Here is a 41,654-nt window from a genome sequence, read left to right on the forward strand (position 1 = left end):
AGTCAATATCAATGATCCTTCGCTTACGCGTCGGGTTACGATTAAATCAACAGGCTGTTGAACGCCGGGCTTGCATTAACAAGGCTGACGCAAGGGTCCGATATCCGGCCGATAACGAAAACAGCCACGCCGAACCGCATGGGCATCGACGTGGCTGTCGGGGTATCAGTCGTCCGTGGACTTACCCATCCTGGCTTAGCTATTGGAAACCGATTCGGTGTCTTCGATCGCTTCTTCGGAATCCAAGTCGTCGGCTTCGCCGCCTTCGCCGTGCGGCGCGATGTATCCGCCTGAGGCAAGCACTTTGTTCTTGATCTCGTCGCGGATGTCGGTGTTCTCGATCAAGAAGTTGCGAGCCTTTTCTTTGCCTTGGCCGAGATAAGTTTCGCCATACTTGAACCAAGCCCCGCTGCGACTGACGACTTTGTGCTCGGTACCGAGGTCCAACAAGTCTCCTTCGAAGCTGATGCCGTTGGTGTGCATCATATCGAACTCGGCAACGCGGAAAGGCGGTGCGACTTTGTTCTTGACGATCTTGGCTTTGACGCGCTGACCGACTTGTTCTTCACCGTCCTTGAGCGCGCCGATTCGACGGACGTCGATGCGGCATGAGCAGTAGAACTTCAGCGCCCGGCCGCCGGGCGTCGTCTCGGGACTGCCGAACATCACGCCGACCTTCTCGCGGATTTGGTTGATGAAGATCACCGCCGACTTGCTCTTGGCGATCGCACCGGTCAGTTTCCGCATCGATTGGCTCATCAAGCGAGCCTGCAGTCCGACGTGGCTATCCCCGATCTCGCCTTCAAGTTCCGCCTTGGGGACCAACGCGGCGACCGAGTCAATGATGATCACATCGACGGCGTTACTCTTGACGAGCATTTCGCAAATTTGCATCGCCTCTTCACCGCTACTGGGCTGGCTGACCAAAAGGCTGTCCAGCTCCACGCCGAGTTTCTTGGCCCAGCTCGGGTCGAACGCATGTTCGGCGTCGATGATCGCGGCGATCCCGCCGGCTTTTTGGGCTTCGGCACCGATGTGCAAAGCCAAGGTCGTCTTACCGCTCGATTCCGGGCCGAAGATCTCGATGATCCGTCCCCGCGGGATGCCTTGGCCACCCAACGCCATGTCGAGCGACAATGATCCGGTGGGGATCCCGTCGATCGTGAGTTTGTGCGACGCCCCGAGAGGCATGATCGCGCCCTCTCCGAACGACTTTTCGATCTGTTGTAAGGTGGTTTTGAGCCCGGGCTCTTTTTCCAAAATCCGCTTCATGCCGGGATCGAGTTTGACGCCCTTGGAAGCCGCCGCCGTGGCCATACGTGGTTTCTTAACCATATCCGTGTTTATCCCTGTTCCCTAAAAGAATTCTTTTCGAATCTGTCCGAATTTTCCGTACGAAGTGGTCGGCTGATCGTATCGCTTAGAAACCGCCCGGACAACGAAATATTCCGCAAATGCGGCAATTTCATTCGAAAACACGGACATTTTTTCCACAGCGATTTCTCGATGCCGAGTGAGTCACCTTGGCCTCACACGAATACTATCGCACCGGGCGTGGACACGTTTGGTCACGGCAGACCAAAAATAGAATTCCAACGCATAAAAGCTGAGCCAACGCAAAGCATCCCGGCGGCGTTCGGCGAATTTTGGCCAAGGCAGCCTGCAGCCAAACCGGCTCGGCCCGACGCTGCGCAACGATCCGTTGAGAAAGCGTCAGCTCATTTTGCGTTGCCCACCCCCAAGTCGAAACGTGCTCCCATCCCTCGGACGTTCGACGCCATCCGACCGGCAAAACGGCCCGCCCGATGCGATCCGGTTCCAGTTCACTCGACGCGAACGATTGATTGGCTGAGTGTCGGTCGGCGTCACGGTCGGCACGGCCTGGCGTCGCGATCGCCGAAAGCGTCTGCGCGGCAATCAATAATGCCCCCAAAAAAAGCGTCGACCGCAAACGCCGACGCATCCATCCCAAGGGGTCATCCCCACATGCCGCAACCACGACGACCTGATCGGAAGAAGCCGAGACGATGGATCGGTGGAAGCGGGGCCGGTGGAAGAAAGACAGAGCTTGCATGCTCTCTTCCCAAGCAACCAACACGCCGCAGAACAACACGCCCGCCCCGCTTACGCTCTAAGTGTCGTCGAGGCAAAAGGTTGCGAGTCAGGATGGACGCCAATAGCGAATGACTCCCCTCGGCTGTCATGACGTTTCAAAGCAACATGTGTGGCATCGAAGCAACTTCTGTTGATCGTAGAAACCACGGAAACCGTTACAATCAAGTTCGCGTCGCCTTGCGTAGCGAAGGCTCGAAATCCACAATCACGGTTTGGATTCTGCAACCTTTCCCCCAACGTGATCCTGATTCTCGTGGCCGATTCCCCTTCCAACGTCTCTTCCCCAGCGTCAACCGACGCCGGAAATCCCACCGATCTGACGGACCCGCATGCGGCCCGGCGTCATAAACTCGAAGAGATCATCAAACGCGGAATCGATCCCTGGGGTAGCCGTTTCGATGATCGGCTGCTGGTCGGGCAATGCCGTGACCGGATCGGCGAGATTCAATTCCAAACCGCCGACGGCCGAACTCTCGAGCTTCCCGACGTGGAATCCGAAGAGGTCGATTACCGCCAGTGGAAATCGGACAACGGCCCCGGCGAAGAAATCGGGCCCAAGGTCCGCGTCGCCGGACGTATCTTACTCTCTCGAGACAACGGTAAACTAATCTTCGCCAACATCCGGGACTGGACCGGGGACATTCAGATTTTCGTCGGCAAGAACCAAGTCGGCGAAGAGAACTTTGATCTCGCCAAACTGCTCGACCTGGGTGATCTGATCGGCGTCGAAGGACGTCTGGGCCGTACCAACACCGGCGAACTGACGGTGTTCGCCGAAGAAGTCACGTTGCTGACCAAGATGCTCGAGGTTCCTCCGGAAAAGCACGCCGGGATGACCAACACCGAACTGCGCCAGCGGATGCGCTATGCCGACTTGGCATTTAACGACGGTGTCATGCAAACGTTCCTCGACCGTACCAAGATTATCAAAAGCGTGCGCCGAACGCTCGACGATCAAGGGTTCTGCGAAGTCGAAGGCCCGACCTTGCACACCGTCCCCGGTGGAGCGGCGGCTAGGCCCTTCGAAACGCATCACAACGCGCTCGATATGAAATTAACGATGCGGATCGCATTGGAACTTCACCTGAAGCGATTGATGGTCGGTGGCATGGAACGTGTCTACGAACTCGGGCGTGTTTATCGCAACGAAGGCCTCTCGCCACGACACAACCCTGAATTCACGATGATCGAAATCTATCAGGCGTACGGCGATTACGAATCGATGATGGATCTCACCGAGAAGATCATCTGTGACGCGATCGATCAAATCGGTGGCGGATACGTTCGCGAGTTCAACGGACAACAAGTCGACTTCACACCACCGTTTCAACGCCAAACCTATGCGGCGTTGTTCGAGAAAGCCACCGGAGTCGATCCGTCCGACGAAGCCGCCGTGATCGAGTTGGCCAAGAAGCTCCATTTGGAAACCGCCGGCAAACACCCTGACGTGATCCGCAACGAGATCTTCGAAGAGAAAGTCGAAGACTCGCTGCAAGGTCCGATCTTCGTGACCGATTACCCCGCAAGCATTTGTCCGCTAACCAAACGCAAGAGAGGCAACCCGGACATCGCCGAGCGATTCGAGTTGTTCATTTGCTCGATGGAATTAGCCAATGCTTACACCGAACTGAACGACCCCGACTTGCAAGAAGAATTGTTTAAGACGCAACTGGACGGTCTCGAGGAGGAGGACTCGATGGCCAAGATGGACCACGACTTTGTGCGGGCATTGCGTTACGGAATGCCACCGGCAGGTGGTTTGGGAATCGGCATCGACCGACTGGTCATGGTGCTCACCAATTCAAAATCGATCCGAGACGTGATTTTGTTTCCCGTCTTGCGTCCGGAATAAATATGCCGATTCAAACTCAGAGTGAAGCCGCCACCGACGAGACCGCCGGCCGGGTGGACGCGTTCGTTCGCCGTTTGACGGAGACTTCGCACAGCCAATCGCGAGGCATGATCGATCGCGGATGCGTCAGCATCAACGGCAACGCCTGCGATGACCCTGCTGCACCCGTCGCTGTCGGGGACTTGGTCGCCGTTCGCTTCGACCCGACGCAACGTTACCGTCCCAAAAAAGAACGAAATTGGGACGATCGCACGTTCACCATCGTGTACGAAGACGAACATTTGATCGTCGTCGATAAAGCCGCCGGGACGTTGACCGTGCCCACCGATCGCGGTGACCCGAACACGTTGGTCGAACGTGTGTCGATTTATTTGAGCCACTCGAAAACCGAACGCGAGGCTTGCTTGGTTCACCGACTCGATCGCGAAGTCAGCGGTCTGTTGATTTTCGGCAAACACCAACCGATCGCCGACGCCCTGATCGAGCAATTCAAATTGCAAAAACCCGAACGGATTTACAACGCGATCGTCGCGGGAAGGATGCCCAACGACGAAGGCACCCTGCGGGCTCATCTGGCGACCGGAAAGAACCTCGACCGTTACGTCACTGCGCCGGGCAAGGACACCGAAGAAGTGATCACGCACTACCGAGTGATCGCGCGTTACGAAGACACCACGTTAGTCGAAGCCAAATTGCAAACCGGTAAACGCAATCAAATCCGCGTTCAACTTTCCTACGCCGGTCATCCGATCTTAGGCGACCCGCACTACGAAAAGGAACGCGCCCAACATCCACGTTGGATCCGACGCCGGATCGCATTGCACGCCTTGTCGTTGGAATTCATTCACCCGGTCAGTGGCGAACCGATGAAGGTGACCTCGCCGTTACCATCGGCCATGCAAAAGTTCATCGCCGGCAGCCGAGTCCGCAAATAAGATGGATCGCAGCAAAGTAGGCTGGGTCGCAGCGATAGCGGAGACCCGGCAACCGCATCACTGTTAGCGATTGGCGTTTAGCTCAACCGCGTTGGACGTTAACGACCTCTTGCCTCGGTTATTCACAACACGAACCGCAGCTAGGGGGCTGTCGGTTTAATTAGCCGTACCGCGTTAGCGGCGGTTTGCACGGCCGTTAACCGGGGCTAACGCCCATCGGCTAATTGTTGTCATTCGGTATACGATTAAATCAACAGCCCACTAGCGCCGAACAGCCTAACGAGCCTCTCACCCCCGTCGATCCGATCGACTTACCGGATCGTCACCGAAGACCCTTCTGACAAGATCCCAAAGACATCACGCGAATAGTTCCCCGCGATGCTGATGCAACCTTGATCGGTCGGCTTGTCCGCTTGAGGGCTTCCGTGCAAGCTGATTCCTGAACCGAGATCGATCCACATCGCACCATAAGGGTTGCGTGGATTGCCCGGCGGCACCGGATTGCCCGAGAGATCGTAATACGTCTTGGCGGAATTCTTTTCTTGGATCGTGTACGTGCCCGCTCGCGGCACCGGGTCCGTGCCAACTCCGATCGGGAATCGACCAGCATACAAATCACCGAGGAACAACGTTAGTTCTTGATTGCCTAAATCCACGTCGGCTCGGAAGGGCCCACGAAGAACCTTTAAATCGGTTCCCGGCAACACCGTCACGGGGTCGTCGATACCATTGATGTTGGCCAGCAGTTGCCAAGGCACATCGTACTTCTGAGCAATGTCCATCAACGTTTCGCTTCCGCTCACACGGTGCGGTTGTTCGAGCAAATGTTCCGGTGAGTAAATCACTTCGCGAGCCAAAGGATCCAATCGGATCAAAAGCTCTTCACGCTGATCGCTGGTCAGGTTCGGGGTCTCGTAAAACAAGCTCAACGTCGCCAATGCTTCGCGTCGTCGATCCGAGGTGTATTGGCGATCGGCCGTTGCGATCGCGTTGGCCAAACCGGCCGCCGCCAAATCGGCTTCACGGGAAGTCTTCGCCGGTACATCCGCCTGCATCGCGTCGGTCGGATCGGGCAGACTGAAGTTGGAACCGGTCGACGGGTAATCTTGATTCGGATCCGGTCGGATTGAGGACCCCGCCGTCATGCCCACATCTGGCAAGCGAGCCGCCTGTGCGTCTCTGTTCGGCGAGTTTTGAGGAGCGTCCAGATCGCTCAATTGAAACGAAGCCGCCGAACCGTCGTCCGAGCCGACATCGGCGAAGGTTTGATCGACCGCACCAAAACTCATCGCATTATTGCCCGAGACTTTCGGATTCATTCCATTTGAATTCGATGCGACCGTTTTCGGCGGTGCCAGTTCTTCCAACGTGCCCGAATCGATGCCGAAATCGTCGAAATTATCGGGGAAATCATCCAGTCCCGACTCGACCAACATCGACTCAACCCCCTGAGGCAAGGGATCAGGCGGGGTGGTCATCGAGACGTACGCCCCATAAAGGACGGTCATCAGTAGGACGACGATGGCGGCTGTCTTGAGCGTTTGCACAGCGGTCTCTCCCTGCCGAATGGTCGTTGGTGAGTCTCCGAGACATCCTGCCTCGGATCGATTTCCCACGAACGGTTGTGCGCGAATATGAATTTTGGGGGTGAACCGAGTCGATCGTCCACCTCTGTATGAAGGACATAGCGAAATGGTATTGTTGGAGACCAGATCAATTATCCTGGTCCGGTTTCACGTTTCATCATTTTGATGGAATTCACCCAGGTTTCCCTCGAATTATTTAGGTTTGTCATTGCCCGGTCCTCACCAACTTGTCGATTTCGGTGATGGTCGCAAGTTGGAATCGTTGGCCGGACGGTTGGTCGATCGCCCCAGCCCCGCAGCGGAACACGCGACACCCCGCCAACCCAAACTCTGGAAAGATGCCGAAAGTCATTTCGATCTGGCATCGCGGACTTGGACCCATCGAACACCGTGGCCGGACGACTTGAGCTTGGAGTTTGTCCCATCGGCTAATCATTTGCCACTCTTGGTGCCGGTCCAACCGACGCCGTTTGGACACATTGGCATCTTTCCTGAACAAGCCGATAATTGGCGTTGGTTGATTCAGACCGCAGCGACCCAGCCGACTGCGACGAGTTCGCGACGGGCTTCCTCGCCGCAACATCAAGCCCTGAACTTGTTCGGCTACACCGGCGTTTCAAGTCTCGCGATCGCCCGCTCGGGGATGCATGTCGCCCACGTCGATGCCGCTAAACCGAACGTCGAAGCGGCCAAACGCCTGGCCGCCGCGAACGACCTGGCCGAAGCACCGATTCGCTATCTCGTCGACGACGCGGTCGCCTTCGTGCAACGTGAAATCCGACGCGGCAACCGCTATCACACCATCGTGATGGACCCACCCGCCTACGGTCATGGACCCAAGAGCCAACGCGCCCCTCGCCGAAAGGCGACCGACGAAACCGGAAAACGTCCCGCCAAACAAGCGAAGGCTTGGCGGATCGGTCGCGACCTACCCGACTTGATGCAAAACTGCTTGGACTTGATCACCGGCCGTTCGTTTCGGCTATTGATCACCGGGCACTCAGCCGAAATGAATCAAGCCGACGTTCTGGAAGTCTTGCAACGCAAGTTATCGCACCGGCGGATCGGTCGCCTGGACCCTGTTTTCGAAACCGGCCGGATGACTCTGACCGATCCCTCAGGCCGAAAACTGGACGCAGGCTTCTTTGTACGATGTCTGGTTAGCTAAGAACCTATCCGAAAAGGGGTCTGACCCTTTGGGGGCGAGTCGTTATTCATTCGTTTGAGGGTATCGCCGGAGAGGGTCAGACCCCTTTTCGGATAGGTTCTAAGCATCACGACAACGGCTCAAGATCCCGCTTGGCGTTCTCGGCGACGCATCCGATCGATTCGATTGCGATGATGCAACAGAGTTCTAAGCACGTCGAAACTGGCTAAGACCAGTATCGTCAACAGCACCAGCATCGCGCTCATCCAACACGAGATCCACCACGTTTGATTCTCCGGTGTCGCCCAAGTCGCGGCCAAAATCATCAACCCGCACAAGAAGAACAGCGAGTTGACCCGTCGGCGCGAACGAGTCCGCCGCGAAAGGTAATCTTGATCGATGGGATCGTTCAGTTCATCGTTGGGCCATCCCACCTTCTCGGAATGAAACAGCCAAACGGAGAACCCCATCAGGGTCAACGCGAGGATCAAGCCGCCGGCAAACATCACGCCGCTCCTAAAATGAATCGAGTCTCAAACACTAGCGGATCTCGGACTGTTCCAAGATCCATTGATGCACCACCCAAGTTACCGCAGCCAAACTCGAACCGCTACAGTTTTCCGGAATGTCCTGAGTCGTGTGCCAATACTGCGGCGCACGAAACCCCGGTCGGGGATAGTCGAAATCGATCAGGTCTGTCGTCGGAATCCCAGCGATCTGATTCAACGGTAAATGGTCATCGCGAATCTCCTGCATCCGCGTTCGAGGCACAAACGCCCGCACGCCCAACCGATCCGCCGTCCGCCAAATCGATCGTGTGACGTCGCGGGCGTATCGCAAGCTATTGCGTTCGTACAGCAACTGCAATTCACGGTCGCCGACCATGTCCAACAAAACACCCGCCCGGTAAGGAACCGAGGGCGGCGAGATCCGGTACTGCTGGGCAAAGAACGTCGAGCCCAAGAAGAACTCGTCGCGGCTTTCGTCAAAGATGAACTCTTCGGCATCGAACAACACCACGTCGACCCCGATGTCCTCGGGCAGAGCCGAGAAGTGATGGCTCATTTCCATCCAAACTGCCGTGCCGCTGGCCCCATCGTTGGCACCGACAAAAACACCGCGTGGGTCATCGCGATCGCGATCGGGAAACGGGCGGGTATCGTAGTGAGCGCAACCGAGAAACCGGATCGGTCGTTCGGGGAACCAAGAGGCAATCAGGTTCGACATTTCAACCGGCTCACCGGTTTCGGGATGCCGAATCGTCTCCGTCTGCAATCGCACGTCCGCGCCGTTGTTTTGAAAAAACTCGACAAGAAACTGTTTCTGTTGTTCGAACGCGGGTGATGCGGTCGGCCGCGGACCAAACTCGCAGAGTCTTTCGAGATAGCCCATCGCCCGCTCGGCCGAATAAATCGCCGGAATCGGCCGACTGGTCAGTTCCAACGGCCGCTCCAATCCACGATTGGACGTCTTCCAATAAACCGCCAAGCCGCCCCCGATCCCCATCCCCAACACGAGCAACGGCCACCACCGCCGCAGCGGCGAAACGGGCCGAACGTTCGCGGTCGAAGCAAAAGACGAAGCGTGTGGATCAACGGACGAGAATTTGTCGGGAGACATCCCCTGTGAACGCACCCGTCCAGCCTTCGGTTCGGAAACGCTCATCAGGAAAACCCCATCATCAAGAAAACTCCATGACCCTAAAGTCCGCGACGGCCTTCCACGCCCCAACGACAAAGGGCAGAAAACAAGACGACCGAAAAACAATACCCTAGCGAACGAGCCCGGATTCCGGTAGAGTTTGACGTTCGAAAGCGGCCCGGTACCCCCGAGTCCTTCGAATCGGGATGTGGCTCAGCCTGGATAGAGCGCTGCACTGGGGGTGCAGAGGTCGCAAGTTCGAATCTTGTCATCCCGACTCGGCAAAACATTGCTTTTTTTGAATTCTCCTGGATCATGAAAACGTCAAATGCACGTTTCATGCACGAATCAGGAGTGTTCCGATGCCACGGCAGCCAAAGCCCTTCTTCCGCAAGCAAACTCAGAGCTGGTATTTTTCGACCGGCGGCCAGCAAATTAAGCTCGGCAAAGACAAGGATGCGGCCTTCACCAAGTTCCACCAAATGATGGCCGACCCGGCCACGATTGCGACGGACAACACTACCCTCTACCAGCTCAGCCAGACCTATTTGGACTGGGTGAAGACCAACCGCAAGAAGGCCACCTACGATCGCAGCCTGCACTACCTGAAGAGCTTCATCGACAAGGTCGGAAAGCAGCTGAAGGTCACCCACCTGAAGCCCTTCCACGTCAATCGTTGGATCGACAAACCGACCTGGAACTCGACCAGCCGTGCCGACGCGATCGGCGTCGTCCAGCGAAACCTCAACTGGGCCGTCGAACAGGGATACCTAATCCGCAACCCGATCGCTGGGATGAGAAAGCCGAAAAAGAAACGTCGGGATGTGTTCTACACGCATGAGCAATGGAAAAAGATCCGTGATCATGCGAACGCCCCTTTCGACGACCTGCTCGACTTCCTGTACTGCACCGGCTGCCGTCCGTTCGAAGCCCGCACGATCGAGGCCCGCTTCATCCTTGATGACATGGTCATCTTTCCGACCGACCAATCTAAAGGCGAAATCGAACCCCGCGTGATCTACCTCGTCCCCAAGGCCAAAGCCATACTCGATCGCTTAGCGACAGAGCATCCGACAGGACACGTCTTCCGCAATTCGCAGGGCCGGTCCTGGACGAAAGACTCGATCAAATGCCGACTTGATCGAATCTCCCAAAAGGTGGGCTTCCACGTGATCGCTTACGGGGCCAGACATTCCTGGGCCACCCACGCCCTGACTTCAGGCGGCATCGACTCGGTCGCTGCCGCTCACCTGATGGGCCACAAAGATCCCGCAATGGTCGCACAAGTCTACAGCCACCTGGCCAAGCAGCCCGAGTTCCTGCGTGCTCAAGCGGCAAAAGCGATCCAGGGTCATGCGTCCGAGCAAGACGATTCATCCAATCAGCTCACTTAACCCGCTTGGCTGGGCGTGCAAAAGGAAAATCAGCTCCGGTGTCGGCCGCCGGTGCGCGATAGCCAACTGGCGAAACCCACTGCAGCAAGATGAGCTTGTCGGGTTTCGTCGGCTCACGGTGCCTTGCCCTATGCGGACTCTCGCACGCTTGACTGCTTTTGAGTCCTGGAACTTTTTCTTCCTCAATGCGAAGCTTAATCTGCACGACCTCCCGAAGTGGCAACTTTCCCGGGACTACAAAGCGATCACGCCCGAAGCCACCGACGATGAACTTCGCACGTTCATCGAAACCAAAGTCATCCCGCAGTGCGGACTGTGCCCGAGCAAATGCCCCGCCTTCGTCCATCCCGATCCTTTGAAATGGAGTTCACTGCAATGACCGCACCCGGCCCCTACCGACCACCGATGCCGCCATACCCGTTTGCCCACCGTTCGATCCGCCCGACAGCGCACCGCACGATGCCCCGGAGTTGCCTGACGGTCCTATTATCCTGACGCCGCGACCGGAAGAGCCAGTTGTGATCGAATCCCCTTTGCCACATCACATTTGGCCGCGGCTCCCGCCGGACCATCCTTATCACTTGCCGCCGGGGCACTCTTACCCCGACGACCTCCCGCCCGGTCACCCCGGAAGCGCGTACCCCGGCATGCCCGACTATCCTGTCGTCCATCCCGGCGACTGCGGCGACGACTGGCCCAGCTACCCCGGCATCCTCGACGATTGGCCGCCGTCTTACGACGACTACTCAATTAGAAATACGCCAAGCGATCTTCAACGCTGGCTTTTTCGTGCTTTCGCAATGCATAGAAGAGTTCGTGCTTGGAGTCGGGTTGTCCGGATTGTTTTGGTCCAATGTGCTGGTGGTGTACTACTAATCATGCCGAACTACACGGTCGATCTTTGCACTACGGATGTTCCTTTGGTGACGTAGGCTTTCAATCAGGAGAAACCACGGATGGTTTCATACGCAACGATAAGACCGGTTTGGCAAAGCTGCGCGATTGTGCTGTTGGTGACGATCTGCGTCGTCGGTTGCAAATCGCCGCAGCCGTGTTGTGATCCCGGCCTGCCGGCGCGTGAGCTGGCTTGTCGCACTGGCGTGACGATGCAAAAGACGCCGCCGTGTCAGCAAGTGATTCCGCCGGGCGTGGTTTTGGAAGATGGCCTGAGCGAAGACGAAGCGGTGTTGATCGCACTGTCGAACAATTCGGCGTTCCAGGCGACGCTCGCTCAGTTGGGCATGGCCCATGGCGATGCGGTACAAGCCAACCTGCTGATGAACCCACAGTATCTGATTTACTTCCCGACCGGGGCGAAGGAAGGACAATACACGCTGTTTGCGCCGATCGAGTCGTACCTGTTGCGACCGTCTCGGGTGAAGGTCGCCAATCGAGAGTACCGACGAATCGGCGAGACGCTCGTGCAGAACGGACTCGATTTGGCTCGCAATGTTCGCATTGCTTATGCGGATCTGGCCGTCGCGACTCAGCAGGCTCAGCTCGCGCAGGAAGCATTGCAGATTCGCGGCGAAGTGTTTGATGTCACCGAGAAGCGTTTGGAAGATGGCGACATCAGCGAACTCGAAACTATTACCGCCAAGGTTGACCGTTTGAATGCGAAAGCGGCGGCCGGCGTGCAGGATCAAACTGTTGCAATTACCGAAGCTCGCTTGGCGACGTTGATCGGGTTAACTCGGTTGCCAACACCGCTCTTACCGTTGCCGCTGCAATCGCCGACGCTTCGGATGCTGGACGAACAACAACTGATTGACCAAGCTTTCGCTTGCCGCCCGGATTACAACGCAGCGAAGTGGGCGGTCGCGGCGGCTTCGCAGCGCTCACGTTTATCGCGATGGTTGTTCCTACGGATCGACGGAGTGGTGGACGTACGCAGTGATCCTGGCGGACGCACTGGTGGTGGGTTACGGTTTGACATCCCGATCTTCAATCGCAACGAAGGCGGAGTGATCCGAGCGGACTGGGAAGTGAATGCCGCGATGCACCAGCGTGATGCGATCGCGGATCAAATCGTGGCCGACGTTCGCACTTCGATTCGCACGTTGCGGCAAGCGTCAGATAACTTGCGAGTGTTGGAGCAAGAGGTCGCGCCGGCGTTGGTTGAATCGCTGGACATCTCACGAAAAGGTTTTGCCGACGGTGGAACAGACTATTTGTTGGTGTTGCAAACGACGACGCAGTATCTCGACGCGAAAGCCCGTATCCTCGATCAGAAAGCAGCCTACTCTCGGGCGCTCGCCGAATTGGAACGAGCGGTAGGATGCCACTTAGAAGCCGGCCTGGTGGACTACGAAACTTTGATGGAGGTCGTCGACGTGCCGCTTGCGATGCCAAAGGAAGAACCGAATGAGGGAACTGAATCGGACCAGCCGGATACAAAGCCGGTCGATGCGGCCCCAGAGGACGAAGATGCTGACAAACACACGAAAGATCTAGCGGACTTACTGGAACTTGACGGCAATCACTAGATTTGCCCACCTATCGCCCCAGCTTTCGGCAACTAAGCTGTTAGTAAACACGAAAGCGGCGAGTCCAATCAACGAAAGTTAGCCGCGGCAATCCCGGCAGACTTTTGTTCATGAAACACTCTCACCGAATTCTCATCTTCGCGACATTCGCGATCAGCGTCGGCCTCTTGCCGGGCTGCCAAAAGGCGGACAAGTCCAAATCCGAATCGGTCAAACCGGCCAAGGTCGAAAAGTTGCCCGTCGAAACTGACTTGGCAACCATCACGCTGACCGAAGACGCAAACCGGCGGCTCGGCATCACTACTGCGGCCGTCGCCGAGCGAGAAGTCATCCGGCGACGGACGCTCGGCGGACAAGCCATCGTGCCGATCGGCAAAACGATTGTCGTATCCTCGCCGCTGGCCGGCATCGTGACTCGGTCGGGCGACCAAGCGATCCCGCCGCCGGGAACTCGCGTCGCGGTAGGCACTCCGTTGCTTTCGATCAAGCCGCTTCTGTCGGCTGAACGAGATGTGATGACGCCGGCCGAACAAGTTCAACTTGTGGGCGCACGAGCGAACTTGATGGCCGCACAAACCGTGGCCGCTGGCGACGTGGACCGTGGCAACGCGGAAGTCGAAGGCGCTCAAATTGCTTTTGACCGTGCATCCAAACTTTTCGCCGACCGAGCCGGTGCGAGGCGAGCCGTCGACGACGCGGAAGCTCAGTTAAACATCGCCAAATCCAATCTTGCAGCAGCCAAAGAACGCGATAAGCAACTCAAAGAGCTGTTGAAGATGCTGGACGTGCAGTCGCCGGATGGCGAAGTCACCCCACTGCCGATGACCACACCGATCGGCGGCCTGGTTAATCGTGTCGACATTAGCGAAGGCCAAACGGTGGCCAGCGGTACGGTGCTGTTCGAGGTCGTCAATCTGGACACGATCTGGATTCGAGTCCCCGTGTTCGTCGACATGCTTGCGGAAATTCAGCAAGACGAACCGGCCAAATTGGTATCGCTCTCCGGAGACACACTTCCGCACGACGTGATGGCAAACCCCATCGCGGCTCCTCCAACCGCCGACGCGATGTCGTCATCGGCTGATCTGTATTACGAAGTCGACAACTCAAAGCTTGCACTGCGTCCTGGTCAACGAATCGGTGTGGAGCTACCGACGTCTAAAAAAGCATCGTCGTTGGTTGTTCCGAACGCCGCGATCTTGTTTGACATCTATGGCGGCGGTTGGGTTTACGCGATGACGGGCGAGCGCCAGTACACTCGCAATCGCGTCAGCGTTCAGTTCGTCGATGGCGACGAAGCGATGTTGGCGGCCGGCCCAGAGGTCGGAACGAAAGTGGTCGTCGACGGTGCCGCGGAATTGTTTGGCACCGAGTTCGGGGCTGGCAAATGAACTGGCTGATCACAACCTCGCTTCAGTTTCGACTCCTTGTCATCGTTCTCGCCATCGCACTGATCATCGTTGGCGTTCGCACGTCCGACTCGGTGCCGCTGGATGTCTTCCCCGAGTTCGCACCACCACTGGTCGAGATTCAAACGGAGGCTCCCGGCATCGCGACCGAAGACGTCGAAAGTCTGATCACGGTGCCGATTGAGAACGCGGTCAACGGTATCCCGTTCGTGCAAACAGTGCGTTCAAAATCCGTGCTCGGTTTGTCGAGCGTGCGAATGATTTTCGAGCCTGGCACGGATTTGCTGACCGCCCGGCAGTTGGTGCAGGAACGGCTGGCACTCGCCGCACCAACGCTGCCCATGGTCGCTCGGCCGCCAGTGATCTTGCCACCGCTGTCTTCGCTGAGCCGTTGCCTCAAGATCGGGTTGTGGTCGGATACGCAGTCGCAGATGGACATGACGGTGCTGACCAAGTGGACGATCCGACCGCGGCTGATGTCGATCCCTGGCGTAGCGAATGTCGCCGTTTGGGGCGAGAAGGAACCACAACTGCAAGTCGTCGTCGATCCGGATCGTCTTAGAGCGAACAACTTGACACTCGACGCGATTCTGCAAACCGTCCGGGACGCCACGGCTGTTGGTGCGGGTGGTTTTGTCGATACGGCGAACCAACGTCTGGCTTTGCGGCATGTTCCCGCAGTCTACACGCCCGAGCAACTGGGCGAGATCGTGGTTGGGTTTCGCGGGCAAAATGGCAACGTACAGATCCCCGCCACGGGACCGACCACCATGCCATCGCCCGGCACGCCGCTGCGGATCAAAGACGTTGCCGAGGTCACCTATGACTACGCTCCTCCAATCGGTGACGCAATCATCAACAGCCAACTTGGGTTGTTATTGATTGTTGAAAAGCAACCGTGGGCCAATACGCTCGATGTGACTCAAAACGTCGAAAAGGCGATGGCGGAACTAAAACCCGCGATGGGTGAAGTTGAATACGACACGACGATATTCCGCCCGGCGACGTTCATCGAACGAGCACTCACGAACCTCGGTCATTCGATGTTGGTCGGATGCGTGCTGGTCGTGATCGTGTTATTGCTGTTCCTCTTCGATTGGCGATGCGCGATCATCAGTGCGACCGCGATTCCGCTTTCGTTACTGGCGGCGGTGCTGGTGTTGTACTACCGCGGCGGCACCGTCAACACGATGGTGCTGGCCGGATTGGTAATTGCACTCGGCGAAGTCGTCGACGATGCGATCATCGACGTGGAAAACATCATGCGTCGGTTGCGGCTGAACTCGAAGCTCGAAAAGCCACGAAGCAACTTCGCCGTCGTCCTAGGAGCCTCTTTGGAAGTGCGTAGTGCCGTTGTCTACGCAACCGTCATCGTGATCCTGGCGTTCCTGCCAGTGTTCTTTTTGACGGGACTGGCCGGAGCGTTCTTCCGCCCGCTCGCCGCAGCCTACATCTTAGCCATCCTTGCCTCGCTTGTCGTCGCACTCACCGTGACGCCAGCCATGTCGTTGATGTTGCTGCCCAAGTCGGCCCAACGTCGCAGCACCGACGGACCGCTTGTGCGTTTGTTCAAACGCATTTACCGAACGGTCCTGGGATTTGCTTTGCGGATTAAATGGGGCACCATCGCGGTCACGCTCATCCTGTTTGGATGTCTCGTTTCGACCATTCCGATGCTGGGCGAACAATTGATGCCCAAGTTCCGCGAGACCGACTTCCTAATGCACTGGGTTGAAAAGCCCGGCATCGGCATCGACGCGATGAACCGTATCACGATTCGTGCCAGCGACGAAATGATGGCCGTTGATGGCGTACGCAACTTCGGTTCGCACATCGGCCGCGCTACCGTGGCCGATGAAGTCGTCGGGCCGAACTTCACCGAACTCTGGATCAGCATTGACGACGACAAAGACTACGACGCGACGGTGGCTGAAGTCCAAGAGATTGTCGATGGCTATCCCGGTTTGTATCGCGACTTGCTGACGTACCTGACCGAACGGATCAAGGAAGTTCTGACCGGCACGAGTGCGTCGATCGTGGTGCGGTTGTACGGACCCGACTTGGATCAGTTGCGTTTGACCGCGAAAGAGATCGAAGCGGTGATCAAACCGATCGAGGGCGTGACAACCTTGAAAGTCGAACCGCAAGTACTGGTGCCGCAGATCGCAATCGACATGAAAGTCGAAGCCGCATCGCAGTTCGGTTTGACGCCAGGCGTGTTGATGAACAACGTCACGACGTTGGTGAACGGAATGCGAGTCGGCGAGATGTATCGCGACCAAGCGATCTTCCCCGTCGTGGTCGTCGGCGAAAAGAAGTTACGAACCGATCTGGCAACCCTGAACGACTTGATGATTGACACGCCATCGGGTGCTCAGGTTCCGCTTTCGACGGTCGCCTACCTGACGATCGTGCCCGCACCCAACGTGATCGCCCGCGAAGGAGCGTCACGCAAACTGGACGTGACCTGTAACGTCGACGGCCGCGACTTGGCCGCCGTCGCCAGCGACATTGAAGCGGCCGTGCGAGACAAGATCCAGTTCAAAACCGGCTACCACCCCGAGTTTTTGGGCGAGTACGCCGAAGCCAAAGCATCACGCCAACGCTTGCTGCTGCTTTCACTGGGCAGCATCCTCGCGATCACGATCATCCTCTACATCGACTTTGAAAGTTGGCGATTGGTGTTGTTGATCTTGATGGCGTTGCCGCTTGCCCTCGCCAGTGGCTTGTTGGGCGTGTTCGCCGGCGGCGGCATCATCTCACTCGGTTCGCTGGTCGGATTCGTCACCGTTCTGGGCATCGCTGCCCGCAACGCGATCATGCTGATCAGTCACTACCGACATCTCGCCGAAGAAGAACCCGGCATCACCGCCCGCGAGTTGATCCTGCGCGGAGCCGAAGAACGCTTGGCCCCAATCCTGATGACGGCCCTCACCACCGGCTTAGCTCTCGTACCCTTGATCTACACCGGCGAACTCCCGGGCCAAGAAATCGAATACCCGATGGCCCTCGTTATCCTCACCGGCCTGGCCGGGGCCACGATGGTGAATCTGTTGGTGCTGCCGGTCCTGTATTCTTGGTTAGCACCGAAGAACCAAACCGCATGAATCTTTGGCAATCGCTATCGACCAGTTGGCAGTTCTGGGCATTTTTGTCGGCGCTGGCGGCCGCATTGACGGCGGTGTTTGCCAAGCAGGGTGTGAAGGGCATTCCGCCGGATGTGGCGACATTCGTTCGCACCGTCGTGATCCTGCTGTTTGTCTCGGTGATGTTGTACCTGTCGTCGCAGTTCGGCGTCTTGAAGTCGTTGTCGCGTCGTGCGATCGCTTTTCTTGTTCTATCCGGCCTTGCCACCGGGGCGAGCTGGATCTGCTATTTTCGAGCGTTGGATCTGGGCAAGGCCGCGCAGGTCGCGTCGGTCGATAAGCTGAGCGTTGTGTTGGTTGCAATCATCGCGATGATCTTCTTGAAAGAACGACTCTCTCCCATCTCGCTTACCGGCATAGGCCTGATCACGCTGGGGACCGTGCTGGTGGCATCGGGAAAGTGATCAGCGAAACACGAACATCTTGCGGATCGTGTAGTTCAGCACCGTGGAAAATGCAATGCAGGTGACGGCGGCTAGCAAACTGGGCGTGTTGAAGACGGTAATTAGAAGACGTCCAAACTGCAAACCGCCGAAGTAGCTTAGCAGTGAGACACCGAAGAAGAGAAACGCCTCGGTGGTTGGGCGGTGGCGTCCTTGCTCGAAGACCCATCGTGAATTGACCCAGTAGCTCACCGTGTTGGCGGTGACGAACGCGACCGTCTTGTCGATGGCGAAATGTCTTGATCGAACGATCTCGCTGATGCTGATGCCGTCACACGGTAGGACGAAGGTTTCCAGCAGGTGAAAGCCGAATAGATCGACCAAGGCAGTAAACGCACCGGCGATTAAGTAGCGAACCCACTGGCGGTGCAGCAGGTTCACGCCGGAACCGTCGATGCGAACCGATGCGTTAGTAGTCAAACCAGACCCCCATTCCAAGATAAGACTCGCGTCGTTGAAAGAACGAGAATTGGCTTGTTGGGCCGTCACCGTACTGAGCACCGAATCGAATGCGACGTCCCGATTTCAAGCTTTGGAACGACCATCCCGCTTGCACCGTGGTGGAAACGTCGTAGTCGACTGCTTCGCGAAAGTTCAAATTGACGGCTGCGAACGGAGCACCTCGCCGCATGTTTTTCGCGATTGGCGTGTACTCGGCTCCGGTCTGGAACTGATACCGCTTGGCTCCACCGGAAGCACGAAACGCGTTTGCAAACTCGCCGTACAGCCGCATGTCGTCACGCGGCCGATAGCTGCCGCCGACAATCCATGACTCGGTGACGTAGTTGATTCGTGTGAACGTCGGATTGCGGATCAAGTATTCGTCACCGACGTGCGAGCTGATGTGAAAGTAGCCGATCTTCATCGCCCAAGGACCGTCGGCCCACGTCATTTCCGTTCCAAATCGGTAATCCATTGACTCGACATCTTCGGCGTGCAATAGATCTAACCGAGTGATCACGGCCCCTTCCAAATCCCACTGCCAACCGGATGCACCGTGAGCTTCGCCGGTTCCGTAGCGAAGCAATCCGACGCGTCCACCGAGCGTTGCGTCCCAGAAAATGCCCTCGTTGTCGTCACCAAAGATGACCGTCGAGATGCGTGGCTCTTGTGGAGCGGCCAAGTATGATTGCCACAACAAACCGTCGGGAAGCAGATGCCATTGATCGCTTTCTGTCGTGCTGCCCAGGCAGGGATCGCAACTGTCATCGCTGAACGCGGCGATGTCGCCAGTTAAAGAATTGCGAAAACCAGTTTGCTCGATAAGGTCGGCGTCATCCCACACGAAACCGTCCTGAGCGACGGCAACGTCGCCAAGCGAAAGAACTAGAGCGAGCATGCAGCCCAAGTGAAACCAAGTCCTTTCCATCTAACGGCTCACCTTCCCAGTCGACGCGACTGTCTTCGCGACCGGCGTGATGCGTGACGCTCGATAGACATGTTCGTGGCGAGGTGAAACCGTCAAACGATGCGTGGAAGCCAAAACCTCTCGCGTCCGTTCGATTCTCGCGTCATCGGTTACCAATACAAAATCGCGTTGATTCGACGCGAAACCGACGAACTCGTCTTCCCACTCGATCGAAAACGCCACCGTCTGACGCTGCGATAAGTGAAAGGTCGCCCCGTGCGGCTTTTCGCCAAAGAAAACGATCGCCGCATCGGCGTCGTCTTCAGCGACTCGGAAAGCTTCAACGTACACCGAGCGTTCGGAAGAGATTGTGGGCAATAGAACCGTGGAAGCGAACAGCATCACGCCAACTGAGACCATGGCCGTTCCCGCCCAAGCCAATCTGTCTACCGCGATGTTGCGATTCCAATTCGCCAGCACGATGGCCAACACGACGACGCACCCAATTCCCACCAACACACTGACTGGCGAAACAGAACCCGCCAACCATGCGTCGACACCGATCATGGATCCACAAGCCATGATCAAAATCACGGTCGCTCGCCGCGGAAACGGAATCAAGTAGTTCGTGATTCGATCCACCGCATCGCGACGAAACACGGTTTGATCCAGCATCACGCCCATCGCCAAGCAGATTAGCGGGATCGCAGGCAAGATGTACGTTGGCAATTTGCAACTGGCCGCCGAGAAGAACGCCAGCATCCAGACTGATCCGCAAACCAGGAAGCCGAGATCCTTGGAACGCAGCGAACGCTTGCGACTGGCCGAACTTGCCACGAACACACCTACCGAAGGCAACAACAACGACGCCGGAAACATCGCCGCGAACACGATAGGAATGTAGAACCAAAACGGCTGCTCGTGATTCGACCCTCTCATGAACCGTTGATAGTTGTGCTCCCAGAAAAAGTAGTCCACGAATTGCGAATTGAATTTGGCCACCGCGATGTACCACGGCACGCAAACGACCACCATCGGCACGACGAAGGCGACCCAGTGCAGTATACGAGTTCGACTGTGATCGGCCCGCAACCAACCGCTGACGATCAACGGCGGCGCGCACAGCACCAATGCCACGGGGCCTTTGGTCAACACTCCCAAAGCGCAGGCGACACCCGACACCATCCACCATACCGGGCGATGGCGTTGGCCTCGGACCGCGATGTAACCGGACAACAGGCAAAGGGTCGTGAAGAACGTCAGCAACGAATCGAGAATCAGAAACCGACCCGAGAGCACGAATCCGCCACACAAAGACAATGACATCGCGCCTAACCAAGCCGATCGTCGCCCCACCACGCGGCTACCCCAACCGAATACGAACAGAATCGTCGCCAGCGCCGACAACATCGACGGCAGTCGTGCCGCCGTTTCCGTCGTACCGAATGTCCGAAACGACAATGCCGTCAACCAGTACATCAATGGCGGTTTGTCTAGATAGGCTTTGCCGCCCAGGGTCGGCGTGACCCAGTCACGTGAGTCGATCATTTCGATCGCGATTTGGGCGTACCGCGTTTCATCAGGTTCGATCAGCGGGTAAGCCAGATTCGGAACGAGGACCACGCACGCGGTGGCAATCAGCGTCACCCATGCCACGCAACGTTGACGCCGAGACCAACCGCTGGCCGGGGAAACGGCCTGTTGCGCAGGCGCTGGGAAGTGATCGTCCCACACATGTCGCATCTTCGTTTTGTAAGGTATCAACATGGGTGGTCATGCGGGTTGATAGACAAGTCGTCGCATCATCAAAGCGCTGACGAAGATAAATAGGAGGTTCGCGATCCAGACGCCTTGGGGAACCAATCGTCCGTCCTTGGCCATGTCCAACGTCAGCGCAAAGATCGGGTAGTAGACCAACACGGTCGGCAGAAACACGACGCCAAACGTTGTCATCGTGTCTGACGCTTTCATGCGGATCGCCAGCGGAATGCCAATCAACGACATCGCCAGACAGGTGAACCCGCTGGCCCAACGGCGGTGCATTTCGGTGCCGAGGCGGTGCAGTCGTTGGCGTCCGCCCGCAACGGCCGCCAGCCGAGAGTCTGATTCAGGACTACTGATTTCGTCGGTCCGCGACATCAGGATGCTGAATGCCGTGTGAACCGCGATCGCATTCTCGCGGCGACGAATATCGTCGCTTTGCCTCAGCGACGCGGTTGGTAAGTCTCGCATCGACATGTGGGAGGGATGCGCGACCAACAAGTCGACCACCGGGTCCATGCCCAGAGGAATCGTATGCACAAATGTTTCGGGGAACACAAAAGACGCCACGCCGCCCACGTCCGCCCGACTGCTGGTGATGCTCAATTGCAAACTCTCATCGGCTGCTTGATAGCTGAGCTGTGCCGTGTCGGCGGTAATCGTGATCGGCTCCGCTCCGGGCCGGCTGATCTTGATTTGCGGCTGCACCAGATCGCGCCCGTTGACATCACGCACCGACATCGAAAAGCTGTCGTGCTGAAAGCTGTGGTCACGCTGTAGTTTGTTGTAGGCGATCTTTTCGACCGATGACAAAACAACTCGCTGCACGCCATGAAATCCCCAAGTGAATGCGATGTTGATCAGCCCGACGGTCGCGATACTTAGGCTGGCAGTCAACAGGACCGCAGGAATGATCGACGGCAACAACGAGATTCCGACCGACTGCATGGCGATAAATTCATTGTCGACCGACATGCGACCGTAAACGGTACAGACGCTGAACAACGCCGTGCCGGGCACAGCAAGCGACAGTGCATTGGGCAGAGAAAACGGAATGAGTCGGATGACGCCCACCGGCCCGAGGCCCTGATTGATCGCCTCGCGAGCGACACCGATGAACATCACCAGCATCGTGATCACGAACAGCGATACGAAGAACGTGACGAAGATGTCACGAGCGATCCGTCGTTGGATCGTCGTCAACATTCCAGTTCCCTTTGCTTCGCCAGGTCAGCGTCCGCCGCCTCGCGAGCTTCCAAGGCATCGGCAAGCTGGCGAACGATGGCAAGGTCACAGGGGACGCATCCGTCGCAGGGCCGGAAGCGGGGCTGCGAAGCGAGCAACCATCTCACGAACCACTTCATCGCTTGGCTCTTTCGCTTGGAGCCACCGGTTTCGCCGCGATCTGCGTGGGGCTGGCGGTGTTGGTGGCTTGGAAAATCGTGGCGGGACCACGTTGGCCGACTTCGGTGAGTTTGGTCGTCTTGGGCATTTGTTCGGCCAGCGCGCTGGCGGTGATTCGATCGTCCACGATTAAGATCGCCATGCCGGAACTCGACACGAAGTCGGCGATACCCACGTCATCGACTTTGGCGAAGTTGGGGATGTCGCTGCGATCGAGGTAGAACGGCACCTCAGAGAATTCATGGTCGATCGTTGCGATCGGCAGTTGCTCGGTGACGGCGATTTGATCGGCAAGCGGTGAGGTGTCGCCGAACAGCGTTTGCGAGCGACTGTAGGCGGGAACCATCTGGTGCATCACCATGATGGCGAACACGAACGAGACGCCGGCGGACGATACCCATGCGATCTTGGCTTGGTGCCGATCTGCCATTAGCAACAGCGACACCATCAGCAGCATCGCCCAGAACATCGCCCAACCGAACAACGAAATGCTGGCTGCTTCCGTCCAAACGATCACGAACAGCACGAACGAAACACCAGCCAAGCAAGTCGTCGCGGTTGCCGTGCGTGCGGACCAGAACCGGGCGAAGAAGTATTCAGTCGGGTTGGCTGCGTCTTTGAGAACTTCGTTGAGGTAGTGCCCGATCATCAGCGCCAGCGCCGGCGCGGCGGGCAACAGGTAGGTTGGCAACTTGCAGGCAGATAGTGAAAAGAACACGAAGCACCAGACACTCCACAGCAATAGATAGCCCACCGCTGATGGTCGTTTGGTTCGTGCCGCCTCGTCACGCCCGAGCAGAAACTTGGCATAGGGAATCGTCAGAAATGACCACGGGTGCCCGGCAATCAACAACACCGGAACGAAGAACCAGATCGGCTTAGGGTGAAACTCACCGGCGAACCGTGCGACGTTGTGTTTGTAGAAGAACTCGATCAAAAACGTCGGGTCTTCCTGGTGAACCAACACGAACCACGGCGCGGCGATTATCGCGGCGACCGCACCGAGTAGACCGTAATGCCACCACCGGATCTTTGCGTGAGTTTCCGACAACCAAGCGAACGCAAAAACCGGCGGCAGCCAAAGCACAATCGCGATCGGACCTTTGGTGAGAAACGCAAGCCCGATGCAAACGGCCGATGCGATCCACCAGCCGAGATGCAATCGTCGGGATCGGACTGCTTCATACGCCGTGAAAAGCGAAAGCGACACGAACAGCGATAGCACACCATCGAGCAACAGATACCGGCTCGTGAACGCAAAACCGACGGACAGGAACAACACGATTCCGGCCAGTAGTCCGATTCGCCGTCCAAAGATCCGGGAACCGAAGAACATGGTCGAGGCGAGCGTGCCGAGCGCCGCCAGTGCCGGTACAAGTCTTGCCGATGCTTCGCCAATTCCGAACAGTTTGAAACTGACCGCACACAACCAATACAGCAGCGGCGGCTTGTCATAGTAGGTTTGAAAATTCAGTTGCGGCAAAATCCAATTGCCGGTCGCGATCATCTCGCGAGGGATCTCGGCGTAGCGAGTTTCGTCCCGGTCGATGAGTGGATATCCGAGATTGGTCAGCATGAAGACGGCTGCGACTAGCAACAACGCGGTTTGAAGTAGCGGAAGTCGCCAAGACTTTCGGCCGGACGTATCCGCCGCAGGAGCATCGAAACTCTTGGCGAGTTGCGATTCGGGTTGTGTCGTTGCAGCGGCCGGAAACTGCACCTCGTTCCACCAGTACCTCGCCAGCGCCGTCAGCACTTTCGGGATATGCCGAACCGACACGGTACTTTCGCCCAAAATTCGTGGACGATGCGAAACCCCAACTTCACAAACCGACCATCCGAGTTGCCGAGCCTGCACTAGCATCTCGGAGTTGACCAAGAATCCGTTGCCGGTAATTCGCAGATTCTTCGCTACGTCACGGTCGAACATCTTCAGAGCACAATCGACATCCCGAACGCCTGTTCCCAGCAACAGACGAACGAGCAGGTTATAGACCTTCGAGTACAAACATCGCAGCGACGTGTCTTTACGGTCGATGCGGTATCCGCAAACGATGTCATAGCGACTGGACAGCAACACGAAACGATCCAGTTCCGTCAAATCGAACTGGCAATCCGCATCGGTGAAAACCACCAACGACTTCTCCGCCGCCGCGAAGCCCGAGCGGATTGCGGCACCGTAACCTCGATTGGGCGAATGCTGCACCATGCGAACACGATCGTTGCTGGCGGATAACTCGCGAACGATCTTCGCGGTGTCATCGGTGCTGCCGTCATCGACGACAATCACTTCGTAGTCGGCGGTGACTTGCGAAAGAGCGGCGTCGGCTTCGGCTACCGCTGTTGCGATCACTTCAGCTTCGTTCCAAGCCGGAAGGATCAGCGAGATGGATCGGCGGTGTTGTTTCTTGTCGTGCATCCTTGCACTTCCTTGATACGATTGTCTTAGTAGTTCGTTCGGTGTAATGATTACGGATTGTCGGTGCGTCCTCGCAACGCCAACTCGTAAAGACTTAGTAATTGGTTCCAGAATGGAACCCGAAGCGTTCGCGAGGATCGGATTCACACAAAATCCTCGCGGGCGCGTCGGGTGGGTCGTCAATCTTCTTCGTACAACAGTTCGTGCATCTGCACGCGGTCCTCGAACAATTCGAAGTCGCGGACGTGCACGCCGGCTTCATGCAGGGCACTCGCCGTCCATGTTGGCCATGGGGACCAATCGCTTCGCTGAGACGCCATCGCGTTGGTGGGCAACCAGACTTGCTGAATCAGCACGGCACACAGCAGCAACACCGCCATCGCCGCGATCCCGCGCCAGCGAGATTGCGGACGCTCGCCCTCGGCCAATTCCACCAGTCGGTTGCTGCGACGTACGAGGGCGCTGGGCTGGTTGCCGAACGCAAGCGTTCCCTTGGGGACTTCGGTACACGACACACTGCCGCAACGCTTGGCCACCTTGGCCAGCGTTCGCAAATACGCGCCGAATTTGCCAGCGGTCTTCGCGGCCACTTCGTCGCACAGATACTCGCGAGTCAGTTCAGCACCGCGTGCCGCCATCCAAACCATCGGATGAAACCAAAACACGGTCGAGCAAACGCCTTGCAGGAAGTGCTGCATCGGGTGCCGGGTTCGCAAGTGTTCGACCTCGTGCAGCAGAACATGCCGCAGCGTCGCGTCATCGTCGGTCAATAGAAACGTCGGCAACACGATCACTGGACGGTGTAATTGCCAACAGAACGGACCTTGGATTCGATCGGAAGTCAGGATGGAGAGATTTTCGTCGGCGAGTGATCCCACGTCAGTTCGTTTCAGCAACGCTTCCGAGTCGATGGGCTCACACTGTGTTTTCAAAAACCGCAACAAACCGATGCACAACATCACTCGCCGCAGCACCGACCACGCCGCACCGATGGCCCAGACGCTAGCCAATGCGATCGCGATGCGAGTTTGCCAAACGACGAGGCTGAGCATGGACTCGCGAGACCAGTCGCCGGGGAAATCGAACAGTCGGCGGTGCGGCAACAACAATCCGGCGGCGAACAATCCGATCACGCAAATGAAACAGATCGTCCACAACCGGCACTGGGACCGCGCGTCGGTGATCCAGCGTTGTAGGACAAGCGTCGCTGCAATGACCACGGTGATTTGCAAACACAGTGTGCAGCCGACTTCAAAGGCGAGCCGGGAATCCACTACGAGTCTCCGAGTTTGTCGGCGGCTTTCTTGACCGCCTCGATGTCGGCGGCCGACACCGCATCGGATTGCAACAGACTTAACGCTAACGACCTCGTCGATCCGCCGAACAACTGATCGGCGAGCGATTTGATCATGCCTTTGCGGACTTCTTCGCGGGACACTTTCGGTTTGTACGTGAACGCTCGGCCGATCTTCGCGCCGCGACGGACGATCTTCTTGTCCTCCAGAATCTTCATCGTCGTTAGCACGGTCGTGTACGCCAAGTCTCGGTCGATGGACTCGACCACGTCATTGACGGTCACGCTGCCCTTGTCCCAGACCACGTCCATGACTTCGGCTTCGCACTTGGTCAGTTCGACAAGCTTTTTTGATCGTGGCATGCTATCAAGTTTGAAGAGGATGGGTGAAATTTGAAACGGGCTAGTTGGTTGCGGATTCGCGAAGCTGCGACCATTGGTGATACAAACGCAAATCCACGTCTTCGGTGACGAACGACACGTGACCATCGCCCCACAGGAAATTGGCTCCGCCGGGGTGACGGCTCGAGTAGTCGCATTCATCGGCAAGCGGATTATTGATGCCTTCGAGGCTGGAACCGACCAATCGGGCCGCAGCGTCTTCGCCGGCCAGGCTGACTCCGATCCACGTCGAAGGAACTTGGGCCATGGTGCGTTCGCCGACGATCAACGTGTTGGATAGCCCACGCTGAAAATCGCGGAAGCGTCTGGATTTGTTTTCAATGAACGCACCATCACCGATTGGAGCGGGAATCTCGTCGTCGGCTTCGATAGTTCCGAACATGGCGACATAGTTGACAGTTGGCAGACGCATCAATGCCACCGGTTCGACGGTCGCACTGAAAGCCGCCGCCATCGACGCCGGCCCTTCGTCTTTATCTTCAAACAACGTAAACATCGGCTCGGTGATGTCGGACGGACACAGCATGATCGCAAGCGACGTTTCGCGAGCCCTGTTCAGTCGCGGATCACTCAGCGGCAGCTTGACGTCGATCTGACCGGCCAGGGTGGGCTGCTCTAAGTACGGCAACAACGGCACAGCCCATCCGTACGCCGACGATTCGGTGAGATCGAATGTCCAACCGGCCGGCAGTTCTTTTTTGGCCGCGTGATGATTGTGCATTGCCAAGCCAACTTCACGCAGATGACTGGTACATTGGATTCGTCGAGCAATCTCGCGGGCGGCTCCCAGTACGGGCAGCAGCAGACCGGCTAGGATACCGATGATCGACATCGTGACGAGCAATTCGAGCACGGTGAAACCGCCTCGCCGAGTTATCGGTGAAGCTTCAAGAGGCCGACGGGAGTGTTGTTGATTCATTTTGCTGGAACCACGTCCTTGTGGGTTGATGGTCGAATGATACGAATTGATTAGTTTTTCAACAAGCCCGGTTTGGATTGCTGCAAATGGGCTTGCGGCGACGACTAAGGAATTCGTAGTTAGACGATTCTGGGACATCGTGGCCGAAAGTGTAGGAACCGAAGTCGCCCAGCTTTGAATTTCATCAAACTGTGCATTGGCTAGGTTCCTTTTCATGACTCGGGTTCATCGGATCAAACGAGTCTGGTCGGTGTTGGTTGCGATCACGATCATCGTATCTCTGTCGCCGAATTCGTTGCAGGCAGATGATCCGTTCAGCACCATGGCAGATCCGCCGACGCGGCTGGTGTCGCTTCCGAGTGCTTGGCAAGACGTTGTCGCTGCACCTTCTTTTGATACCGAGTTGATCAGCCCCAAACCAATTGGTCTCGCCAACTGCGACGGAATCTATGATCCGTACTTGATTGAAAGCCAAGTGATTGCAACGGGACGTCCAACCGTCGTTGATCGCGGCACGCTTTGGCAACGCATCAAGTCGGATCACAGCAACTACTACGACCTTCATTCGTTCAAGCTCCTCGCCGGCGGATTTCTGATTGGTGCCGCGGTTGCCAACACGCAGTTGGACCAGCAACTACAGGACCATTTTCAAGGCAGTGTTCGCAACGCGACCAGCGACGATTGGTTCGAGGGACTGCACGGCAGCAAAGAACTCGGCAACGGTCGCTACACGTTGCCAATCTTCGCGACCGCGTGGGCGGCCGGAGCGTTCTTCGACGAGACCCCCGCGCTGGTAACCACAGGACGCTGGGGCGAGCGTTCATTGCGTTCGTTCTTGGTCGGTGCGCCGCCAATGATCCTGGCTCAGCGTTTGACCGGCGGTTCACGACCGGGCGAAAAGGACCGAGATTCACGTTGGCTTCCCTTTCAAGACAACAACGGTGTTAGCGGCCACGCATTCATGTCGTCGCTGCCGTTCATCAATGCGGCCAAGATGACAGATCGACGTTGGCTCAAAGCCACCTTCTACGCCGGGTCGCTTCTGGGACCTTTGTCGCGAGTCAACGACGATGACCACTACCCGTCGCAAGTCGCACTCGGCTGGTGGATGGCCTACGTCGCCGCCACCGCGATCGACCGCACTGAAATGGCTGGTGGCAACCTACAGTTCTATCCCTACATGGCCGATAGCGGCGGTGTGGGTGGCCTGTTTGAGTTCCGCTACTAACAAGACACGCGGGAGAGACGGAAGTCAGAAATGGCATTCGTTTCCTGCAATTCTAAATTTCCAGAGATGAAACCAAGCAACGATCGCTGATGTTCGCGTTCAGCAACTCTCGAGCGCATTCCACTCCAGATAGCGATGAAGTGACGACTGGTGCAACCAAATTCCGGCTCAAGGCGATATTACTGAAACCGGCAGACGACGATCATTCAGCTTTATCCGATCTGGAATCGGCAGCCCTCGAAGTAGCCACCGTATGGCCTAAATTGCGACCAACACGACAAATTAACCCGCACCATTGATAAATTGAAGCGATTGGGAAACGGTTACCCGACCGGAGAGATCCGATCAAGCGATACACTTGAATGCGTCGAAACGACAGACGTGCGATGCTGGCGACCAATACCGCTTCGATCGTGATCCGGAGCCCAAAGGCAAATCCGCCGAACCGCTCTTAAAATTCCCGAGCGGTGCCTTGGTTCATTTCGCCGTCAGTAGCAGCGAAGTGCGAATGACGACGCACCTGAAAGGAGCCAAGACGTTCTTCCTTCCGTTCAACTTGGGCGACAACGGCGCCGCCGGTAACCCGATCAATCCCGACGGACATAAAACGGCCTACCTTTGGCAGCGCGTCTTCGCCCGCGATTTATGGCTGGAAATTCTTGGACGCTACTTGGTGACCGAGCTGGATAAGAAGAAGCAGATCAAGTCAGTGATCTTCCCGCGTTTCCATCAACTCGATTCAACGCTTCAGCTCCGTGCGGCGGTGCTGGAGGAGGGGCCAGGTCAGAAATATCTCATCCAGCATTCGGCGGGCAGTGGGAAAACGAAAACGATCGCCTGGACGGCTCACTTTCTAGCCGACTTGCATGACGCCAACGAGAAGAAGGTGTTTGACTCGGTGATCGTGATCTCGGATCGAAACGTCATTGATGGGCAACTTCAAGAGGAACTCGCCGCCTTCGAACGAAAGAAGGGCGTCGTGGCGACGATCGAGGGCAAGAAGGGCAGCAAGAGTTCGCAACTGGCCGACGCACTCTCGGGTGACAAGAAAATTGTCGTCTGCACGATCCAAACCTTTCCGTTCGCATTGAAAGCCGTTCGTGAACTGACCGCCACCGAAGGCAAAGCATTTGCCGTGATCGCGGACGAAGCCCACAGTTCCCAGACCGGAGAAGCGGCGACCAAGCTGAAAGAACTGCTGTCGGCGGAGGAACGCGAGCAACTCGATGACGGCGGTGAGATCAGCAGCGAAGATGTCCTGGCGGCACAGATGCGATCGCGCAGCGATGACAAAAACATCACCTACGTCGCCTTCACCGCCACGCCGAAACCCAAAACGCTTGAACTGTTCGGTCGACGCCCTCAACCAGACCAGCCCGTGTCGGGCGATAACCTGCCGCAGCCTTTTCACGTCTACTCGATGCGACAAGCGATCGAGGAAGGTTTTATCCTGGACGTTTTGCAGAATTACATCTCGTACAAAATGGCATTCAAGTTAGCCAGCGGCGGCAAGGAATGGTCGGACACCGAGGTCGAACGATCGGCCGCGATGAAAGGCATCATGGGTTGGGTGAAGCTTCACCCGTACAACATTGCTCAAAAGGTCCAAATCATCGTCGAGCATTACCGCGACACCATTGCTCCGCTGCTCGACGGACGAGCCAAAGCGATGGTCGTGGTCGGCAGCGTTGCAGTTGTTTCGATTGTCGGGATTCGCTGCTCATGAGTCGGTTCCTGGTAGACTGGTATTGTCTTCGCTAACAAGAACAGAAGCAAAGCGGGGAAGAAAGTAACTGAGAATCTTGCGTCGATGCAGGCGAGAATACGCATGGAACTTGGATAACAGCAAATTCCAGGAAAAGAATGTTACCTCGCCGAGTTTTTGCTTCTTCTCCTTGCGCGGAGTCATGTGTTGCGGTCGATGGCGTTCTCAGCAGTAAGGAACTGTCCATAAATACCCTCCTGATTTCGTAACCCGACGCGTCAGCGAGGGATACATACAAAGGACTTAATGGCGATGAATCCCTCGCTCACGCTTCGGGTTACGATGAGATCAACACGCGCTGACGCTTCGGGTTACGATTCCCTTGCTCGATGCAAATACCGAAGTTATTTCCGAACGGTTCCTAAAGTCCAGCGATCAGCATGCTTCCGAATCAAAACGATTTGCAAACCACTTGCAAGCGATTCGTACTTTTTGAACCGGAGGTCGTTAAGAAATGCCGGAGTATGTTGAACCGAACTCTGACATGGACGCTTTTTTTGCTCATCCGAGAATAACCCATCGCAAGACTCGCAACTGGCCAACACCAGGTGGTCAGCGACATTGGTATGCGATCGATCCGAAACTCATGCTTGAGGAAACGCGAAACTTGCTGGAGTGTCTGCCGATTGGAGCGTGCGCGCAGAGTTTTGACTGGAAATATGACAGTCCCAGCGATTCCGGCGCTTGGGTTGAAATACAGCGGTATCCAGACATCTGGACGGCGAAGTTCTCTAACCACGGCTGGGCGTCGTATCCGGTGCCGATTGATTTTGAGTCTGCGGCGAGAATGTTTTGGGACGGACTGCTCGTCGACACGCTTTACTTCATGGGCTACCAGCGAAACCGAGAACCCAAAGCAACAATTGAACACATGGCTCACTCAGGCCTTTCACACGATCTGCCTGAACAGTTCGAGGAACGAATTAAACCGCAGATCGTCAACCACATCAAACGGCGGGCAGCGGAAATTGACGGGACAAAGCAAACCCCTGCCGATCCTCACGGCGGTTGAGCATCGAGCGTGACACAATTGTTGGAGTGGATTTCGCATGAAATCTTAGCCGGGAATTCTGATGAATCCCACTACCATCTCGCACAACATTCAAAGGTTTGATAATGAAAACTGTATTGCATTTATTCATCAGTTTTTGTTTTCTCTCCACGGACATCGCTGCTCAAGTCGCACTCATTTCTCACGCCGTATACGGCTTCGACCCGATAAAACAGAAGTATACCGCGACTTGGTACACGAACTTCAATGCGATTCCATTCCAAGGCGAGGCCGACATTGAACCTGAGCAGGATTGTCTCAACTTTCGCATGAGCCATCCACTGATCGCAGAGGGCGAAGCGGCGTCCCATCCTCACACGGCTCACTTTTACCGCATTACGTTCGTCGACGCGACACGGTTGAAAATCCAGTTGATCGAGACCGTTGTCGGGCGAGATGAGAAACAGCTTCAGGGTATTGTTTCTTTAGTCACCCAAGCGACTCGATGCGCCAGACCGGTGCCGTCGCGATGGTTCCTTCCAAGTAGGCCACGGAATCAATATTCCGGAATCGCTCAACGACGGTTGCCGGTTGCATCCACGCTACCGGGTGACTCCAATGATCACTGTGTTTGAACATTGCGTTTAAAACCCGTCGTTAATCCTCTCGGAAACATCGTCGATGTCATCGATCTCAAAATTTTGGTTCGTGTTCCTGTTTTGCGTGGTGTCGGTGCCTTGTAGTGGCCAGGACGTTGATATCACCGCAGATGTCGTGTACGGACACAAGCTCGGACTGGCGATGACATGTGACGTCTTCGCACCAAACGAAAAAACAAACGGTGCCGCAGTTCTGTTCATGGTCAGTGGGGGTTGGTATTCCCAATGGTCGCCTCCCGAACAGACGCAGGTACGGTTCAAGCCGTTGACCGACCAAGGATTCACGGTCTTTGCCGTTCGTCACGGGAGCAGCCCGAAGTTTTCGATTTCCGAAGCGGTTGCCGACGTCCGGCGCAGCGTGCGTTTCATTCGTGCTAACGCCGAACGGTTTCAGATCGATCCGAATCGAATCGGTGTCTTTGGGATGAGTGCGGGTGGCCATCTATCGCTGATGCTTGGCACGGCTTCGGATGACGGAATCGCCGACTCGAAAGATCCCGTCGATCGAGTAAGCGATCGCGTTAACGCGGTGGTAGCCTACGTGGCACCGAGCGATTTGCGAATCATGGCCAAGGATTCGCCCGAGCGGCTCGCGTCCTACGATCGTTTTCCCGCACTGGAGATTACGACCGAAGCGGCCACCCCTGATTCGCCAATCGTCCACGTCAGTCCCGATGACGCGCCGACGTTGCTGCTCGCCGGAGCGAAGGATGACTTGGTGCCGATCTCGCATAGCCGGAACATCCACGCCGCATTCGAGCAAGCCAAGGTGACCAGTGAATTGATCGAGTTCGAGAATGCGGGACATGGATTCGGTGGCGAGGATGCGCGGCATGCGACCGACGCCATGGTCGATTGGTTCGTCAAGCACTTGAGCGAATCACCGGCTAACTGAGCTCGGTTCTTACTCACCTCGGCGGCTTACCCATGGAAAATGATCGGCTCGGTCGCATCTACGAATCGTTCGCCCGACCGGCGTTGTTTCGGCTCGATCCCGAAGCCGTTCATCACGGCACCGTGCGAGCCTGTCAAGTTGCGGGGGCGGTTCCAGGCCTGACGCGTCTAGCCGGAAAGCTGTTTGATTTTTCGGCAAACGAACTGCAGATCGAAGTCGCGGGGATTCCTTTTCCCAATCCCATCGGACTAGCCGCCGGTTGGGACAAGAATGGTTTGGCCCTGCGGATGCTCGATCAACTCGGGTTCGGCTTCGTTGAGATTGGCTCGGTTTCCGCAAGCCGTTCTCTTGGCAATCTCAAACCCAGGCTTTTTCGAGTTCCGTCCGCCCAAGCGATCATCGTCAACTACGGTTTACCCAATGATGGAGCCGCCAAAATCGCTTCGCGGCTGAAGCACAACATCCCCAAGGTTCCTCGCGGAGTGAACTTGGTAACGACCAATCGTGGACCGACCGCGGCCCCCAGTTCACCGGATGAAATCTTTGAGGACTATGCGACGAGTGTGTCGCTCGTTCAAGGGCACGCGAGCTACCTCACGCTCAATCTCAGTTGCCCCAACGCAAACGATGGAAAGGATTTCTTTGCTCAGCCGAATCACATTCACGAGCTACTGTCTCGGCTAGCTAGTGGTTCGATCACGGTTCCGATCTTTTTAAAACTGCCACCGGTCGATTCACCCAAGGAGCATGATCGCTGGCTTTGCGAAGTGGATGAATTTGACTTCGTGAAGGGCTTCGTGTTCAACCTGGCCCCAGGGAAGCCGGCCTGGTTGCATCTCGGCATTGATACGACAGGAATGCCCGGTGCGGTTGCGGGTGCACCTGTTCGGCAACACCACAATCGCTGTATTGAAAGACTGTACTCGCGTATGAATCGCAAACGCTACACGATCATCGGCGGTGGCGGGGTATTCAACGCCGATCATGCGTGGGAAAAGATTCAACTCGGTGCATCACTCGTCCAGATCTATACGGCGTTGATCTACCACGGGCCGTCGGTCACGCGGCGGATGAACGAAGGGTTGCTCGAAAAAATGCGTCAGTTCGGGTTCCGGAATCTTGCCGAGGCCGTAGGATCGAAACACGATTGAAACAACGAACGAGGCAACGAGTCCGCTTCATTGTTCCAAGGGCTGAGCCTGCAGACTCCAACCGTGAAGGATTCCGAACCGGTCACTGCGGGTTCCGCGGATGATCAATTGCCAGACTCCCTGGATTGACTTTCCGTTGAACGAACTCAAGCCTGGCTGATTCTTCAAGAGACCCTCGGGGATGAATTCACCTTCAAAAGGAGGGCGAGCTCTCGTGATCGGAAGGGAAGCTTGGTCGTTAAAAACGGTTTGATCGAAGTTGTCGTCGTTGCCGCCGACGTCCGTGAATAATTCGATTCGTTCGCCCTCGGGACCCTCGAGGTACGCATCGAGGTGCGACGCATGCGAGTGAGTGATCGAGAGTTGAACGTTGAGATCGGCGATCAAGAAGTTTTCGCTAATTTCAATTACTGAAATAACGGTGCGGCCGGGCGGCAATGTCTCCGCTGACTTGCTGCCGAAGACCCCTCCCATCACCGCTTGGGAGTTAACCAGTTCGTTCGCCGTCAATAACCCGTCCGCATTGACGTCGAGAGAATCGAACTCGGCGATCAACTCCTCGTTCGGTTCGGGAGCGAACTCCGCCATGGAAACTTGGCTGTCGCGGTCGAGATCACGTTCATAGAACCAACCCGGGATACCTTGTTCGTAGCCTCCTGCGGCTTCTTGGATGGCATCGACATGGCGGCTCAATTCGTCCCGCGAGATTTCTCCGTCGCGGTCGGTATCCATCTCGCCGACGGGCATTCCCAGGTTGGCCGACTCGTTTCGATCCAAACGTCCGTCACGGTTCTTGTCGAAACGTGACATCAGGCTGTAGGACAGCCAATTACTGCTTCGACCACGGGTCCGAGAGCGACCTTGATCGTCGCTCTCGCGGCCGGTCGTTGAAGGGGCGATTCCGTTGCCGGTGCGACGAGCCTTTTGAATTAATTCGCCCGAATCGTCGGCAAGGATTCGACGTCTGGCATATCGTTGTGCCAATTCTAAACGGGTCAGTCGATCGTCTTGATTGAGGTCATCATCAAACGGATCTCGATAGGACCAATCCGCACGTCTCGCCTCGGCGCGATCAATCACACCATCCCGGTTTCGATCGTGTCGACGCAGGGTCTGTTCCGCTTCGTCGAGATCGCGCTCGGTATACGGAAATTTCAATTTACCAACACCGAACTCAGGGATCATTGGTTCATCCCGATCGGCACCAAATGAGCGTAGCTTTCCGACTCGTTCGGGTCGGACTTCATCGCGAACAACGCCGTTTTGTTTCGCGAAATAAAGTCGGGCGGCTTCTTGAAGTTTGTCGATCGCATTGGGGCGATCCAACGACATTCGCCTCGCTTCGGCGATTCGTTCAAGGTAAGGACGCGACAACGACGTGATCTCGTCCGGCTCGATTTCTCCGTTGCCGTTCGTATCCAAACGTTCGAGCGATTCACGTAGTCCGGCTTGAGCAGACACGGTTCGGTGTTCCACGCTATTCCAAGTCACCCAAACCATGGCGACGCAGACGATTCTGGCCGGCTGTGAATGGGTCAATGATTGTTTTCCGAATTGCCGTGCCATGCTCAACGTTCCGATCGCGAACGGGAATCACGTGAGGAAGATGAAGATGATCGACCGCTCGACGACGTTTCAATCATCAATCCTTGAAGCGCCGCCTCCACGGCCAAGACGTTCGTTGGCACGATGACCTCGATTGCTTGCTCGCCCCGCGAATCGATCTTCTTGATCAACGAGTCGACTTGCTCCAACAAACTATCCGGGGCGGTCACGATCAACGAGTTGCTAGGTTCGTGAACGGCAACGGTCATCTTTGGTGCCAAATCTTTCGGCTCGGAGACTTTGGGCGATTCCGCTTTCTTCTCGTCATCTGGTTTCGTTTTGGAAGCCTTGGGGTCGGGTGCCGACCTTCCCGTACTATTGCCGGTATCGGAACTCTTGTCATTCGAAACCACGCGATCCCCGAATGCTTGTCGGATTACTTCGGCCGCTTCGCTGGCCTTAATGTTCATCAGTTCGATCACGTTGGATCGACCGTAGGTCAATACATCGGTCGCGCCAACGGGCTTGTCGATGATGCGGAGATAATCCTCGATCGAGTCGATCTCTTCGGTCGTGCCTTGGGCGATCAGACGGTTCAGCCGTGTGTCCGAGACGACCGTGGTCGCACCCATCGTCAAGGTCATCGTTCCATTGGACGTGGACAAAAAACTTCCCGACAACAGCGAAGAGGCCGTGCTGACGTATCCGTTAACGAGTGATGCTTCGGTAATATCCTGCAATGAGTCCCCACCGTCGAGAAGCTTGGCAAGCATCCGCAACGCGTCATCGGAGCGAATGTATTGCAAATAGAACACGATCGGGGCCGCGGGGATCGTGTTGGTGGGCCCGGATACGACACGAATCAGCTCCTCGAACCGATTCAAGGCTTCGACGTCATGCGACTGGAGCAGCAGCCCTTGCTCGGTGATCTGAAAGTGAATCGATGGTGGGGTTAAATCTACCGATTCGATGTCCTCGCTGGCACGTTGCACACTTGCCAACGAATGACCGCTAGAAGACTGTCGAATCGGTGAATCGGTGGTGTCGAGGCGAGATTCGACACTTGGTGGAACCATCCGTCGCTTTTCTTCAGGGCGTTGGGTCTCTGACTTTGTATTTCTTTCGGACGAGTACTGGGCCGGAATTCGCTCGGTTTTGACTGGACGAATCGTGGCGGAGGGGAGTTGCTTAACGGAATTCGCGCCTTGCCAAAACGGGATCGCCATTTTGAGAACTTTCGCCGATTGACTCGGTGACATCGGCACTCTGCGAAGATTCTCGTCTCCCGAACTGGGCTGGGACGCCTCGAGGTCGGCGATGATCGCCTTGATCTGATCGATCTGTGGCTGCTTGGCTCGCACGAACAACCTTCGATTGGCGGCATCCGCATCGATCTTAGGCAAATTCGGGGCCGGTTCGTCATCATCATCGTCGAGAGACGGAACCAAATCGAGCATCTCTTCGAGTAAGCCGATTGCGTAATAAGCGTCGACCGACTTCAGCGAGATCACTTCAAAGGCAGCGTCACTTGCCTTCAGTTCGGCAACCGTTAGTTCGATTTCACGTTGTGTCGCTTCGTCCGCCAAAGCCACGATACTGCCGGCGGCCTCGTCGATCGAAAGCCGCACCGACTTTCCCGCCAACAAAGTCTGCAGGACGTCGTACACTAACTCGACGTTTCCACCTTCAACCAAGTATGACTTCAGGATCGAACCGCTTTGGATTTCTTGGGCACCCGCATCGGGTTGATCGATGGCTTGAACGAGGCCTTCGATCAACTTGATTTTGTCCTCGACTCCAGTAGCAAAGATGGATTTGCCTTGTGTGTCGGCCGATAGACTGACATCGATACCGATCATTTCGTCAGTCGCCAATCCCAAGTGCGGCCGCGCTACGACGAGTACGTCTTCGGCATCAACATGCTGCAACTTGAAACTCTTAACGACAGTTCCGTTGCTCATCGTTGACGGTTCGAAAGAGTTCAGGATCGCTCGGACGCTCTGCAATTTCGCGACCGTGTCCGTGATCATCAACTGATTGGTTCTCGGCAATACCTTGGGCATCGTCATCAATTGCAATGCGGACAACTCGTCAACGGCCGTGTCCGCATCGAGTTCGCTGAGTTTGAACAAACACTTCACCACACGGTAGGGATCCAGCGATGTCAACCGAGCGGGGTCGACAAGCTCGGCGAGCGCATCGAGTTGAGCTAAACTTCTCGCGTCAGAGAGATTGATCAACGCAAGTAGATTGCCTGACCGCACCAAAGAATAACCCTGAGGGATGAGGAACAAATTAATCCGATCGATCGCCTGATCGGCCGTGAATGCGTGATCGTCTTGATAGGAAAAACTCCCCGTCGGCATTTCTGCATACTGAAGAGGCATGTCGGCCTGCAAAGCGACCCATTCGATGACCTCTCGCCACGGAGCGGCATTGAACGAAAACCGGATTTCCGAATCCGTGTTTTTGGGTGCTTGATCCTCACGCTCCGTTTGAACCGGATCGGCCGCATCAACAGGCTCCGCTTCAACAAGCTCCGCTTCGTTCGGGGGAACTACCTCGATCGCATCTTGGCCGTGGATCTTGGTCGAACTGATGCTGAGTAGGATCAGTCCGACGATAACGAGGCGAATGACGATTTCTCGCGTCAATGTTTGATTGATGTTCATGAGGTTCAATCGTGGTCGAACAGCCCGATTCCGTCCGATTGAAACAAGGGAACAGAAATCTGGTGTCGATCCGAGGCAGGGACCGTCATCAGGCGATTGCCTTTTTGACGGCTGGAGGAAGGTGGGACGAACGGAACGGTAGGAGGTGTCTAGCGAAATCGGTGAAAGATTATTTCAGCGAGACACCCCCCCCTCACAGGGGTGGGTGGTTTGACATTCGAACATAAAGTGGGCCGAGATCACTGGGCTCGGCGAACCGGCACCGCTTTCATAGCATAATCGAATTAGCCCGCCCTGCGCAGTTGAGTTTTTTCCTTGGGAAGCAGAAAAGAACTCAGTACACCTTCCGGCCACTCTCTTCTCAAGGATCGTCTTGATGCCTGCCAATCACATTCGCTCCATTTTGATTGTTTTGGTCATCATGGCGATGGCATTGTTATCCTCGGGAAGTCCTCTCGCGTGCACGGTCATGCGTCTGAAGTTGGGCGATCAGTGGATCGTGGCGAGAAACCATGATTGGGTATCCGGCGGTGGATTGGTGATCTTCAATCCGCGTGGCATTTCCAAACAGGCAATCTCGCCCAACCAGCCGCTGCGTTGGACATCCCTATACGGGAGTGTGTCGATGAATCAATTCGGCCGGGAGATTCCGTTTGCCGGAATGAATGAGAAAGGCCTCACGGTCGATTTATTACAACTCCGGGATACGCAATTCCCTGACCGATCTGATCCGCGATCATCGGTTAACGCGATCCAGTGGGTCCAGTACCAACTCGATTGTGCGGCGACGGTTGAGGAAGTCATCGCGAGTCTCGACGAAGTCCGACCGCAACCGTTTATCGAGGTGCTCGAGAAGGTGCATTACTTCGTCACCGATCCGAGCGGCGACGCAGCGATCATCGAGTACCTCGACGGTGAAGCGATCGTTCAGCACGACCCGGCCTCGGCTTGCGTTCTCGCCAATTCGACGTGGAAGGAATCCCGCCGCGCGATTCAGCAGAACGATCCGCGTGGCAATAGCGAAACACGAGTGACTTTGGCTAACCGCTTGGTCGGGGACGCAGCGAACTTGGATGAGGACACCTCTCCGATCGACTATGCCTTTGATGCGTTGCATCGAGTCCGTCAACCGACGACGACGCAGTGGAGTTTGGTATATGAGCCGGCCCAAAAACGGATTACGTTTCATACTCGAATGAATGAGCAGCGGCGTTGGATCGACCTCGATGAATTGTCACTGGACAAAGCCTGCCCGGTTGTCTGCGTTGATATCAACTCGCCTCATTCGGGGAACCTCGCCGAGCATTTGCGGCCGCTGAGCACGGAAGACAATCGTCGAATCGTCGACGAGGCCTTCGACGCCATCGTGCCGCCCAGCTTTCTCCGCTCGGCCGTCAAAGGGCTGGTGGTCCAGTACGGTGAATCGCTCGAAGCGTTGCCCCAGGACACCTTGTCGAAGTCCACCCCGTAGTTCATTCTCGTGCTAGCGGGCTATTGATTTAGTCCTCATCGAAACCCGATGCGTGAGTTTTGAAGTTGCACTTTTTTCGTAACCCGCTGCGTAAGCGAGGGATAACTGATATTGACGCATCCCTCGCTTACGCATTTTGAAGTTGCGATTTTCTCGTAACCCGCAGCGTAAGCGAGGGATAACTGATATTGAGTCATCCCTCGCTTACGCTTCGGGTTACGATGCAGACTAAATCAACAGCCCGCGGCTAGCGCCGTCGGCTCACTAAATCAACACGCCGCTAGCGGGCTGTTGATTTAGTCGTTTAACGGCAAGCCGCAGGCGATAGAGCTTGAGAACGCAGACGCCTGCGGCTTGCCGTTAAACGAAAACGCCCAATCGTGCACTAAATCAACACGCCGCTAGCCCCGTCGGTAGGTTTGGTGAAACGTTCGGGTGTTCGATCCCATCACAATGAAAGACAGCACTGATGAGTTCTAACGGCTCGGTAGTTCCACGCGTGACCACTCGGACGTTGCAAAAGATGCGCGACAACGACGACCCGATCACGATGTTGACGGCGTACGATTACCCGATGGCGCGGTTGCTTGATCAGGCTGGTGTGGACGTGTTGTTGGTTGGTGATTCGATGGGGATGGTCGTTCAAGGTCACGACACAACGTTGCCGGTCACGATGGATCAAATGATCTATCACGCCGAAATGGTCGGTCGGGCTACTGATCGAGCGATGGTGGTCGTGGACTTGCCGTTCCCCGAAGGCCAAATCGGAATCGAACGCAGCATCGAAGCGGGGGTTCGCGTGCTCAAGGACACTCGCTGCCACGCCGTCAAATTGGAAGGCGGGGCCGAACAAGCCGACCGGATCGCCGCGATGGTGACGGCGGGCATCCCGGTGATGGCGCATGTCGGACTACGTCCTCAGAACATTCATGTCGATGGTGGGTATCGGTTGCAGCGGGACACGGATCGGTTGGTCGCCGACGCCCGCGCGGCGGAGCAGGCCGGCGCGTTCGCCGTTCTGATCGAATGCGTGCCCTCGTCGGTCGCGGCGGCGATCACCGACGCGGTCAAGGTACCCACGATCGGGATCGGCGCGGGGTCCGCTGTTTCGGGGCAGGTGCTGGTAACTCACGATATTTTGGGGCTGACAACTGGCTACACACCCAAGTTCACCCGCAACTTTGCGGAGATCGGCAAGGCGATCGGTCAAGCCGCCGCCGACTACGTGGCTCAAGTGAAAAGTGGTGGTTTCCCCAGCAAGTCCGAGAGTTTTTCTTAACCCGCCTCTATCCGATATCGCCGCGATTGGAATGACTCGATCGACATTCATACAAGCCCGACGCGCAAGCGAGTGGTCTCGTTCCATTCGATCACATCCCCCCGGCTCCACTCACTTGCCGGCGTGTTGATTTAACCGTCTACCGAACTACAACAATTAGCCGATGGGCGTTAGCCTTTTCTAGCATGGTCAAGAGCCTTTCTGAAGATTGTTTTGTTAGTGTCTTTGCGCACCGCTTTCAGGCTGTTTTTGATTCGTTTCAAAAACTTGCGGGGTGCTTTCGTCTTTCAAGTCGCG

The 41,654-nt window shown here is 56.3% G+C and carries 32 protein-coding genes and 1 tRNA gene; 18 read left to right on the plus strand and 15 right to left on the minus strand.

Annotated features, from left to right (window positions below; translation table 11 throughout):
- Positions 1-195 precede the first annotated feature (195 nt).
- Positions 196-1,335 carry a recombinase RecA gene (recA, locus tag Pla100_RS05040; RefSeq protein WP_146576483.1) on the minus strand — a complete coding sequence of 380 codons (1,140 nt, stop codon included), beginning with the start codon at positions 1,333-1,335 and terminating at the stop codon, positions 196-198.
- A 205-nt stretch (positions 1,336-1,540) separates the two neighbouring features.
- Complete coding sequence (locus Pla100_RS05045; protein WP_146576484.1) at positions 1,541-2,074, minus strand: hypothetical protein; 534 nt, start codon at positions 2,072-2,074, stop codon at positions 1,541-1,543.
- Between the two features lie 294 nt (positions 2,075-2,368).
- Here Pla100_RS05045 and lysS point away from each other — a divergent pair, with 294 nt between their 5' ends.
- The gene (gene lysS / locus Pla100_RS05050) at positions 2,369-3,967 is read left to right on the plus strand and encodes a lysine--tRNA ligase (RefSeq protein WP_146576485.1); all 1,599 of its coding nucleotides are present in this window, start codon (positions 2,369-2,371) and stop codon (positions 3,965-3,967) included.
- Positions 3,968-3,969: 2 nt separating this feature from the next.
- Entirely contained in the window at positions 3,970-4,902 is a 933-nt protein-coding gene (locus tag Pla100_RS05055) for an RluA family pseudouridine synthase (protein ID WP_146576486.1), read from the plus strand.
- Between the two features lie 311 nt (positions 4,903-5,213).
- On the opposite strand, the gene Pla100_RS05065 is transcribed toward Pla100_RS05055, so the two are convergent.
- Positions 5,214-6,449 carry a L,D-transpeptidase family protein gene (locus Pla100_RS05065; RefSeq protein ID WP_231602713.1) on the minus strand — a complete coding sequence of 412 codons (1,236 nt, stop codon included), beginning with the start codon at positions 6,447-6,449 and terminating at the stop codon, positions 5,214-5,216.
- Positions 6,450-6,696: 247 nt separating this feature from the next.
- Here Pla100_RS05065 and Pla100_RS05070 point away from each other — a divergent pair, with 247 nt between their 5' ends.
- The gene (locus Pla100_RS05070) at positions 6,697-7,656 is read left to right on the plus strand and encodes a class I SAM-dependent methyltransferase (protein WP_146576487.1); all 960 of its coding nucleotides are present in this window, start codon (positions 6,697-6,699) and stop codon (positions 7,654-7,656) included.
- Positions 7,657-7,775: 119 nt separating this feature from the next.
- Here the strand turns inward: Pla100_RS05070 and Pla100_RS05075 are convergent, their stop codons facing one another.
- Positions 7,776-8,141 (minus strand): hypothetical protein, encoded by a 366-nt coding sequence (locus Pla100_RS05075; RefSeq protein ID WP_146576488.1) that lies wholly within the window; start codon positions 8,139-8,141, stop codon positions 7,776-7,778.
- 34 nt (positions 8,142-8,175) lie between these two features.
- Positions 8,176-9,300, minus strand: a complete 1,125-nt coding sequence (locus Pla100_RS05080) for a M28 family peptidase (RefSeq protein WP_231602714.1) — start codon at positions 9,298-9,300, stop codon at positions 8,176-8,178.
- Between the two features lie 178 nt (positions 9,301-9,478).
- On the opposite strand from Pla100_RS05080, the gene Pla100_RS05085 reads away from it, so the two are divergent.
- From Pla100_RS05085 to Pla100_RS05120, 7 genes are all read left to right on the plus strand, one after another.
- Positions 9,479-9,553 (plus strand) — tRNA-Pro (locus tag Pla100_RS05085).
- Positions 9,554-9,638: 85 nt separating this feature from the next.
- Positions 9,639-10,670 (plus strand): tyrosine-type recombinase/integrase, encoded by a 1,032-nt coding sequence (locus tag Pla100_RS05090; protein ID WP_146576489.1) that lies wholly within the window; start codon positions 9,639-9,641, stop codon positions 10,668-10,670.
- Positions 10,671-10,818: 148 nt separating this feature from the next.
- Entirely contained in the window at positions 10,819-11,049 is a 231-nt protein-coding gene (locus Pla100_RS05095) for a hypothetical protein (RefSeq protein ID WP_197167700.1), read from the plus strand.
- Between the two features lie 577 nt (positions 11,050-11,626).
- Positions 11,627-13,156, plus strand: coding sequence for a TolC family protein (locus Pla100_RS05105; RefSeq protein WP_146576491.1), 1,530 nt, complete (start codon positions 11,627-11,629; stop codon positions 13,154-13,156).
- Between the two features lie 110 nt (positions 13,157-13,266).
- Positions 13,267-14,547, plus strand: a complete 1,281-nt coding sequence (locus Pla100_RS05110; protein WP_146576492.1) for an efflux RND transporter periplasmic adaptor subunit — start codon at positions 13,267-13,269, stop codon at positions 14,545-14,547.
- Positions 14,544-17,672, plus strand: a complete 3,129-nt coding sequence (locus tag Pla100_RS05115; RefSeq protein WP_146576493.1) for an efflux RND transporter permease subunit — start codon at positions 14,544-14,546, stop codon at positions 17,670-17,672. The genes Pla100_RS05110 and Pla100_RS05115 overlap by 4 nt, the downstream gene beginning before the upstream one ends.
- Positions 17,669-18,115 (plus strand): EamA family transporter, encoded by a 447-nt coding sequence (locus Pla100_RS05120; RefSeq protein WP_146576494.1) that lies wholly within the window; start codon positions 17,669-17,671, stop codon positions 18,113-18,115. Before Pla100_RS05115 ends, Pla100_RS05120 begins: the two co-directional genes overlap by 4 nt.
- Here the strand turns inward: Pla100_RS05120 and Pla100_RS05125 are convergent, their stop codons facing one another.
- From Pla100_RS05125 to Pla100_RS05160, 8 genes are all read right to left on the minus strand, one after another.
- The gene (locus Pla100_RS05125; RefSeq protein ID WP_197167701.1) at positions 18,116-18,574 is read right to left on the minus strand and encodes a GtrA family protein; all 459 of its coding nucleotides are present in this window, start codon (positions 18,572-18,574) and stop codon (positions 18,116-18,118) included.
- Positions 18,564-19,493, minus strand: coding sequence for a DUF1207 domain-containing protein (locus tag Pla100_RS05130; protein WP_231602715.1), 930 nt, complete (start codon positions 19,491-19,493; stop codon positions 18,564-18,566). The genes Pla100_RS05125 and Pla100_RS05130 overlap by 11 nt, the downstream gene beginning before the upstream one ends.
- 30 nt (positions 19,494-19,523) lie before the next feature.
- Complete coding sequence (locus Pla100_RS05135) at positions 19,524-21,245, minus strand: ArnT family glycosyltransferase (RefSeq protein WP_231602716.1); 1,722 nt, start codon at positions 21,243-21,245, stop codon at positions 19,524-19,526.
- A 30-nt stretch (positions 21,246-21,275) separates the two neighbouring features.
- Complete coding sequence (locus tag Pla100_RS05140; protein ID WP_146576498.1) at positions 21,276-22,469, minus strand: LptF/LptG family permease; 1,194 nt, start codon at positions 22,467-22,469, stop codon at positions 21,276-21,278.
- Between the two features lie 154 nt (positions 22,470-22,623).
- Positions 22,624-25,086 (minus strand): glycosyltransferase, encoded by a 2,463-nt coding sequence (locus tag Pla100_RS05145; protein ID WP_146576499.1) that lies wholly within the window; start codon positions 25,084-25,086, stop codon positions 22,624-22,626.
- A 179-nt stretch (positions 25,087-25,265) separates the two neighbouring features.
- Positions 25,266-26,360 carry a M56 family metallopeptidase gene (locus Pla100_RS05150; RefSeq protein WP_146576500.1) on the minus strand — a complete coding sequence of 365 codons (1,095 nt, stop codon included), beginning with the start codon at positions 26,358-26,360 and terminating at the stop codon, positions 25,266-25,268.
- Positions 26,360-26,743 (minus strand): BlaI/MecI/CopY family transcriptional regulator, encoded by a 384-nt coding sequence (locus tag Pla100_RS05155; RefSeq protein ID WP_146576501.1) that lies wholly within the window; start codon positions 26,741-26,743, stop codon positions 26,360-26,362. The genes Pla100_RS05150 and Pla100_RS05155 overlap by 1 nt, the downstream gene beginning before the upstream one ends.
- Before the next feature lie 40 nt (positions 26,744-26,783).
- Positions 26,784-27,701 carry a DUF1559 domain-containing protein gene (locus Pla100_RS05160; protein WP_146576502.1) on the minus strand — a complete coding sequence of 306 codons (918 nt, stop codon included), beginning with the start codon at positions 27,699-27,701 and terminating at the stop codon, positions 26,784-26,786.
- Between the two features lie 214 nt (positions 27,702-27,915).
- Between Pla100_RS05160 and Pla100_RS05165 the strand changes: the two genes are divergently transcribed.
- The 6 genes from Pla100_RS05165 (at position 27,916) to Pla100_RS05190 (ending at position 34,390) form a co-directional block, all read left to right on the plus strand.
- On the plus strand, positions 27,916-28,929 hold the full coding sequence (locus Pla100_RS05165) for a phosphatase PAP2 family protein (protein ID WP_146576503.1): 1,014 nt from the start codon (positions 27,916-27,918) through the stop codon (positions 28,927-28,929).
- Between the two features lie 358 nt (positions 28,930-29,287).
- Positions 29,288-30,655, plus strand: coding sequence for a DEAD/DEAH box helicase family protein (locus Pla100_RS05170; protein ID WP_231602717.1), 1,368 nt, complete (start codon positions 29,288-29,290; stop codon positions 30,653-30,655).
- A gap of 523 nt (positions 30,656-31,178) precedes the next feature.
- Positions 31,179-31,706, plus strand: coding sequence for a hypothetical protein (locus tag Pla100_RS05175; RefSeq protein WP_146576504.1), 528 nt, complete (start codon positions 31,179-31,181; stop codon positions 31,704-31,706).
- Between the two features lie 104 nt (positions 31,707-31,810).
- Entirely contained in the window at positions 31,811-32,320 is a 510-nt protein-coding gene (locus tag Pla100_RS05180) for a hypothetical protein (RefSeq protein WP_146576505.1), read from the plus strand.
- Between the two features lie 46 nt (positions 32,321-32,366).
- Positions 32,367-33,239, plus strand: a complete 873-nt coding sequence (locus tag Pla100_RS05185; RefSeq protein ID WP_146576506.1) for an alpha/beta hydrolase family protein — start codon at positions 32,367-32,369, stop codon at positions 33,237-33,239.
- 32 nt (positions 33,240-33,271) lie between these two features.
- Complete coding sequence (locus tag Pla100_RS05190) at positions 33,272-34,390, plus strand: quinone-dependent dihydroorotate dehydrogenase (protein ID WP_146576507.1); 1,119 nt, start codon at positions 33,272-33,274, stop codon at positions 34,388-34,390.
- A 27-nt stretch (positions 34,391-34,417) separates the two neighbouring features.
- On the opposite strand, the gene Pla100_RS05195 is transcribed toward Pla100_RS05190, so the two are convergent.
- A complete protein-coding gene (locus Pla100_RS05195) occupies positions 34,418-35,956 on the minus strand; it encodes a proprotein convertase P-domain-containing protein (RefSeq protein ID WP_231602718.1) in 1,539 nt (512 codons plus the stop codon).
- A gap of 2 nt (positions 35,957-35,958) precedes the next feature.
- Positions 35,959-38,607: a secretin N-terminal domain-containing protein gene (locus Pla100_RS05200; RefSeq protein ID WP_146576508.1), complete on the minus strand. Its 2,649-nt coding sequence runs from the start codon at positions 38,605-38,607 to the stop codon at positions 35,959-35,961.
- 376 nt (positions 38,608-38,983) lie between these two features.
- On the opposite strand from Pla100_RS05200, the gene Pla100_RS05205 reads away from it, so the two are divergent.
- Both Pla100_RS05205 and panB read left to right on the plus strand, forming a co-directional pair.
- Positions 38,984-40,078, plus strand: coding sequence for a linear amide C-N hydrolase (locus Pla100_RS05205; protein WP_231602719.1), 1,095 nt, complete (start codon positions 38,984-38,986; stop codon positions 40,076-40,078).
- Positions 40,079-40,547: 469 nt separating this feature from the next.
- Complete coding sequence (panB, locus tag Pla100_RS05210) at positions 40,548-41,357, plus strand: 3-methyl-2-oxobutanoate hydroxymethyltransferase (RefSeq protein ID WP_146576509.1); 810 nt, start codon at positions 40,548-40,550, stop codon at positions 41,355-41,357.
- Positions 41,358-41,654 lie beyond the last annotated feature (297 nt).

The organism is Neorhodopirellula pilleata (genome assembly GCF_007859915.1).
GTDB lineage: Bacteria > Planctomycetota > Planctomycetia > Pirellulales > Pirellulaceae > Rhodopirellula > Rhodopirellula pilleata.

Bases quoted from the DNA above. Each gene is read 5' to 3' on its own strand.
- Pla100_RS05045 (WP_146576484.1), bottom strand. From the start codon at position 2,074: ATGCAAGCTCTGTCTTTCTTCCACCGGCCCCGCTTCCACCGATCCATC.
- Pla100_RS05190 (WP_146576507.1), top strand. From the start codon at position 33,272: ATGGAAAATGATCGGCTCGGTCGCATCTACGAATCGTTCGCCCGACCG.
- Pla100_RS05185 (WP_146576506.1), top strand. From the start codon at position 32,367: ATGTCATCGATCTCAAAATTTTGGTTCGTGTTCCTGTTTTGCGTGGTG.
- Pla100_RS05195 (WP_231602718.1), bottom strand. From the start codon at position 35,956: ATGGCACGGCAATTCGGAAAACAATCATTGACCCATTCACAGCCGGCC.
- recA (WP_146576483.1), bottom strand. From the start codon at position 1,335: ATGGTTAAGAAACCACGTATGGCCACGGCGGCGGCTTCCAAGGGCGTC.
- Pla100_RS05135 (WP_231602716.1), bottom strand. From the start codon at position 21,245: ATGCGACATGTGTGGGACGATCACTTCCCAGCGCCTGCGCAACAGGCC.
- Pla100_RS05155 (WP_146576501.1), bottom strand. From the start codon at position 26,743: ATGCCACGATCAAAAAAGCTTGTCGAACTGACCAAGTGCGAAGCCGAA.
- Pla100_RS05145 (WP_146576499.1), bottom strand. From the start codon at position 25,086: ATGCACGACAAGAAACAACACCGCCGATCCATCTCGCTGATCCTTCCG.
- Pla100_RS05130 (WP_231602715.1), bottom strand. From the start codon at position 19,493: ATGCTCGCTCTAGTTCTTTCGCTTGGCGACGTTGCCGTCGCTCAGGAC.
- Pla100_RS05110 (WP_146576492.1), top strand. From the start codon at position 13,267: ATGAAACACTCTCACCGAATTCTCATCTTCGCGACATTCGCGATCAGC.
- Pla100_RS05180 (WP_146576505.1), top strand. From the start codon at position 31,811: ATGAAAACTGTATTGCATTTATTCATCAGTTTTTGTTTTCTCTCCACG.
- Pla100_RS05200 (WP_146576508.1), bottom strand. From the start codon at position 38,607: ATGAACATCAATCAAACATTGACGCGAGAAATCGTCATTCGCCTCGTT.
- Pla100_RS05205 (WP_231602719.1), top strand. From the start codon at position 38,984: ATGCCTGCCAATCACATTCGCTCCATTTTGATTGTTTTGGTCATCATG.
- Pla100_RS05075 (WP_146576488.1), bottom strand. From the start codon at position 8,141: ATGTTTGCCGGCGGCTTGATCCTCGCGTTGACCCTGATGGGGTTCTCC.
- Pla100_RS05160 (WP_146576502.1), bottom strand. From the start codon at position 27,701: ATGAATCAACAACACTCCCGTCGGCCTCTTGAAGCTTCACCGATAACT.
- Pla100_RS05120 (WP_146576494.1), top strand. From the start codon at position 17,669: ATGAATCTTTGGCAATCGCTATCGACCAGTTGGCAGTTCTGGGCATTT.
- Pla100_RS05090 (WP_146576489.1), top strand. From the start codon at position 9,639: ATGCCACGGCAGCCAAAGCCCTTCTTCCGCAAGCAAACTCAGAGCTGG.
- Pla100_RS05140 (WP_146576498.1), bottom strand. From the start codon at position 22,469: ATGTTGACGACGATCCAACGACGGATCGCTCGTGACATCTTCGTCACG.
- Pla100_RS05165 (WP_146576503.1), top strand. From the start codon at position 27,916: ATGACTCGGGTTCATCGGATCAAACGAGTCTGGTCGGTGTTGGTTGCG.
- Pla100_RS05055 (WP_146576486.1), top strand. From the start codon at position 3,970: ATGCCGATTCAAACTCAGAGTGAAGCCGCCACCGACGAGACCGCCGGC.
- Pla100_RS05175 (WP_146576504.1), top strand. From the start codon at position 31,179: ATGGACGCTTTTTTTGCTCATCCGAGAATAACCCATCGCAAGACTCGC.
- panB (WP_146576509.1), top strand. From the start codon at position 40,548: ATGAGTTCTAACGGCTCGGTAGTTCCACGCGTGACCACTCGGACGTTG.
- Pla100_RS05080 (WP_231602714.1), bottom strand. From the start codon at position 9,300: ATGAGCGTTTCCGAACCGAAGGCTGGACGGGTGCGTTCACAGGGGATG.
- Pla100_RS05105 (WP_146576491.1), top strand. From the start codon at position 11,627: ATGGTTTCATACGCAACGATAAGACCGGTTTGGCAAAGCTGCGCGATT.
- Pla100_RS05115 (WP_146576493.1), top strand. From the start codon at position 14,544: ATGAACTGGCTGATCACAACCTCGCTTCAGTTTCGACTCCTTGTCATC.